Here is a 57,671-nt window from a genome sequence, read left to right as displayed (position 1 = left end):
GTGTGCCCGTTCTTGCACAATATTTTATGGAAAAAGGGCTAGAAGATATGGTCATTGTGGCTCCACATAACGGAAGTATCGGAAGAACTAGAAAATTGGCGAACACTTTAAATGCCCCTATTGCTCTTATCGATAAAAGAAAACCAGAAGAAGGCGGACATGAAACGTACGATGTGATTGGAAATGTAGAAGGCAAAAACGCCATCATTATTGATGACCTCATTGATACAGGAACAACCATCACGTTTGCAGCAAAAGCATTAGCCGAACACGGGGCAAAAGCCATCTATGCTGGCTGTACACACGCAGTATTTACAGGGAACTCAATTGAAAAAATTGAACAGTCACCAATTAAAGAACTGGTTGTAACTAACACGATTGAACAACCTGAAGAGAAGCAACTCGAGAAAATCACTTGCTTATCTGTTGCCCCATTGCTGGTAGAAGCGATTGACCGCATTCATAGTGAAAAAGCGGTAAGTCCATTATTTGAATAACAAAGAAACTCTATCCGAGTTACAAAATTTGAATTAACCGTGCTATTCGAACGGTCTTCGCACTTAAATTAACAGACAATTTGATAAGAAAAATGCTTGGAACAATGTGTTCTCCAAGCATTTTTTACATTATTTTACTAAGTTTGAAAGATAAACGGAAAAATTCCGCTTATATGAACCTAACCTTTTGATTTAGTTAAATTTAGAGAAGTTAAACGGAATATATCCGCTTATATCTGCTTTTTAAGCCCCAACTATATACAATAACCGGAATATCTCCGCCTATGAATTCCTATACCTCTGTGAAAAAGTCAACTTCTACAATATTTACTAACTAGAATATCCAAAACCTACTACCACTTTCCGCACATCAAGACTCAATTAAATTAGCAAACAAATCAGTTGCGAATTGGACTGCTAATTTTATTTGTTAATTAAGTTTTTATACTCGAAAACCGAACCTGTTACGAGTAAAGGATAGAGTTTTTTTGTATGAAGCATTATAGATACGCTTGAATCATCTTAACAATGGCTACGCATAGACCTAGTGCACTTGCCTTAAGTTTGGCAGGGTGGTGCCGCTTACTTGCATAAAGGTAAATCAGGACCATAGCAAATCCCATCGGAAACCATAAGGTAAAATCTCCCCCGTCCTCAGTTGAAGTTGAAAAAAGGGGACCAATATTCGTACTAACTAAAAAATATATAAATATAGTAAAACTGCGATTTTCAAGTTCTTTACTCCATTTATAAAGTAAATATAATATGCCAATAAATAATAAAGGTATTAGGATATTATAAATAAGCAGAAGAATCCATCCTTTCACCAATGAATACATATATTGTAGCACCTTATATGGTAAAATTGGGAAATAATAGTGTTTGTTTTGTGACTTAAAAACGGGGGGTGGATCAATGACTGTAGACTTTACTTTTAACATAATTACCATCATCTTAGATCTTATAGCTTGGGTGAGTATAGGGATAATCTCCTTTCACATCTACCAAAAAAAGGCTATTAAACTAAAAGCTTGGAAAGTTATTGTCGTTTTATACATAGGGCTTTTTTCATTTAATATAAATTGGCCCATGTTTGATACGGTGGTAAAGCTTCCTATATTACCTCTTGGTGTGTGGATATTGTATTTCATTCTAAAGAGGAAAGAAGGAAGATGGGAGACATACCGATCGCATGCTTGGTTAGGTTTTGGGGCAAATGTTATTTTCATAGCAACGACGTTACTTGCTGTACCGTTGCAGCATGTATTTTATCCTGAAGAGGTAGCAACTACCTATCTATCAAATATCGAGAATGCTTATTCGATTCCAGTTCACCCTTCTGCTACTGAGAAAAAGATAAATAAAGTAACCTTAAAGAATCAACTCCCTAATATGACGGTTGAAATGGTATATAGTCAAGATTGGTATGAAGAGACCTATATGGAAATGGAATCTAATGAACGAAATGAACGATTCCCATATCAGCTTACAGGGGTGACATCAAAGTGGGGCAGTGGGAAAAGCCCAGTTATATATATTGAAATTGATGGAAAAGGTTTATTAATTAAAACAAAGGAAAAGGAGTTATATTTTAGATCAGTCGATTCGTTTCTTGAGGAGGTCAATTGATCGTGAAAAAGAAGAATATATGGCTACTTATAGCTTTCGGTGCAGTTTCACTGACAACTTTTTTAGTTTATTGGTTCTTTTTTTGGCCACCTAAAACATTTCCCTCTAATGAGCAAATCGTTCGAGAGATTAATAGTACCTATGAAGAAGCAGGAGCAAAGGTGATTCAAGATATCTTATTTGTTGACACGCATCATGTGGTTGTCCCATATATTTCAGCAAATGAGGATTATGGACTAAGCTACTGGGGCTGGAGGAATCATAAATGGCAAGTCTTAACGATTGATACAAAAGGTGAACCGAAAGTGTGGAAGGTAAACGGAAATGACCTTACTTCATTCGCTATTGTTTGGAATGCGCACCCGGACGATCATCTGCACGCGATTCAGTTTTACTTACTTAGGAATAGAAACTATGGGATGACCAATGGGGTGGAACATTATTCACCAAGAATTCAAATGGAAAAGGAAATCTCATTAAGAGAAAAGTCTTACGGAATATTAAAACTACCAAAGGATTGGGCTCTCGTTTTAAGTTCAGTATTAATAGAAGATAGAGGAGGGCAATCTAGCTTATTCTTCAATGACTTATTTCCTTCGCAAAATGCATATTTTGGTTGGATCCCTTATGACCAATCGAGAAAAGAAGTATTTCCAGAACGAACAGTGAATGGCAATACGTATGTTGTAGATGATATTTACCAGGAGCATGTGATGCTATTAAATACAGTAGATTTAGAAATCCCGAAATAAGATTGTTAAGGATCTTTCGAAGAAGATCCTTTTTTAAAACGATCAGATCTGTTGTTAGATCCAACCTTTTGTCTTTGCAATGCTAGCTGCTTCTGTACGATTTTTAGCTTCAAGCTTTTGGATGATTTCTGATATATAGTTTCGTACAGTTCCAGAGGATAGGTACAGCTCAGAAGTAATCTCTTTCGTGGTTTTTCCTAAGGAAGCCAATCGTAGAATTTGCTGTTCCCGCTCTGTAAGTGGGTTTTCCTCACGGATTAAGTCAAAGGTAAGCTCTGGGCTAAATATCCGTTTTCCTGTCATGCACTTTCGGATGGCATCTGCTAATTCCTCAATCTCTCCATCCTTTAACAAGTATCCATGCACCCCGCTTTTAACCGCACGTTCGAAATAGCCAGGGCGAGCGAATGTTGTTAAGATAATCACTTTGCTGTGAGAACCTCTCTGTGCAAGCTGTTCAGCAACATCTAATCCACTAAGCGCTGGCATTTCTATATCCATCAGGCAAACATCGGGGTTTAGTCTGAGGATGGAGGAGAGTGCTTCTTCTCCATTGACCGCTTGGCCAATCACTTCCATATCTTCTTCTAAATCTAGAAGGGAGCCTAGTGCACTTAATAACATTTTTTGATCTTCTGCAATGAATAACCGAATCATACAATTGCTCCTCTTGGTTCTGCTTTTTTAATAATAGGGACGGTAATTTTCAACATGGCTCCATGTTGGTTATTAAGCTCGAGCCCACCATCGATCAGAGTAAGCCTTTCTTCCATGCCTCTCAAACCATTTCCAAAGAGTTTGTTTTTCTCTACCCCCATCCCATCGTCGTGAATGATAATGTCCATTTTTTCAGTGGATTGAGAGATGGAAATGGAACAATGGGTTGCCTTGCTGTGCTTAACGACGTTGGTTGCCGCCTCTCGAATGCACATGCTCACAATGTTTTGTGTAACAGGCGGGATGAGAGAAAAGTCAGATGATCCATTATACTCGAAGGTAATTTCTGCAGCACGCAAAATTTGTTGCACTTGTAATACTTCCTCTGCAATGGTAGTAGTTCTCATATCGGATACAAGCTCCCGCACTTGCTTTAGAGCCGTCCGTGAAGTGACTTCCATTTCTCTAGCTTCCTTTCGAGCACGATCGGTATCTACTGCGACTAGTCTTTGGACAAGCTGACTTTTTAGAGTCAATAAAGATAAGGTATGCCCAAGCGTGTCATGAAGATCTCGAGCAATTCGTACCCTCTCTTCTCGCTTCACTAATTCTTCGATATGCTGATTTGCTTTTGCAAGCTTCTGTTCAAGCTCCATTCTTCGATTCATGGAGCGAATGCCAAACGGTGAAATGAACATAATGACGAGAAACGGAACAAAATAAAGGATGTCTTTCGTAAAATGTATGTTTCCCATTACAAAGTGATAAACAAAAGGAGCTAAAAGGACAGCAATTAGACTAATAAAAGCTCGTTTAAATTTCACTTTTTCTCGGTAATACCCAATAAAGTTAGCAGGGAAGAATCCTAGAAAGATATGATTAAGATCATAAAAGCAACTAAAAATGAAAATAATCGACATTTGAACAGTTAGCCAATATGTGAATGCCGTTTTTCCAGTTGTAAAATAGAGCTGCCGATACGTTATTAAAAAAAGGAGTACCAATCCGAAACCAATGATTTGCTTTGTCCCAGTTTCAGCTAGTAAATAGTTAATCGGAAAAAGAACATAAACCAAAAAGATGTAGGGAAAAAAGCCAAATTGCTTTGGAAATATCCCGATCGACTTTTTCATATTTCATCACACCGCTTCTTGTTTACTTCGAATATACTTCGATAGTAACATGAACAAAGCAAGATAGGTGACTAATATCAGAAAATTTTTCCAATTGGGCATCTCGTCTTGGACAATCTCCCATGCACCACTCCCAAAATGAAAAGCAGGTAATGACTTTCCTATTGTTTGCATCATCTCTGGCATGATTTCCAGTGGCATCCACATTCCGCCTGTAACTGCAAGAACCATGTATAACACATTGCTAATACCAGCGGCTGTTTCTACTTTTTTCATTAAACCAATTAATGTTCCAATAGCAAGGAAAGGTAATGAACCGAATAAAATCCATAATCCGCTAGCGATCCATTCCAATGCAGAAAGCGATACTCCATTAATGATGGCACCTGAGGCAAAAATAACCGTAATGGAAAGCACATGAATGAAGGTTTGACCAACCATTTGTGCCGCAAAATATACACTTTCTGATAGAGGCGTCATGCGAATATACTTTGACCAACCTTCTGCTCGTTCTTGAACCATGCGGATTCCAAGAGTCATAATGCTAGAACCCATCACGCTAAATACAGTCATGGACATTAAATAATGAGCGTCCCATGCCGAAGGGTCTTCTGGGTTCGTATTGACTACATTTGTAAAGATATAATAAAAGATAATCGGCATAACTAAAGACCAAAAGAGAAAATACTTATTTCTCAGTATTCGTTTTATCTCCATTTTGCATTGTAACAAGAATATATTCATTCTATATAACCTCCTTATTTGTACTTGTTAGCTGTTCAAAAGCATCTTCCAATTTTCCCCGTTCAATTTGTATGTCATGAGCGCCAAGTTTTTCTTGAAAAAGAATCGCTAATACTTTGTCTGCGTTCGTCGATTGAACATAAACTCGACCATTGGTTCGGTTAATATGCTTGATCTCTGGGAATTGATACAATTTTTCGAATGACGCGTCAGGTTCTAAGATGAATGAAACGGTTTGGTTTGTTATTTTTGATTTAATCTCCGACGGTGTCCCATCAGCGACAATCCTTCCATCTTTAAATAGAAGAATCCGCTCTGCTGCATCATCCGCCTCCTGCAAATAGTGAGTAGAGAAAAGAATGGTCTTTCCTTGTTTGGCTAGAGAATTAATGGTTTGCCAAAACCGGTTTCTTGATGAGATATCCATGCCTACAGTCGGTTCGTCAAAAATGATGAGATCGGGATTTCCGGCAAGTGCAAGGGCAAAGCTAACTCGACGTTTTTGACCGCCTGATAATTTTTCTGCCTGTGTTTTTAGATCTTGCTCTGTTAGACCGGTTATTTCAATAAGTTCATCAAGTGAAAGGGGATTAGGATAATAGCTTCGTATAAGTGTGAGTATTTCGTGAACCTTTAAGCCAGGCATCATACTAACTTCCTGCATCATCACGCCAATTTTCTCACGTACGTTCTTTGCTTTTGGGGAAAGTCCAAAGATTTGGATGTTGCCTGCTGAGGGCTTAAGTAAACCTAAAATCATGGATATCGTAGTTGTTTTTCCTGCAGCATTCGGTCCTAAGATGGCCACTATTTCTCCTTTATTAATCGAAAAGTTGATATGGTTAACAGCCGTCTTTTGCTGGAAAGATTTTGATACATTAGTTAAGCGAATGACCTCGTTCATATTTGAACACCTCCTGATTTGATACTTTCATTGTATAATCATGGAAAAGGTGATTTTAGTAAGGGATGTCATGAAAATCACATGACAAATGTCATTTTTACAAAGGCTCTTGAGATCATATAGGGAATCATCATAAAATGGAGGGTATAGCATTTCGCAGATAAAGGTGATGACATGATACACAACTATTCAGGTGAAACGATCAGTTACAATATAAACTACAAAAAACGCAAGTCTATTGGAATTTCCGTTGATGTTTATGGAAATATTGAAGTCCAGGCTCCTAAAGGAACACCCAATGAGTATGTGCTTTTATTTATCGAAGAAAAATGGGACTGGATTCAAGAGAAGTCTAAGGAAATGAAGGCGCGAGCGCTTGGACCGCAGGAAAAGGTTTATGACCATGGCGAAAGTTTTCTTTATTTAGGAAACACCTACCCCATCCAAATCTTTCACGACGCAAATCTTACGCAGAATCATGTGAAGTTTGAAGAAAATAAACTGTTTATCTATGTAAAAGAGTTAGAGGAAGAAAAAATTAGACAGGCACTAAAGCGCTTCTACTATCAGCAATGTAAGACATTGGTAGAGAAGAGTATTAAGTCTTATCAAAGCAACTTTAAAATAAAGCCAAAGGTGGTCCGTATTAATGACAGCAATCGTACGTGGGGAACTTGTGATTCCAATCAGCAGTTAACTTTTAACTGGAAGCTTGCGATGGCACCCCAAAGGGTAATTGATTATGTGGTTGTGCACGAAATGTGCCATATGTTGCATTTAAATCATGATCGTTCTTTTTGGAGACTTGTTGGGAAAATTATGCCGGATTACAAGGAACAAGAAAATTGGCTAGCTTTTTCTAGTTGGAAAATGACAGTATAGTAAGGCGAGAGTCCTCATTTATGAAGGCTCTTTTTTTATGTCACCAATTGGTTGATTTTACAATTTGCAATCATATATCTATCCATCAATATTGCGAGTATAATAGTACTAAAGTAGTAATTATTCCAATTACGAAAAGGCAAATCTACTGAAAGGTAGAGACGCAAAACCGTGGGTCTAAGGTGAAAGCTAAGATTGCCAGGTTATCGAATACAGCCAGAGATGGCTTTCACGAAGTGCTAACATGCTACGTGAAATTGGAGGAAGATCAAATGAATAGAGAAGAGATGTTTGATAAAAGGTTACTTATTCGTGATATATTGAATACCCTATGGGTTATTATTGGACTGTATTTGTTAGGGACAGGTATACACTTTTTTCTTACTACTTATGATAAGTGGTTATTTTTTTTAGAAGTGATTTTATTTCCATTATTTAAATTTATCGCTGTCATGGCATGTGCAGAGCTGTTTATGAGTAAATTCCGGAAACACACGGAGTACTATATCATGATTGTAATTACTCTTTTTATTAGCATCATAATTATTAGTATTTACGATAAAGTAATTTTGATGGTTTTACTCATTACTCCTGTTCTGGTCTCATTGTTTTTCTATAATAAAAGAATCATTCGCTTTTCAGTGTTTATATCGATCCTCACTTTTTTATTCATTTATTTTTTTTATGAACCGGTACATGCTTCTATGGATACAGCAGATTTGATTATTATTATCTTAATTTTATTAGGGATTTCACTACTTATATACAGCCTCATGAAACATAGTGATCAAGTGATGAAAGAATTGTTAAAAACAACAAAAGAAAAAAATGATCTATTCTCTAAAAACATTCAAATGGAAAGGCTTTCCCGGTTAGATCCTGTTACGGAGTTATATAATCACAGGTCTTTTCATGAACAGTTGGATTCGATTGTTGGTTTACGTTCATCAGAGGAGTTAAACGTTCATGTAGCCGTCCTTGACATTGATAATTTCAAACAAATCAATGATACGTTCGGCCATAGAGCTGGAGACAGTGTCATTATAGAAGTCGCAAGGCAAATTAAATTTTTCTCTGTTGGCGATGACTTTCCTTCTAGGTACGGAGGAGAGGAATTTGGAATTATCACAATGGGAACGTCGGAAGAGGATTTTATTATAAGGGTGGAAAACATCCGGGAAAGTATTGCAAACACTAGTTTCCCTGAGCTCAAAGGGCGACACGTAACAATCAGTATTGGTGTACAAAAACTGTTGCCTGGAATGAACAAGGAAGATCTCTTTAAAGGGGCAGATACAGCACTTTATACAGCAAAGAGAACAGGGAAAAATAAAACGGTAGTTAATTAGGGCAGAATCAGGGAATGAAGAGTGACAATGGGGGCTAACCATTGTCACCTTTTTACGTTTGAATTACCTTCCAATTATCATTGACTGTAGCTTTTACTGTTCCATACTTGGAAAAATAATTAGCAAGCAGTTCAGTCATGTCGATTTGAATTTCTTTTATGACTTTCTTTCCCTTATACATAGAATAGTTCCCACCACCGGTAGCGCGGTAATTATTCATGACCACGTGATACTTTTGCTTCCGATCCAAAGTTTCACCATTCTTCATTAGAGAAACAATTCGTTCACCAACTGGTTTTCCAACATCAATTGTGTATTGAATTCCTTCCCACATATCGTAATTATAATGTTGAGGCTTAGGGTCGATGAATTGGGGATTTACTGCTATTTCTCCATTTTCGTTTACGATAAAATAAGTAGCGCTTTTTTCTAATCCATCCTTAATATCTTGTCCCGTTAGCTCTAATACCGTCAACGTATTTGGATAGATATAATTTGAAACAATATCCCTCATCGTTACGTTCGTTGGAAGGCCAATGGCATGATTGCTGAACAGAGCGGTGTTGGATATATCAACGTTACTTGCTTCCATTTGTACCTGGTTGATAAATTCTATAAAAGGGTGTTCTTTTATACGCGCAAGGAAAGGATCTTTTATGATCATATCGCCTTGAATACGTCCGATGGGTTGATCGAGCCAATTTTGCGTTTTCTCTTCGTAAGGTAGAATCAATCGTAATATTTCCTCATCTTCTTTCCACTCCTTAACCGGAACAAGAGAGGCTTTTTTAGAAAGACACTTCCATTTATGATCACGATCCAAAGTAAACTCTATATCAACCTGCCCCATACAAACTCCACTGTTTCCAGGTTGAACAATCGTAACACCGTTTAGCTCATCGGCCAATAAGCGGTGCTGATGTCCCGTTAATAACACATCAATGCCTTCTACTTCTTGGCATAGTTGATAGGCTTGGTTTTCACCTGTGACCGCTTCGGTTGGTTCTCCAGTTTTGAGGTTTCTTTCAAAGCCACCATGATAGGAAACAACGAAAAGATCAGGTTGTTCGTTTTCTTTGATATGAGGAATCCACTTTTTAGCACTTTCCACAGCATCCTCAAATTCTAATCCATCTATATGTTCTGCTTTCTCCCAGTTTGGGATATAAGGTGTTGTTAAACCTAAAATGGCCACCTTTATGCCTTCTGGAAGTATTTTAATGGTGTAGGGTTTGCCAAAGAAAGGTTCTTTTGTTTGATTGTTAAGTATATTGGCAGATAAAATGGGAAATTGAGCTTCAGAGACGCTTTGTTTTAATGTGGATAGGCCATAGTTGAACTCATGGTTTCCAATGATAGCTGCATCATAATGTAGTTTGTTAAAAGTTAGAATAACGGGATTAGGTAAATGACTTTGCTTTTTTACATAGTGATAGGTTAATGGTGTACCTTGAATACTATCACCATTATCAATTAGAAGGAGGTTCTCTTCCGTTCTACGGAGGTGTCGGATATAGGTAGCGATTTTGGCTAAACCAATGGATTCGTATGTATTGGTTCCATATAAAATAGGGAAGATCTGTCCGTGGGTATCACTAGTTTCTACTATTGTTAGTTTCGCGTAATTATGCTGATTCATGACACTCGCCCCTTTCCCTACATGGTGTCATTATACAGAAAAAGGTGCATGACCACAAAGGGCCAGCACCAATTATATTATTTCCATTCTGTATGGAAAATTCCATCCCGATCATTTCGCTCATACGTATGTGCTCCAAAATAATCACGTTGGGCTTGTAAGAGATTCGCATGTGACCGACCGGTACGATAGCTATCGTAGTAGGTGAGGGAAGCACTTAAACAAGGGAAGGAGATCCCTAATTGAATTCCCTCACATACGATATTTCTTAATCCTTGTTGGTATTTCTTCAGCTTTTCAGCAAAGAAAGGAGCAACAAGCAAGTTAGCAAGATGTGGATTCTCTTTATAAGCTTGGCTAATGACATTCAGGAACTCTGCTCGAATGATGCAGCCACCACGGAAAATTAGCGCAATATCTTCTAATGGAAGATTCCAATCATAAAGCTCTGAAGTCGCTTTATATTGGTTGAAGCCTTGAGCATATGCACAAATCTTCCCCATATATAAAGCTTGTCGGACGTATTCAATATATATTTCTTTGTTCCGTTTCGAGTGCAGGGTGGATGGTCCTTCTAACATTTCTTCTGCGGCCACTCGTTCTTCTTTTAAAGAAGAGACATAACGAGCAAACAATGATTCGGTAATGATGGATGTAGCTATTCCATTGTCAATTGCTTGAATACTCGTCCATTTACCTGTTCCTTTTTGACCGACCTTATCTAGAATCACATCAATAAGTGGGAGTCCAGTTAAATCGTCTCTTTTTCTTAAAATCTCAGTTGTGATTTCTATTAAGTAACTCTTCAATTCCCCTTGATTCCAAGTTTCAAAGATATCAGCAATTTCATCAACAGATAAAAGCAAGGTATCTCTTAAAAACGAATAAGCTTCGGTAATGAGTTGCATATCGGCATACTCAATTCCGTTATGGACCATTTTAACAAAATGACCAGAACCTTTTGGTCCAATATATACACAGCAAGGTGTCCCGTCTACCTGTGCAGCAATCTTTGTTAGAATAGGAGCGACCTTATCGTACACTTCCTGGTCTCCACCTGGCATGATGGAGGGGCCAGTTAAAGCCCCAACTTCTCCACCAGAAATTCCAATTCCTAGGTACCCAATACCTCTTGCTTTTAGGTCCTGATATCTGCGTTCGGTATCTTCGTAGTGGGAGTTTCCACCATCCATGATGACATCGCCTTCCTCAAGATAAGGAAGCAAGGCTTGAATCACAGAATCAATCGGAGCACCTGCTGTGACCATAAGAAAGATTTTTCTAGGTGTTTCTAACGATTGAACAAAATTCTCAATATCATAGAAAGGGTGGATAGACTGACCATCTAGTTTTTGAACAAGCTGATCAGTTAAGTCCCTTGTATAATTGTAGACGCTTACTTTTTCACCGTTATTAGCCATGTTTAAGGCAATATTACTTCCCATAACCCCTAAACCAATGACTCCAATGGTATTGTACATCTAATTTCGACTCCTTTTATACGAACAAGCTTAGTAATAGAATAAATCCTAATCCAGCTACAGAAATAATCGTTTCTAGCAATGTCCATGTAGCAAATGTTTCTTTCATGCTTAAACCAAAATACTCTTTAAACATCCAGAAGCCCGCATCGTTTACGTGAGAAGCAATTAAGCTACCAGCTCCTGTTGCTAGTACGACTAGTGCAAGGTTTACATCCGTTTGACCTAACATCGGAATAACCAAACCAGCTGTTGTTAAGGCAGCCACAGTAGCAGATCCTAGAGAAATACGTAGAATTGCTGCAATGATCCAAGCAAGTAAGATTGGTGATAAAGAAGTTCCTTTGAACAACTCAGCTACATAGTCACCTACGCCACCGTTGATTAATACTTGCTTGAAGGCACCACCTCCACCAATGATTAATAGCATCATTCCAATATGAGAGATAGCTGTTGTACAAGATTCCATTACGTTTTTGATTGGAATTTTTCTTGCTAATCCCATCGTGTAAACGGCAAATAATAAGGAAATCAACATAGAAGTACCAGCATTACCGATAAAGCGAATCATTGCTAGGAAACTATTATCCTCAAAGCCCATTGTTTTTTGAAGCAAAGTAATAATCGTAGCGATGGACATTAAAATAACAGGAAGTAAAGCGGTAAACACACTGATACCAAATCCAGGTGTATCTTCAAGCTTAAATGTCTTTTGTTCACCTAATGAAGCGATATTACCTGTTTTTGTAAATGATGCTGGAACTAACTTCTTTGCAATCTTTGTAAAGACAGGTCCAGCTAAGATAACGGTTGGAATAGCAATAATGAAACCATAAAGTAACACTTCACCAATGTTTGCACCATACTCACCAGCAATAACTGTTGGTCCTGGATGTGGAGGTAAGAACCCGTGTGTTACAGATAAAGCAGCTGTCATTGGAATACCAAGATACAAAATAGAAATCTTTAATTGTCTTGAAATCGCAAATACAATTGGAATTAATAAAACTAATCCTACTTCAAAGAATAAAGCGACACCGATAATGAATGAAGCGGCTACAACAGCCCATTGAATATTTTTCTCACCAAATTTGTTTACTAGGGTCATCGCAATTCGTTGCGCACCCCCAGAGTCTGCAATCAATTTACCTAGCATTGCACCTAGTCCAAAGATCAATGCTAAGTGGCCGAGCGTACCACCTAAACCTGCTTCAATAGTTGTAACGATTTCATCTAATGGCATACCAAGTGCTAAAGCCACCCCGAAAGAAACGATAATTAATGAAATAAATGTGTTTAATTTTAACCCCATGATCAAAATGAGTAAAGCGATAATTCCTACTCCGACGATAACTAATGGCATCGTAGTTTCCCCCTAAATAATTTATTTTTGTATTAAGCCTCTTTGATAATTGGCAATTTGTTTATATTCATTTTCTAGCACTCTTGATAAGTTAATGAAAATCGGCAATAGCTGTCTATATTCTTTTACCGCCTCTTCATTTGGTGTGTGTTTGTAAGTGCTGCCAATCATTTCAGAAGCAATTTCAAATGACTCGATTTTTCCTGTCGCAAGTAAGCCTAAAATACATGCTCCTAAACAAGAGCTTTCATAGCTTTCTGGAACAACTAATTCAGATTCGAAAATATCGGACATCATTTGACGCCATACATCTGATCTAGCAAAGCCTCCCGTTGCTTGAATGCGAGTGACAGGACCCTCCATGCATTCTATTAGAGCTAGGAAAACCGTGTATAAATTGTAGATTACGCCCTCTAGAGCGGCGCGAATCATATGCTCTTTTTTATGTGAGAGCGTTAAGCCAAAGAATGAACCACGTACATCTGGATTCCAAAGTGGAGCCCGCTCACCAGCTAGGTAAGGATGGAAAAGCAAGCCGTCGGCACCTGGTCTTACGCGTTCTGCAATCTTCGTTAATACCTCGTACGGATCAATTCCAAGTCGTTTTGCTGTTTCAATTTCTGAGGAAGCAAATTCATCTCGGATCCAGCGAAGAATCATTCCGCCATTATTTACTGGCCCACCTATGACCCAGTGATTTTCAGTTAGTGCGTAGCAGAAGATTCGTCCCTTTTCATCGGTTTGTGGCTTCTCAATAATTGTTCGGATCGCTCCACTTGTACCAATTGTGACAGCGATTTCACCTTTGCGAATAGCATTCACTCCAAGATTGGAAAGTACGCCATCACTTGCACCGATAACAAAAGGAGTTTTGACATCAAGTCCCATTTGCGTTGCAAAATCTGGATGAAGGTCAGTAAAAACTTGTGTGGTTGGGACCAACTGTGACAATTGATCTCTCGTAACGCCTGCAATCAATAATGCCTCTTCATCCCAATCCAAGGTTTGGAGATTCATCATGCCCATGGCAGATGCAAGGGAATAATCGACCACATACTGGTTAAATAACTTTTTGAAAACATATTCTTTTATCCCGATGTATTTCTTTGCTTTTGTAGCAATTTCTGGGCGGTCATTGGTGATCCAAGCCATTTTACTTAATGGTGACATCGGGTGAAGAGGTGTTCCGGTGCGTTTGTACACCTCATGACCATTCAGTTCCGTTTTAATCTTATGCGTCCAAGCTTCACTGCGATTGTCAGCCCAAGTGATACATGCCGTAAGAGGCTGGTCATTTGTATCGATAGCAATCACGCTGTGCATCGCACTGCTGAATGAAACAAACGCTATATTTTTTTGTGGGTTTTTCTTTGTGATGTTTGAAACGGCTTTCAAAACTGCTTGGAAAATTTCTTCCGGGTCTTGTTCAGCTGTTGAAATATTGGGTGTGTAGAGAGGGTAGCCAATATTCTCTGTTTGAATCACTTCGCCTTTCTCAGTAAAAAGAACGGCTTTCGTACTGGTTGTTCCTATGTCTACACCTAACATATAGCTAGTCATTTTCCTGTTCTACTCCTTTAGAAAGCATTTGTTGTGACATCCAGAGATCATCTACTTTTCCTTGAACATCATCAAAATTTTGATGTAAAGATTGAACCATGAGGGTTCTTTCTTTTGTTTGAATGGCTTCAATATATAATTCGTGATTTTTAATAATTCGATCAAAGTCTTCGTACTTTTCCTGGAAACGTGCTCTCATTGATAAAAGAATGAAGCTTTCCATGACGGGTCTTAAATTGTTCCATATCATTAGCATGTACGAATGATTGATGGAACGAATAATGGTTTCGTGGAATAGGAGATCCTGATAGGAGAACTCATCGGCATCTTGATACTTAATAGCGACTTTCATCATTTCAAGTATCTTACTAAGCTCCTTAACTAATTCAGTCACATCCATTCTTACTAATCGTTCAAACACAAATGTTTCAATAAGTAGACGAACATCATATATTTCTTCTATTTCTTTTTCGGTTAACCCAATGACAACGGCACCCATTCGTTCTAGTCGAATGATGTTTTCTGATGCAAGTACTTTTAACGCTTCACGAACAGGTGAACGACTCACAGCAAAATCTGCAGCTAGTTTATTTTCAGAAATGATGGCACCGCTTTCAATTAAACCAGAAATAATTCGCATTCTAAGCTCGCATGTCACACGATCGCCAGCAGAAGCCTTTGAGAGCCATTTTGATGGATATAAAAAATCCTTAGATTCGGTCATATCTACACCTTCCTGTTAATCAAGTATACTTGTATACAAGTATTATAACTCTAGGTTTTTAATTTTTGCAAGCGCTTTACAAAAAGTTTTTTTTGGAAATTTTATTAAACTAGTATGTTATCCCTAAGTAAATGCCTTATTTACAATAAAAAATGCTACCCAGATGGAGTAGCATTTTTTAAAATCCTTCTAAATATTTGGCATACATCATGTTTTTATAACGTGCTAAGTAAAAGGCATGCCTGTTATTGGCCTTTAGTGCGATATATGGATCTGGGTTTTGATGATTAATCTCAATTACATAGAGTTTTCGATTTTCATTCATTCCGATATCAAAGCCGATATTCGCAAGGTGATATCCTTGTTGTTCGAAAAGAGCCAATATTTCTTTTACTAATGTATTAATCTTTAAGAGTACTTCTTCAATCTCCTCTGAATCTAGTTTCCACACATTTTTAAGGGTAGCAGAAGCCATTTCGGTTTGTCCGCCTGCCGTAATATTGCTTACCAATTGTCCCTTCGCACCGTACCTTGAATATACTCCAAGGTTATCCCATAGACCCCATTCATTTTTAATCATCATCACTCGAAAGTCAATCATCCGATCATCATATGTCATTAAAGGAATAGTCTGTTGTACTACATACATATAAGGAGGAAGGTTAGCTTGGAAAAAGCTCATCATTTCTTGCTGGGTAGAAAAGCTTTTTACATGTTTACTATGGTTTACATAAAAAGAAACAGCAATGTTGTCGGCTGTTTGAACCACCTTGAAAATACGCTTACCTAATCTCCCGTTTATAGGTTTGATATAAATACTTTTATAAAGATGCAGCATATGACTGATGTCGTTAGGTTCTTGATAAAGAGTCGTTTGAGGTAACACATGATCAAACTTTGGAAGGAGTATCTTGTGCATCTCCCATTTTGAAAAGTGTGGAAAGTTAAATACTTTAGGACCTAACACTGAAGTTAAATGGTTTATTTTATCATGAAAGTTTTTATATTTTGAGGTTAAGCTTGCCTCGAGAATCGTCATAACGGTTGCTGGATAAGGAAACGTTCCGTATTTCCATGATTCGTGTTCGGGTTGATATAAAAAACCGGAAATGGTCTGTTGCTCAGTATGAATACTTTCGAGAGAAAATACAAGAATGGCTCCACCTATCTGCTGATATCTTTTCACGAAGCTCTTATAGGTAAAAAGCATTTGTTCAACTTTTTTATCTGTCAGCTCTGTAAGAATGCCTATAAATGGACCAATCCGTATGAGATTGTCATTTAGTAGGATGTCGTATGAGCAGGTTAATGGGATTTGAAGCTCTTGGATAATATCTTCTGATAATAGAATCACATTTCCTTCAACAGAGTCTGAAACCTCTATTTTCACCTCGACGGCCTTAACACCGAATGTTAAGCTTCCGTTTCCCTGTTCAGGAGTCAAGGTAGAATGAGGAGAAAATGTGATGGTATGCTTTGTTTGATTACATGGTTTAATATGATGCATGATTTTCACCTCCAACTTCAAGCACCTGTTTCTTCTTGTAGTATATGTACACACAAGAAGGTAGGAATGTGTTTTGCGCAAAGGATTGGAAAATGGTTAAATGCCCTTACCATAAATGGACTTTTTCAATAGAATAAACCAAAGCCACAAAAGAGAGTGGGTGACATCATGAAACATCTGCATTTAAACCAACTACTTCCTGTTTTTGGGGGAAAGGTAATTCACGGAAATGGATCGCAAGTAATAAAAAATGCTGCAAAATACGGGGAACATGTCATAACCGATCATTCATTGGTTTTTATTGTAAAAAAAGGAAAAACGTTGCCCTTACCAACGAAGGTTTCCTCCATTACGGTCGTAACCTCCACACCTAGATTGTTGAAACATGTTAGTAGTGACACAACGATTGTCTATGTACCAGATGTAAAAAAGGCGTACTATCAGTTTATTACCTTTTACAGAAATCTTTTTACCCTACCTGTGATCGGGGTGACAGGTACCTCTGGAAAGACGACCACAAAAGAGATGATCTCATGGATTTTATCAGAAAAGCAAAAGGTGGTAAGCACGTATTTAAGTCATAATGGTTTAAGAAGAAACTTGGATTATTTATTGGAAATAGATGATACCAAGGACAGTGCCATATTTGAAATGGGGGTTTCAGGTCCTAATCAGTTGCTGTATTCAGCCCGATACTTCCGACCACAAATTGGAATTATCACAACCATTGGCACCGATCATATTGAAGGATTTAAAAATCAAGATTTATATGTAAAAGAAAAGATTAAGATGGTTCAAGCAGTAGGACCTAAAGGGACGTTAATTCTAAACCATGATAATCCGTACTGTAGAAGGCTCAATCTGGAATCTTTTAAAGGAAAAGTCATTTATTACGGAATGGAGAAAACAGCCGATTTTTATGCTCATTCCGTGACTTTTAATCTGAAAAAAAATGGAATGGACTTCGTAATTGTTTGCAAAGAAGGGGAGTATTCTGCCTTTGTCCCAGGATTCGGTAAGCATAATGTGTACAATGCGTTGGCCGCAATCATCGCATGTTCATTAGTCGGTAAGAGCATTCCTGAGACCATTACTAGATTACAAACCTTTTCACACGTAAAAAGTCATCTTCAGTTCCACAAAGGAATCAAGGGGAGCCTAATCATTGATGATACATGGAACACCAATCTTACATCCATCGAGGCAGCATTAGAAGTGCTTAAGGAAACGGCAGAAGGAAGGAAAACGATAGCAATCATCGGAGAAATAGAAGAACTAGGAGATTATTCCGTATCCGAGCATCAAAAGGTGGGAGAACTGGTTGTAAAAAACAAGGTGGATATATTAATAGCAATCGGAAAGGACGCCATTCCAACCTGTCAAAAAGCAGCTGAATTAGGGATGAACAGAGCGAATATTCACCATCTAACTAGTCATACAACCTTGATGGAGTTGCTGAATCGTATAGTCGACAAAAACACATCTATCTTATTGAAAACCTCGATGCGAAGATCCTTTAAAAACACACTAAGCCAATTAATTATAAATGGAAAAGAGTCTGATTAGAGAGTTTACTCTATCAGACTCTTTTTTTGGGTAATTAAAAACTTCGCATAATCTATAGGCGTGCTAAAAACAGATTCCCATTCTGGGTTAATTAACTTCCCCTCCTTGAACAAGCCACTAACATAGTCGGAAATAAAATTACACTCAATAAAATAAGGGGTACCATCTTTTGTAATACCTAGATCAAATCCGAGATCGGCTAAGTGTGGGAAGTGTTGTGCAAGGTAATTAGCTACATAAAGGGAAAAATCGGAGATCGTTTTAACAAGCGTTTGATAAGAAATGTTCGGATGGGTGACGTGGGCGATACTTTTTAAAGGATAAGTCGTTCCACCTTGAGCACCATTCGTCAGAAAATCATTGTCTTGGGCTACCTTACACATAATTCCAGATACTTGGAATTCCCCTTTCAGATTTCGTTGGACCGCTACCCTCATATCAAATGGCCTTCCGTGAAAGGTAGCGAGAGGAATCAGCTTCTGAATCAAATACGTATGCTCGTGGATACGCTTCTGTAAAATGGCAGGCAATGTTTTCTGAAATGCTATTTTTTTTAGCTCTTTATCTCCCTTTGTTTTATAGGAAAGTACCCATCCGACAGGAAGTCTTTCAAGCTTCATGGTGCCTTCACCGAATTCTCCGTAGCTCTTTTTTAAAATAAGACGGTCATACCTAGTCACAAGCCTATTTAGGTTGTCTATTGTAAATAACTCTGTATCTGGCAAATGCTTTCGAATATGCGAATCTTTGTTAAGAATCTTGTGAACAGTGTATTTGTCCACATCATAATTAGGAATATTGAATACAGAAATCCCGTTTTGGGTGAGTGATTGTATATGTGCTCGGTAGGCAGGGAGATGGTCTAGAACTCTCGAGTAAATCACTTTGGGGGAAGGAATTTGTTTTAGGCGATAGTTCGTGTCTTCTTTTACATAAGCCATCACCGTCTTTTCGTTTGGCCGAACGTCAAAAAAACGAATATAACAGGGAGTCAAGCCATGCTTTTGGGCAGTGTTTTCCCAAATGGAAAACATACTTAAAACATTACCCCTTAAATCAGGCATATTGACATAGGTTGATTTCGGGATAATGATTCCAATATAGTTGTTCACATTGATCGTACTCCTTTCATAATAAGGTATTCAATGGAGGGGGTGGAGTGACTGAGATAAGAGTGGTTTTATTCGGACAGGGGCAGTGAAACTAGGTGAAGGAGAGTTTGAATAGGTTGGTCATTCGGACAGGAGCGGTGAAACTTGGCGAAGGAGAGTCTGAATGGAGTTGTCATTCGGACAGGGGCAGTTGAATCAAAGCGAAGGGGAGTCCGAATGGGGTGTTTATTCGGACAGGAGCGGTGAAACTAGGCGAAGGAGAGTCCGAATGGGGAGGTCATTGGGACAGGAGCAGGAAAACTAAGCAGAGCAGAGTCCGAATGAGGTGATGATTCGGACAGGGGACAGTTAATCAAAGCGAAGGGGAGTCCGAATGGGGTGCTCATTTGGACAGGAGCAGGAAAACTAAGCAGAGCAGAGTCCGAATGAGGTGATGATTCGGACAGGGGATAGTTAATCAAAGCGAAGGAGAGTCCGAATGGGGTGTTCATTCGGACAGGAGCAGGAAAACCAAGCAGAGCAGAGTCCGAATGAGGTGATGATTCGGACAGGAGACAGTTAATCAAAGCGAAGGAGAGTCCGAATGGGGTGTTCATTCGGACAGGGGACAGTCAATACGAGCGAAGGAGAGTCCGAATGGGGAGGTCATTGGGACAGGAGCAGGAAAACTAAGCAGAGCAGAGTCCGAATGAGGAGGTGATTCGGACAGAAGCAAGCAAGAGAAAGTAGAGCAGAGTCCGAATGGAGTGGTGATTCGGACAGGAGTAGGCAAGAGAAAGGAGAGCAGAGTCCGAATGGGGTGTTCATTCGGACAGGAGCAGGAAAACCAAGCAGAGCAGAGTCCGAATGAGGTGCTCATTCGGACAGGAGTAGGCAAAACTAAGCAGAGCTTAGTCCGAATGAGTCGAGACTTAGGAATCAATATTTGTTTTTTATATATAGTAAGTATCTTTAGTATTTCCACAGGAGGTATAATTCTTTTTTAATATCCTGTAAAAGGTTTTCTTGCTTAAATCAACTTTGCACCAATCATAAATGGCTTGAGTAGTTATTTTTTGATCAGGGAATAGAAGTTTATATTCTTGCACATTCCGTAAAATACCTAGGTTAATTTTCTCTAGCTCTCCACACTTTCCACATACAAAATATTTGTTTTTGACGGATACAAAATATGAGAAACAAGTTTTACAATATACTCCTTTTTGTAATTGACCATAGTCATACCTTGGTAAAGTGGTAAATGGGTTTTTCGGTTGATGAAGTGAGAGTAATTTTTGAGCTAGATCCTTGTGCCCTTCTTTTAGTTTTGAGGGGGTTTGATTTAAATTTACTAAAAAGCGATCTACTTGAGTGGGTAAAATAAGTGGCTGATCCATTGGAGCTTGATATAAGGTGAACTCAGAGTTAATAAAGATCACAGAGGATTCAACAAGGTAGTTTAGTTTGTGGATTTGAAGCAATTGGCGGAAGAGAGTAGAACTCCTTTTTAACTGATCTACAGGATTTTTATATTCTCGTTTAGTAGTTACTGAATAAAGCTTGTCCGATTCTAGGTAACAATCGCCTTGGAAATTTTTTATGTCCAAAAGATAAATAACTGACTGGGTAATAATAACTGAATCAATTTGAAAATAGGAGTTATTCACTTCAAGCAATAGGTCATTTAAAATATACCTTTCTTCTTGGAGATTTTCTATCAGTTGGTCAAACTTCACCTCTCCCGCAAATCCCTTTTCAAGATTTAAATAATGAAACTTTTCCTTCTCTGTTAACTCCATACGTGTGTTTAATGATCGTAAAGTTAGCAACTCATCCGATTCGGTTCGACATTTCAGAAACATAATCCACTTCCCTTCTTTATTTCTACTCCCATTTTATAAAAAATTTTAAATTCTACAATTAAGAGATTTGAACATTTACAGAACATTAACCAAACATTTACCTCCCCGCTGTTTTTGTCGGTTCCCCTATTTGCGACAATAATGAGTGGAATTGTCCTACATAAGTGATTCAACCGAAACAAATCCTATATTTGGGAGGTAAGTATATGTTAAAGTCAAAAGCAATTCTTGGACTGGCAATGGCTGGGGGAGTATTAGCAGGAACGCTACAGTTAAGTGGTACATCTGTGCTGGCAAAAAACGAGGCACAAATTCTTCAAGAAGAAAGTGTCAACGGTAAACTGAGCTATATCGGAAACTACCAGACCGGAATGAGCAACAAAGATGGTGGAATTGCAGAAATCGTAAAATACAATAAAGACAATCAAAAGATGTATCTCGTAAACGGTGCAGCACAATCAGTAGATATCGTTAGCATAGCTAATATGACTTCCAACAAAAAAACAGAGTTCAAGATCGATACTCGCCTTGATATTACTGCTATGGGACAGGCACATGGATTTGCGAGCGGTGATATTACAAGTATTGATATCAATACAAACGAAAAAATTATTGCAATTGCTGTCCAGGGCGCAACTTATAAGGATCATGGAAGTATTGTGATTCTGAATTATGAAGGAAAGTACATAAAACATTTCGAAGCGGGCGTACAGCCAGATATGGTTACTTTTTCTCATGACTATAAATACTTACTGTCTGCCAATGAAGGTGAGCCAAGGGAAGGATACGCTGTAGCAGGAGCAACTGATCCCAAAGGTTCCATTACCATTATTGACATAAAAAAGGGTGTAGATAAAGCAACGGCGCAAACGATTGGTTTTGACAAGTTCGACTCCAAAGAGGCAAGAGCAGCACTTGTGGAAAATGGGGTGTTATTGAAGCCTAATACGGCACCTTCTGTTGATTTAGAGCCTGAGTATATATCTGTTTCAGATAACAGTCATTACGCGTACGTATCTCTACAAGAGGCCAATTCAGTAGCGACAATCGACTTAAAAACTCAAGAGATTGTAAGTGTGAAAGGGCTTGGATTTAAGGATCATAATGTAGAAGAAAACGCTCTTGATGCATTAAAGGATGGTCAAGTAAACCTCACCGCACAAAACCTTTATGGTACCTATATGCCTGATGGAATAGCCTCTCAAAAAATAGGTGGCAAACAGTACATCTTTACGGCTAACGAAGGCGATGGCAGAGAATGGGGTGAGTATGAGGATACAGGGTCTTATACATTCCCAGGCACCTCTTTTAAAATCGATACCATATTGAATACCGAAAGAGACGGACTTGAGGCTGATAAAACGTATATTTATGGTAGCCGTTCCTTTTCAATTTGGGATGCAGGCACGATGGAGCAAGTCTATGATAGTGGAAGTGACTTCGAAAAAGTAACAGGTGAGCTTTATCCTGAAGCCTTTAATTCGTCCAATAATAAAACAGAACTAGATTCTCGCAGCGGGAAAAAAGGGCCGGAGCCAGAAGATATAAAAGTGATGAAAGTAAATGGCAAAACATTCGCTTTTATTGGGTTAGAAAGAACGGGCGGCATCATGATGTATGATGTCACAAATGTGGAAAATGTAAAGTTTCATGACTATGTTAACTTAAGAGATTTCACAGGTACAGACGTATCTTCAAGTGGTGATCTTGCACCAGAAGGACTGTGCTTGATAGAAGCAAAAGATAGCCCAACTGGGAAGCCATTAATGCTCGTGGCGAACGAAGTATCTGGTAATGTAAGGGTTTTTGAAATCAGTGGAAGATAAGTTTACTAAAAACAGAGACCTTCTTGTAAGGTTTCTGTTTTATTTTGTTAGAAAAATGAAACTTATCAGAATAATCTCTGTTAGATTTTCTTACAGAATTGTTGGTCATGTGAGGAAAGGGTGCTATTGTTGTTTCTATAGAAAATGACCATATAAAGAGAGGATTACAACTGACATGGTAATGAGTCTCACCTTAGATCAGGTAACAAATCTAACGTATGAACATCATGAGATAATTAAAAACATGTCTACTAATCTTCAAGTAATAGCTGATATTTCTCAAGCAGATGTATTTATCGACTGTTTATTACCTGGGGGGAAAGAAGCCATTGTGGTGGCTGAAGCCAATCCGAACACCGCTTCTTCATTGTATAAAGAAAGCGTGCTAGGTCAGGTGGCAATAGAGGAAGCTGAACCAGGAGTCTTGTTTAGTTTAAGAAATGGGAAACCGGTGATTGGTTCAAGGGGGATATCTCAGGAAAATATCGTCATGCAGCAGGATATTGTTCCTATTACTGATAGTGATGGAATGACGATAGCTGTTTTAATAAAAGAGCGGGACATTTCAGAAATCATTCGAAATGAACGAAAAGTAAAGTCTTTAATGAAAACAACTAATAGTAAAGAAAAGGAATGGTTGGTGCAGTCTCTTGTCGTGCAAGAAATTCACCATCGTGTAAAAAATAACTTACAGGTTATCTCGAGTTTACTACGACTACAAATGAGAAGATCTTCGTCACAAGAGGTTAGGGAAGTTTTTGAAGATAGTCTTTCACGAATTGCAAGTATGGCACTTGTTCACAATTATTTAGCGAAGGATGGATTAGAAGAAGTAGATGTCAAATTTGTAATGGGGCAAATTGCGACACTACTAGTCTCTTCATCCACTATTCCAGGACAGGATATTCAAGTAACTGTTCAAGGAGAATCGTTATTTTTACCATCAGACAAGGCTACATCTCTTGCACTTGTTGTTAATGAATTGGTCCAAAATGGATTAAAGCATGCATTCCATTCTAGAGAAAATGGGAGAATGGAGATTACCATTAATAGTAGAAAGCAGATGGTCTATATCATTGTATCTGATGATGGATCGGGGATGGCAGAACAGTCCAGTGATCAACCGTCATCTACTTTAGGATTGCAGTTAGTAAGAATGCTAGTTGAAGAGGAGTTAGAGGGGGTTTTATCTTTTTTTCCTTCAACTCGTGGGACAAAAGTGTCGATTATGTTTCCGATCATAGATAGGGTGATAGAATGATCCAATCAAAAATACTTGTAGTTGATGATGAGCCCATTACGAGAATTGATATTAAAGAGATTCTTCAAGGCAAAGGGTACGAGGTGGTTGGAGAAGCTAAAAATGGGGAAGAGGCGGTAGAGAAAGCATATTCTTTGGAACCAGACCTGATTATAATGGATGTGAAAATGCCGAAAATGGATGGAATTAAGGCCTCATCTATTATTAAAGGATTCTCAAGCTCCTCCATTCTTCTTCTAACAGCCTTTAGTCATGATGAGCTTGTTGAACAGGCGAAAGAGGTTGGCATAAATGCCTATATCGTCAAACCAATAACAGAAAAAGACCTTATCCCAGCTGTTGAAATCGCTCTGTTTCAGCGAGAACAAAGTCTTATCTTACATAACAAGATTGGGAAATTAGAGCAACAAATGAAGGATCGAAAACTGATTGAAAAGGCGAAAGGTATTTTAATGGCACAATTGGAATGTACTGAGGAGCAGGCTTACCGCCATATGCAAAAAGAGAGCATGGAAAAACATATTCTATTAGCTAAATTAGCTGAGAACATACTACAGAAAAGTAAATAAATATCCAAAGCAACGGCGCTTTGAATTAATTCAACTATCTTTTAAGATGTGGGGAATTGATTTAAGGCGTTTTTTGTTTTTAGGGAGTGGAGAAAGTTGGGAAATTGGATCACAAGTATCGGACTTGATATTGGAACAAGCACCACAAAATTCATTGTAAGTCATCTATCAATTGCGGAACAAGGTAGTCCTTTTCATTTGCCAACCTCTCAAATTATTGACCGTACCGTTGTGTATGAAAGTTCCATCTACACAACACCCCTAACATCCAATCAAGATATTGATATGACAAGTTTGGCGATCATTCTTTCAAATGAGTATGAGCAATCTGGCATTCATTTTAAGGATGTCAAAGCTGGTGCAGTCATTATTACAGGTGAAACCGCCAGAAAAGAAAATGCAGAAAAAATTACTAACTATTTAGCTGACCGAGCAGGAAATTTTGTCGTTGCCACAGCTGGAGCGGACCTAGAAGGCATTTTAGCTGGAAAAGGTTCTGGTGCCAAGGATCGTTCAGAAGAAATCGAAGGAATTGTTGCTAATGTCGATATTGGGGGAGGGACGGCCAATGTTGCTCTGTTTGAAGCTGGTCGAGCCATTCAAACCTTCACCTTTCATGTAGGGGGAAGGTTAATCCGAATCAATGACCAAGAGGAAGTCGTGTACATTTCGGAATACTTAAGGCCCTGGCTTGAAGCCAACCTCTTTTCCACTCAGACAGATAGAGGTATTACATTTAATGAGCTGAAAGAAATCTGTACACGTATGAATCAAAGCATGATTTCCTTTCTTACTGGTGAGCCAAAATACCATGCAAATTTGTTGCTGCTTGAACCAATGGATCAAACACTTCCGCCTATTAAAGAGGTGATTTTTTCCGGTGGGGTTGGACATATGATGGCTGGGAACGAACCCATTCAGATGAGTGAGGTTACAACGTTTGGTGATATCGGCCCGTTACTTGCTTCCACCTTATTAAAGGTAAGTAAGTGGTCGGGATTAAATATATCTGAGGCGAAGGAAACGACAAGAGCAACTGTAATTGGAGCGGGAATGCAAAATACGGAATTAAGTGGAGCGACGATCTTTGTTCATGAAGACCTGTTACCGATTAAAAATCTTCCGATCGTACGGATCATGGTAGATACGCTAGATTTTGAAACGATAGCTTTTGCTAATCAGCTAAATGAAGTAATGACACAAGCAAAAAAGCTATATGAAGTGCAGGATCCACCATTTGCTCTAGGTTTGTTAGGGAGGGAGTATTGCTCTTACCAAACGATGAAAACTATGACAAATACAATTTATCAACTCTTCCATCGCCATTTTCCAAATGCTACTTGTCTTGTAGTCATTTGTGAAAGTGATATAGGGAAGGCGCTCGGTCAATCATTAAAGAAGACGAGTCATGAGGGGATACAAATTATTTGTATCGATCAGGTAGATTTTCTACACGGAGATTATATTGATTTAGGCTTACGAACAGCGGGGGAAGCGATCTCTCTATCAGTGAAAACTCTAGCTTTTGGATAACGGGGAGGAACAAAGCATGTATAGAAAAACAACCTTATATGGGCTCACCTATGAGTTTCATAGCTTAAAAGAAATCATGTCAAAAGCAAATGAGAGCCGATCAGGGGATGATCTAGCAGGGATTAGTGCCGAAAATATGAAGGAAAGAATGGCTGCCAAGCTCGTGCTAGCTGATATTCTCCTCTCTGATATTCGGAATACACCTTTATTAGATCCTGACACAGATGATGTCTCAAAGCTTATTGAAAACAATGTGAATGAAGAAGTATATCAGATGGTTAAGAATTGGACCGTAGCTGATTTACGAGAATATATTTTGAGTGACGAGCAGACGGGCAAGGATTTGCTCACATTGGGTAGCGGGTTAACTAGTGAAATGATTGCTGCAGTAGCAAAAATCATGTCCAATCTAGATTTGATTCAAGCGGCATCAAAAATAAAGATTATTACGCATTGCCAAACAAAAATTGGCCAACAAGGGGTTCTTGCTTCAAGAGCACAGCCGAATCATCCATCCGATCACTTAAAGGGAATGACAGCATCCTTATATGAGGCTTTAAGCTTTGGGATTGGTGATGCGGTGATCGGAATTAATCCTGTTATTGATACGACGGAAAATATCTCTGCTTTATTACATGAAACAAAGAAAGTGATTGATCAATTTCAGATTCCGACTCAAAACTGTGTTTTATCCCATGTTACAAGTCAAATGCGTGCGATCGAAAAAGGAGCTCCGGCAGATTTAATTTTTCAAAGTCTGGCTGGTACTCAAGCAGGAAATGAGTCCTTTGGAATATCGCTCTCCATGCTAGAAGAGGCAACAGCAATGATTAACGAAAAAGGAACAGCAACGGGTCCAAACCGCTGGTATTTTGAAACTGGCCAAGGCTCGGAACTTTCGTCTGATGCTCACTTTGATATAGACCAGGTGACATTAGAAGCAAGGTGCTACGGTCTAGCAAGAAAGTTCAGCCCTTTTATTGTGAATACTGTCGTTGGTTTCATTGGTCCTGAGTATTTATATGATAGCAAACAGGTGATACGTGCAGGGTTAGAGGATCATTTTATGGGAAAAATGCACGGTCTTCCAATGGGGGTAGACGTGTGTTATACGAACCATATGAACGCAGACCAGAATGATATGGATACGTTGAGTACCTTATTAGGAACAGCCGGTGTAAATTTTGTCATTGGTGTTCCGATGGCCGATGATTGCATGCTCAATTACCAGTCCTTAAGCTATCACGATATCGCGACATTACGAAGCATTTTACACTTAGAACCAGCTCCGGCATTTAAGGGATGGCTTGAGAGGCTTGGATTAATGGAAAACGGAAAGCTAACTAAGCTGGCAGGAGATCCGACATTCTTCTTACAAAAAGTATAAAAGAGAGGTGAACAGAAATGGAAAAACATCAGCTTGAAGCTTTAAAGAAATTTACTCCTGCTCGAATTGGAGTAGGTCGGACCGGAACAAGGCCGTTAACCAAGGACTTTTTATCGTTTCGGATTGATCATGCGGCGGCTGTTGATGCCGTGTATGGAGAGGTTTCCTCACAATTATTACAAGAATTTAATCTCTTTACAGTAGAAACATGCTATGGAACAAAGGAAGAGTATTTAAAAAGGCCTGATAAAGGCAGGGTTTTATCAGTAGAAGGGGAACAGCTTATTCGCGAAAGATGTATTCAGAATCCTCAAGTGCAGATCGTTATTTCAGATGGTTTAAGTGCTAGTGCGATCAATGAGAATGTACTTGATGTGTATCCAGCACTATTAGATTCTCTTTCTTTCTATCAAATTGATGTGGGAACACCGTTTTTTGTAAAAGGAGGGAGGGTTGCTTGTATGGATGCCATAGGAGAAATTCTAAAACCGGAAGCCTTTATTTTATTAATAGGAGAAAGACCAGGCCTTGTATGCGCCCATTCACTTAGCGCATATATGTGCTATCGCCCACGAAAAGGAATGAAGGAGTCGGAGAGAATGGTGATATCCAATATACATCGAAATGGTACACCACCGATTGAAGCGGCCGCTCATATCGGAACCTTGGTCAATAAAATGCTCGAGCAAAAAGCGAGTGGAGTTAGTCTTGTTGTGTAATTAAAAAACAACTATAAAGGGGGAAAAAAGGATGGTCATGGTTGGTGAAATTGTTATTTATATTATTATGGCTTGTGCAATATTAGGAGCCTTTGCCGCTATTAAAAACAGTGAGCAAGGGTTAGGGCAACAATTTATGGAAGGGTTACATGCAGTTGGACATATATTTGTCCCAGCAGCTGGTATTATGGCTTCCATTCCATACCTTTCCTGGTTTATTAACAAGGTATGTGGTCCATTCTTTGCAAAAATAGGAGCGGACCCAGCTATAGCCGCCACTGCGATTCTTGCTACTGATATGGGAGGATATCAATTAGCACAAGAGTTAGCCACCTCTTATGAAGGATGGATTATGGCAATGATCGTTGGATTTATGGCAGGCGCCACCATCGTATTCTCGATTCCGATGGGCTTAGCGATGCTTGATAAACGTGATCATAAATATATGGCCTTAGGTGTGATGTCTGGGATTTTAACCATTCCAATTGGTGCATTTATATCAAGTGTGTTGGTCGTTTTAACCAATTCTAAAATTAGAGATGCTATATCAACAACCACCGATTCAACCTATCAATTCACGATCAGCTATTTAAAAATATTTGCCAATCTATCTCCCTTGATTATTTTTGTCGTTGTTTTAGCGGCTGGTTTATACTTTTTACCAGATGTAATGATTAAAGGATTTATGTGGTTTGGAAGAATCATGGATGCAGGGATTAAACTGGTGTTAGTGTTCTCGATTGTAGAAATCTTCACAGGTCTGTTTTCGAAGTTGTTTGGTTCTTGGGGCTTCCATCCCATTATGGCTGATGCAGATGACCAGTTTCGCGCACTTGAGACGGCAGGATATATTGGTATTATGTTAGCTGGGGCATTTCCAATGGTATATTTGTTACAAAAATATGCAGGGAAACAGTTGGAAGCAATGGGGAGAAAGATTGGGCTAAGTAAAGAAGGAAGTGCAGGATTGGTGGCGACCATTGCGAATATTTTAGCGATGTTCAAGCTAGTTCGTACCATGTCACCAAAGGACAAAGTAATCAATATTTCGTTTGCCGTTTGCGCAGCGTTTTTACTGGGAGATCATCTTTCTTTCACAGCCAATTTCCAACCAACATTAATTCTTCCAATTATTATTGGGAAGCTAAGTGCAGGTGCAATCAGTATTGGATTAGCGTATTGGTTATCGGTACCGAAAGCTTTGGAATTAGAAAAGAAGGATCGGGAAGCTGGAATTATTGGAAAACATGAATATAGAGAAAATGAAGTGGAAATGAAGGAACAAGCCGTTTCCTAAAAAGAAGGAAGTAGGTTGGTGAGATTTCATCAACCTACTTTTATATTTATTGGAACTCCTTCATCTTTCTTGAGACTAATGGATAAAAATACGTTTTAGCAGCAGTGGTCGTATTTCCTCCGAAAAAATTCGTTCCTGGACATGGTTTCACTTCATAGCTTTTTGCATTGTCTAGCACCCTTTGCCCTGTTTTATAATTCCACCAATGATGATAGGTGATGGTATCGACTGAAGGGGCGAGGTTAAATTTTAGGCAAAGCAAGGCTGTAATGTACACAATCGTTTCCTTTTGTTCAGCAGTCATCACATCTTGCCCTTTATCAAAATTGCCTACATTTTCGATGGAGATGCCAACAGAATTGGCTTTTGCCCCAATCGAACCTTCTGGAGCCATATCAAATGGGCGGGATACAGCTATTTTTCCATCAGGGAAGGTTGTGATATTTTGTGCGATCGTCTTCCAGTGCATTTGGTTTTTATGATAATTTTCCATGCCTTGAAGCAAACGGAAATGATTCGAACCATTGAATCGTTTATAAGCTGGAGCCCATGTATGATGCTGTTGAATGAGGCTAATTTTCCGATGAAATTGACTATTTAATAACCAATCCTTGAATTGTTCCCTCGTCATCAAAATATGTTGCCCCTGCTTTTGCGGGGGAGTACTTACTTCCTGGACACTTTCCGTTGCTAGAGCCGTGTGAGTGGTGAAAAGCAAACAAAAAAGCAAACCAAATAGAACTCTTCTCATCTGTTTTTCCTTTCTGTTTCTATATTGTCTTTTTCATTAATAGTTTGTTGAGGTTCAGTCCAAATATTCTTATTGCTTTTCCCTAAAACAAGGGGAAAGGTATAATAAAAGGGAGTTGTTGAACATTAAAAAAGTACATTTATGCTTTGAAATCAATTACGGGCCATAAAATAATATATAAAAGCTGAAAGAAGTGAAATATAAGATGACTAAATCAAATGAATCAGGTTGGAACTTCGATAACAGTTATACCAAACTGCCAGAGTTCTTTTATTCAAATACAAATCCAACACCAGTACGGTCACCTGAAATTGTGAAGTTTAATGAATCATTGGCAACATCACTTGGCTTACACGCAAAAGCTTTGCAAACGGAAAATGCAACCGCGGTTTTCGCTGGAAATGAGATTCCTGCAGGAGCCTCACCGATAGCTCAAGGGTATGCGGGACATCAATTTGGACATTTTACTATGCTAGGAGACGGCAGGGCTATTTTGCTCGGTGAACATATCACCCCTACTGGTGAGCGATATGATATTCAGCTTAAGGGTCCAGGTAGGACACCTTACTCGCGCGGGGGAGATGGTCGTGCTGCACTTGGGCCAATGCTCCGGGAGTATATTATTAGTGAGGCGATGTATGCCCTCGGGATACCTACAACCCGTAGCCTAGCAGTGGTATCTACACGACAACCGGTTATTCGGGAAACCAACTTACCTGGTGCAATTTTGACCCGTGTGGCTTCTAGTCATATCCGTGTAGGTACATTCCAATATGCCGCGAAATGGGGATCAGTTGAAGATACTCGAGCGCTAGCTGATTATACAATTACCCGTCATTACCCAGAAATTGCCGATCATGAAGATAAATATCGTTCTTTTTTAAAAGCGGTCATTAACCAGCAAGCAAAATTGATTTCTCAGTGGCAGCTTGTAGGATTTATTCATGGTGTGATGAATACAGACAACATGACAATTAGTGGGGAAACGATCGACTATGGTCCTTGTGCATTTATGGACACATATGATCCAGAAACTGTTTTCAGCTCCATTGATGCGCGAGGGCGGTACGCTTATGGTAACCAACCAGGAATCGGAGGTTGGAACTTAGCTAGGTTTGCTGAAACACTATTGGATGTGCTTCATGACAACGATGAAGAGGCTGTAAAAATTGCTCAAGAGGCCATATCTGAATATCCTGAGCTGTCTCGCCAATATTGGCTCGAAGGAATGAGATCAAAACTAGGGATATATAATGCAGAAGAGCAGGATGAAACGCTGATAAATGATCTTCTAAACGTGATGAAGCAATATAAAGCCGATTATACAAACACCTTTAGAGCGTTAACTCGTGAAGCACATGAGGAATCGGTCCTTCAAGGAACATCAGAGTTCAACGACTGGTATAAAAGATGGCAGGAGAGACTCAGCAGGCAGGAACAATCAAAAGAAGCTGCCCTAGAATTAATGAGGAAAAATAATCCTTCCATTATCCCAAGAAATCATCGAGTGGAAGAAGCCTTGGATGCTGCCCAGCAAGATGACTATAGTGTCATGGATAAGCTACTAGAAGCTCTAGCAAATCCTTACGACTATACTTCTGTCCAAGAAGAATACTGTCAACTGCCAGACTCAACTGGCCTTCCTTATCGAACGTACTGTGGAACATGACGGAGAGCAATGCTACTTGGGTGGCATTGTTTTATTTTTGGGAAAATTATAAATACACGTATGACACTAGAAAAGCAATACTTAATTAGATAAAATGGAAAAGTTATTGTTTAAAAGAAGGCATAATTGTAGAAAGTAACTTTGTACATGCATCTAAGGAGAGAACAGTATGAGTATCATTATTGGCATTTTAGGCATTATCCTTACACTCGGATTGGCCTACCTTTTATCAAATGATAAGAAGGGGGTTAACTTTAGAGCGATTGTAATTATGTTTGCCCTTCAGCTTACCATCACCATTGTCATGTTTAAGACGGTTGTCGGCTTAAAGATCGTGGAAGTGGTATCAAATTTCGTCACACAAGTATTAACTTATGGATATGAAGGGATTAATTTTGTCACAGGTGGATTAGTTCCTGAAGATACATCTGTATTTTTTATTAATGTTTTGATGTTGATTATTTTCACATCGACTCTTTTATCGATTCTCACGCATATTAAGATTTTACCATTAGCGATCAAATACATAGGTGGGGCTATTTCAAAAATTACCGGCCTATCAAAGGTAGTGACGTTTAATTCAGTCAACTCGATTTTCTTTGGTCAAAGTGAATCATTATTGGCGATTAAAGCACATTTAGATAAAATGAACGAAAATAAATTGTTCATCGTATCTACAAGTGCAATGGCAAGCGTAAGTGCAAGTATTATGGGTGCTTATATGAGCATGATTCCTGCACAATATGTGTTAGTAGCGATGATTTTAAATGCTTTTTCAGCTCTAATTATTGCGACCATTGTAGCTCCTATACGATCAGGAGAAGATGAAGAGATTAACTTAAAGGAAGTTTCCCAATCAAAATCCATTTTTGAAGCGATCAGTGTGGGTGCGATCGATGGGGGAAGAGTAGCGTTAATTGTTGCGGCGATGTTAGTGGCTTATGTTGGTTTAATGGCTTTAATTAATGCGGCATTCGCAGGGTTAATCGGCATTTCTTTAACTGAAATCTTAGGTTATGTATTTGCACCGGTTGCCTTCATGATGGGAATTCCAGCTAGTGAAATCTTGACGGCAGGTTCTATCATGGGGATTAAACTTGCTACAAATGAGTTCGTTGCCATGCTTGAATTCCAACCATTGATTCCGGACTTGGGTGACCGTACTGTGGGAATTGTTTCAACCTTCCTAGTCTCGTTTGCTAACTTTAGTTCCATTGGAATTATATCTGGTTCAATTCAAGCCATTAACGGTGAAAAAGCTGGGGTTGTAGCTAAGTTTGGACTAAAAATGTTACTCGCGGCTACATTAGCATCGATATTAACAGCAACCACGGTTGGATTGTTTCTATAATAAAAGATTTGTGAGACCATTGTCTGTCTGGGACAATGGTCTTTTTTTTATGTGGCTGGATCAACCTTCTCAATGTAAGTCGGATAAATGTCTGGATGAAGAAGGGAAGCAATTTTTGCTAATCCCAGTAGTAATCTTGGGGAAGGTCTGCAAAACAATGGCTCATCTAGTATGTATAGTTGCTGATTTTTGATTGCATCCATCTGATCCCATTCAGGGCGTTTTAGGATGACCTTAGGGTTCACTTTCTCTTTTTGTACTCCGACCCAAACTACTGAAATGACATCAGGGTTTCTTCTGCGAACTTCGTGCCAATCGGTTTGAATACTTGCCTCTTCATGGTCCGAAAAAATATTGTGTCCACCAGCTAGCTGACTGATTTCGGTTAACCAATTGCTTGCCCCTGGGGTGAATACGGGTTTCGCCCACCACTCCCAGTAGATCGTTTTAGGAATCTCAACCTTCTTGCTTAGAGCCTTGTAGTCTCTAATTTTAGAAGTAAACTTCTCGTAGGCTATGGTGGCTTTTTCGATGGAGTTTGTTGCTTTTCCAACAAACAATAAGGAATCAGCTACCTCTTGTAGGGTTGTTGGATTAGGAACGATTACATAAGGGATATTACGTTTCTCTAACTCTTCAATATTACGTTCCATTCCAGGAACAGTGAGGGAGGCTAACACTAAATCTGGCTGTAATTCTTCGACCTTATCCATATTTATGTTAAGATCCGGCCCTAATCTCGGTAACTCTTTAATCTCCTCGGGCCAATCCGAATAGTCATCGACTCCAATTAATGAAGAAGTTAATCCTAAATAAGCCACAATTTCGGTGTTGCTTGGACAAATAGAAATGAGTTTCAACGGAACACGCTCCTTACTCTAGGAATCTACTCTTATTACACTTATTATTATAATAAAAGAATCCTAAATTAGGAGGAGAAACATGTGAAGAATTTCCATTGCTGTGCCTCATGTGTAAATTATGAAGTGAAAAAAGAGAATGGGAAAATGATTTACCGATGCTCCCGATTAGGATTTGATACAAAACCAACCTATCAATTTAACTGCTGGGATCCGAAAGAGGCTGTGAAGAAGTTGATGGGGAAGGATGAATAAAGAGAATTTGATTTTATAGTAGACTCGGCTTGATGAGTCGATTTAGAGTCCGAATGCGCCATTGATTTGGACAGGAACGTCTTGTGGTGTCGCTATAGAGTAAGAATACACCCATGATTCGGACAAGAACGGTTCTGGGAGTCGCTCAAGAGTCCGAATGAGCCCATGATTAGGACAGAAACGGCTTGGGGAATCGCTATAGAGTCCGAATGCGCCATTGATTTGGACAGGAACGTCATGTGGGGTCGCTTCAAAGTCCGAATGGGCCTGTGATTAGGACAGAAGCGGCTTGGGGAGTCGATTCAGAGTCCGAATGCGCCTTTGATTAGGACAGTTCCGTCTTGGGTAGTCGCTTTAGAGTCTGAATGGGCCTTTGATTAGGACAGTTCCGTCTTGGGTAGTCGATTCAGCGTCCGAATGAGCCTGTGATTAGGACAGTTTCGGCTTTGGGAGTCGCTTTATAGTCCGAATGGGCCTGTGATTAGGACAGGCCCGTCTTGGGTAGTCGCTTTAGAGTCCGAATGGGCCTGTGATTAGGACAGGCCCGTCTTGGGTAGTTGATATAGAGTCCGAATGGGCCTGTGATTCAGACAGGCCTGGCTTGTGCAGTCGATTCAGCGTCCGAATAAGCCTGTGATTCAGACAGGCCTGGCTTGTGCAGTGATTCAAAGTCCGAATGCACTCCTGATTCGGACAGATCTCGCTTCGGAAGTTGCAGCAGGGTCCGAAATAAGTGTAAACATAGGATAGCAATTTTTGGGGATCCTTTTTGAGTAAATATGAATTAATACAGAAAGTATTTTATTATTGGAAACAAGTGGATAAACTTCTATCTAGAGAACAAAATGGAGGTGGGAGCAGTGAAAAAGATCCTGATCACATTAACGGCAATCCTCTTTGTTTCGGGTTGTACAGGAGATAATGAATTATTGAATGAGAATGAAGCAAGTGAAGCCGTTGCAAGGCAGGCTGAGGTGATTGCGACTGATCTAAATATTCCTTGGAATATTACCAAATACAATCAAACCTTTTATTTAAGTCAACGTGCGGGAAGTATTATTAAAGTGGATGGAGAAAATGGTTCGAAAACGATGCAAGAGGTGGATGTTACAAAAGATGTCCTTCATATCGGAGAAGGAGGGCTTTTGGGTTTTATTCTTTCTCCAAATTTTGAAAGCAACCAGGAAGCATATGCTTACCATACATATGAAGAAAATGGAGAAGTATTGAACCGTATAGTCGTTCTCCGGCTTAATCAAAATACATGGCGAGAAACTTCCGTGATCCTTGAAGGAATTCCTGGCGGGAGAATTCATAATGGTGGCCGAATCAAAATTGGACCTGACGGCAAATTGTATGCAACTGCTGGAGATGCAGGGAATTCCAATAACGCTCAAAACGTCAGTAGCTTAGCAGGGAAAATTTTACGTATGGAATTAGATGGCTCCATTCCTAATGATAATCCAATCAATAATTCATACGTATATTCATATGGACATAGAAATCCTCAAGGTTTAGCGTGGGATAATAGTGGAAAGCTTTATAGCTCTGAACATGGGCAGTCGGCACATGATGAAATTAATCAAATTGAACCCGGGAAAAACTATGGGTGGCCCGTGATTGAGGGCGACGAAAAAGCTTCAAATATGGTTTCTCCATTATTCCATACCGGAGAGGAAACATGGGCACCATCTGGAATTGAAATAAAAAACGGGAATATATATGTTGCGACCTTACGGGGCGAAAGTATTCGAGTAGTCGACTTAGCTGGTGAAAAAACGGAAACCGCTTTTGAAGGTGCCGGAAGAATGCGGGATATTTTTATTGAAGGAAATGCGTTATATTCCGTCACCAATAATCGCGATGGAAGAGGAAATCCTCGGGAAGGTGACGATCGATTATTTAGGTTAACAATACAGTAGTAGAAAAAATGCCCAACTAGTTATTTGGGTATTTTTTGGTGTCTGCTAGTCTTTTGATGGTAAAATAGTTGAGACAAATGATCTTCTAGGAAGGAGAGACATACATGAATATACGATTAAATCACAAAATCATAAAAGACATGTGTGGTGCAGTCTCCTTTAAACGAGGAGATTCTTTTTATCGTGCGGATAGAGTAACATTCCAGAGTTATCATCATCAAGGTTGTGAAGCAACGGTTACGGGTGCGGAGGACTTTAAAGTGAAAGTAGACGTGGACCATGGTGATTTTCAAACAACCTGTAGCTGTCCCACGCTACCTTCTTTTAAAAATGAATGTCAGCATATTGCAGCTGTGTTATTAGCGATATATGACTATCAGAAAAAAGGGACGGTCCCTTTTATACCAAGCGAACATAGTAACGCCAATCAGGAATTAACAGATGGGTTATTAACCCTGTTTGCCCATCAGCCAAAGCGGTCGAGTGGACATCAGCTCCATTTTGAAAACCGGCAAGTCGTAGAGGCTGCGTTTACTTGTAAAATCATTTCAGTTATGGATAAAGAGATGCTTGGGATGGAGCTTACTATCCACTCCATTCCAGTCCAAGATATACGAGATTTCTTCGAGAAAATGAAAAACGGGATACCCATACCCCTTTCAGCTACTTTTACTTATGATCCGAGTGTGCATTGTTTCCAAAGGGAAACGGACACGGTGATTCACCAGCTTGTTCAAGTGACCCATGATGAAAAGGTGCATGGTGCTATACATAACACCCAAATGCTATTGATCACACCGACTTCTTGGGAAAGACTACTCCCTTTTCTTGTAAAGGCCCCACATGTAAGCTTACAGATTGATGAATACACATATAGTGGAATCAGACTTTCTAAAAGAACGCTTCCTTTACAATTTGATGTAACAGACGTAAAGGGCGGAGGGTATCAACTGAAAGTTCAAGGCTTGGATCAAATCCTTGTGTTGAATTCATACGGACTAGTTTTGGCTAAAGGGGAGATGTACCAAATCCCTTATGAAGATATTGACCGGCTGGTTGAAATGAAACAGATGTTAGCTAATACGAAGTCAGGTAGTATTCCCATTCCAAAGGATCAATTTGATTTTTTCTTGGAAAAAGTGGTTCCGGGTTTGAAAAAGTTGGGGAACGTGCAAATATCATCTACCGTTTCCAATCAACTTTTCCAAACGCCGCTCATAGCCAAGTTGTACCTTGATCGAGTAAGCAATCGACTTCTTGCTGGGCTAGAATTTCATTATGAAAATATCGTGATCAACCCATTAGAAAGTCATCAACAACAAGCAAGATTTATTGCAGCAAGGGATGTAGGGAAAGAACAGGCGATCCTCAAGTTGATGGAGGAAAGTTCTTTTGCTACCACGGACAGTGGATATGTTCTGCATAATGAGGAATTGGAGTATGAGTTTTTATATCATGTCGTTCCAAAGCTTCAAAAGTTAGTGCAAATATATGCGACGACAGCTGTCAGAAACCGGTTGTTTAAGGAGAATGTTCACCCAAAAATCCGGATTAAAATGAAAAAGGAACGAACCAATTGGCTTGAATTCAAGTTTGAAATGGAGGGCATGGCAGAGAAAGAGATTCGTGCCGTGCTAGCAGCCTTAGAGGAAAAGCGAAAATACTATCGGTTGAAAAATGGGTCTCTGCTCTCGTTAGAAACAAGAGAATTTGAAGAAATTGATCGTTTCCTTAAAACACTTCCTGTCCAACCAGAAGATTGGGAAAGTGAATTAAACCTACCTGTTGTTCGAGGGTTACAGCTCTTAGATGGTGATAGCAAAGTATTTAAGTTTGAAGAGTCCTTTCGTCAATTTTTAGATACTATTCAAAATCCGGGTGAAATGAAGTTTGAGGTGCCAAAACCGGTAGAACCGATTCTCCATGAGTATCAGAAGCAAGGCTATCAATGGATGAAAACTCTCGCCCATTTTGGATTTGGAGGGATTCTTGCAGATGATATGGGACTTGGGAAAACCTTGCAGAGCATTTCCTTTATATTGTCGGAGCTTGCTACCATACGTGACAAAAAGCTCCCTGTTCTTGTTGTCTGTCCATCGTCTTTAACCTATAACTGGTTACGTGAATTGATGAAGTTCGCCCCAGAGCTACAAGCCGTTGTGATGGATGGAACGAAAACGGAACGGGTAAAACTTCAGAATAACCTGGATGGCTTAGACGTTGTGATCACATCCTATCCATTGTTATTAAAAGATTTGACCTGGTACCAAAAACAATCGTTTCGTGTGGTTTTCTTTGATGAAGCACAAGCCTTTAAAAATCCAGTTTCACAAACAGCGAAAGCCGTACGAAGGATACAAGCCGATTATCGCTTCGCCCTTACAGGGACTCCGGTGGAAAATACCTTAGAAGAGCTGTGGTCCATTTTTCATGTTGTGTTTCCTGAACTTTTCCTCGGATTCAAGGAGTACAGTAATCTAACAAGAAAGCAAATTGCTCGCAGGATTCGCCCCTTTTTACTTCGAAGAATGAAGGAAGAGGTGCTCTCTGACATTCCTGGGAAAATGGAGTTGATGGAGTCAGTGGAGCTTCTCCCAGATCAGAAGAATTTGTATGCCGCGTATCTTGCCAAACTGAAAGAAGATACGTTAAAGCATTTGGACAAGGACACGATAAGAAAAAATCGGATTAAAATCTTGGCTGGATTAACGCGATTAAGACAGATTTGTTGTCATCCTGCTTTATTTGTAGATGGATATAAAGGAAGTTCGTCAAAATTTGAACAGCTCATGAAGATTGTAGATGAAGCAAGGTTTTCTGGAAGAAGGGTGCTGATTTTTTCCCAGTTTACGAAAATGCTCACTCTGATTGGTAGGGAACTAGCGAATCAAGGGATTCCATTTTTCTACCTTGATGGTCAGACTCCATCGGAAGAACGTCTAGAAAGATGCAATCGATTTAACGATGGCGAACGAGATATTTTTCTTATTTCATTAAAAGCAGGTGGGACGGGACTGAATTTAACAGGGGCGGATACAGTTATTTTATACGACCTTTGGTGGAATCCGGCTGTGGAGGAGCAAGCGGCAGACCGTGCACATCGCATTGGCCAGACGAATGAGGTACAAGTGATTAAGCTGATTGCACGCGGGACCATCGAGGAGAAAATAAATGAACTGCAGGAGAAAAAGAGAGATCTTGTGTCAGAGATTATTGATTCTAAGCGAGATTCTACTCCTTCTCTTACAGAAGATGATATTCGTGAGATATTGACGATGTAAAGTAGTTGATAGATAAAGGGAGAGCCTCCATTATTGGAATGCTCTCCCTTATTTATATTACTCGTCCGATTCCTCGCCTTGTCTGTTTTTCTGTTCCGGAAGAGTATCCCAGAAGCTCGTATCGGCAGTCTCAATGGAGCCATCTGCAATTGCTCGTACTGTAGCATCTAAGGTAGTAATCGTCTGCTTAATTAAATAGCCGTTGCTCTTTTGTCCTAGAGCATAAGATTCTACAAAGTGATCGGACATGCCGCGCATTTCAAATAGGAGGGTAGAGATACCATAACGAACAGCCGCTCCGTTACGTCCAATATTTTCTCCGCTGCCACCAACGTATTTACCGATATGTCCCCAACCAGTATCCTCAAGTGCTCCATAAACAACCGATCCTAGTTTTTTAGAGCGTTCAACCACTTCAGGTTTCACATTTGGATTGGTCGGATATAGAATCGATCCAGATACGAGTTCTCCATCTGTTTCACTAAGTGTGCCCTGGTGATGAAGATCAATCATGTAATCGATGTTATATTTTTCAAAAACATTCTTATGTAAGTTTCTCACTTCGGGTTCCATGTCACTCGTCGCTTTATCATGTTCACGGTTAAGGTCCACATAGTTCGCATTATAACGAGTTAGATGGCGATCGCCATCGGCATGATAGTCCTCAAGTGAGAAATCAACATCGCCCATTGCTCCATCAGCGTTGAGCATAGGAATGATGAGTACATTGACGTTATCTAATACTCCCTTAGTTTTCTCCGTGCCTAAATGCTTAATAAAGCTAAGGGCACCCTCTGTTGTTAGCTGCTCGTTTCCATGCTGCTGTGTTAAAAATAAGATCGTTGGATTATCAGGATTGGAGATATATTTTGCCATATAAATATCACGGCCTTTGACTGTTTGCCCAATCACCTCTAATTCCATCGCTTCTTGCTTTGCATCCTGAGTATTTAAATAATCTACTAAACTCTCATATGTATGCAAAATCGACGTTTGGACGGCCCCATTACCAGCACCTGGCCCATTTCCGACAGCAAAAACTGGTGTTGAGACGGCAGTGATTGCACCAAATGCCATTAAGCTTGATAAGGATACGGATAAAACTTTTTTCTTTAAGTTCATATCTTACCTCCAAATAAAATTTTTTAACAATTCAAATTTTATCCAAATATGAATCGGATGTTAATAAAGTAAATTGCCTATTATTTAGACAAATTTCGATTAGCGAAATACATACGAATGAAGGATTTAAAAACTATTAAAAGTAGGCTTTTGTAGTAGATATAGGAAGAAAGGTGTAGGACATAAATGGTTTTCAATTATAAAGTTTAATAAGTATCTATATGATCGGGAAGAAAAATGGGGAGATGATATAAATTCTATTCGGTAAAACATTTTACTAAAAATAAGTATAATCACTTATATTTATTGTATTTAATTAGTTAGAATCAGTTTGTTATATAAAGATGTTTGAATTCTTCGGGTTTGGAAACAAGGTGATGACGATACTGTTCCATATATGATTATCGCTAGTAAAATGTTTTTCTTAAAATATTTTACTAGTTTTAGTAAAAATATATTTACATGTTTTACTTTTAATGATATATTTTAATTACTGAAGCGCTTTCAATGAAAAAATGTAAACCAATGTGAGAGGATGTAAGCTATGAAGAAGTTTAAAAAGTATTTTAGCCTTATGAGTGGTATTGCTTTAAGTCTATCTTTAGTAGCATGTGGACCTCAAGAAAGTAGTACTGAGAGTACCGGCTCAAAGGATTCTTCCAAGAACAAAGAGTATGATTTACTAGTTTGGGAGGATATTGAAAAGGGAGCAGGAATTAAAGATGCGATTGCTAAGTTTGAAGAAGAAAATGGAGTAAAGGTGAAAGTAGTTGAAAAAGCCTATGCTCAACAAATAGAAGATTTACGTATGGATGGACCGGGTGGTACAGGACCAGATGTACTTACAATGCCTGGGGACCAAATTGGTACTGCGGTAACGGAAGGATTAATCAAAGAGTTAAATGTAGGTGAAGATGTTCAATCTATTTATACAGAAGTAGCTATGAAGTCGCAAATGGTAGATAACAAGGTGTATGGATTACCTAAAGCTGTAGAAACTACCATGCTTTATTACAATAAAGATTTAGTTTCTGATGCTGAGCTTCCAACCACTCTTGATGGATGGTATGAGTACTCTAAGAAGGTAACGGATGGAGAAAAATTTGGATTCCTTGCTTTGTTTGATCAAATCTACTATGCACAAAGCATTATGAGCGGGTATGGTGGATATATTTTCGGCACGGATGACAAAGGGAATTATGATCCTGCTGATATCGGATTAAACAACAAAGGTGCTCTTGAAGGGGCAGAGTATATTCAAAAGTTCTATAAAGAAGGTCTATTTCCAGCTGGAATCATCGGTGAACAAGGAATTAATGTGCTTGAGTCGTTATTTACGGAAGGAAAAGCAGCTGCTGTCATTTCAGGTCCTTGGAATATTGAGCCGTTTACAAAAGCAGGAATCAATTTTGGTGTAAGTAAATTACCTGAGCTTTCAAATGGTGAAAATATGAGTTCATTCGTTGGAGTGAAGAGCTATAACGTAAGCGCTTATAGTAAAAATGCTGAACTTGCTGAGAAGTTAGTTGTATTTTTAGCAAATGAAGAGAATTCAAAAGCTAGATATGAAGTAACAAAGGAAGTGCCTGCCGTACAAGCACTTGCTAATGACCCTGTTGTAGCAGAAAGTGAAGCAGCCCAAGCGGTAGCAGAGCAATCACAATTTGCTGAATTAACTCCAAACATTCCAGAAATGAACGAAGTTTGGACACCAACTGACTCTGCCCTACAAACAATCGCAACTGGTAAGGCTCAACCTAAAGAAGCATTGGAGCAAGCAGTTGAAACGATTAAAGGACAGATCGAAGCGAAACATGGTGGAAAATAATTTGTAAGTAAACAATGGTGTCAAACGTTCCTTATGTTTGACACCATTTATTATAAGGACGGAATCAATCACATGAACGTCTAATAAGAGGTGAAAAAAGTGCAACATCGCAAAACGGCTTTGCTTTTATCAATCATTCCAGGGCTTGGTCAATTTTACAATAAGCAGTGGATCAAAGGGCTTTTATTTCTACTTTTAGCGGTTTCGTTTTTTGCAGTATTTGGTGATTTGTTGAATATGGGCTTTTGGGGGCTTTTCACACTTGGAACGGAAGTGCCCAGAGATAACTCTATCTTTCTATTAGCTGAAGGGATTATTGCTGTCATTGTAACCATTTTTGGGCTTGCCTTTTACTATATCAATCTACGAGATGCTTATAAGAACGGTAATTTGAGAGATAAAAATCAGCGTCTGCATTCTCTTAAGGAAGACTATCGCAATTTAGTTGAGCAAGGCTATCCTTATGTCATCAGTGGACCATCACTCTTTATTTTAATATTTGCAGTTATCTTCCCAATTTTATTTAGTTTCGCATTAGCGTTTACGAATTATGATTTATACCACTCACCACCAGCTAATTTAGCTGATTGGGTCGGGTTAGAAACATTTTTTGAAATCTTCACCGTTGATATTTGGCGTTCTACCTTCTTTGATGTGTTGGCTTGGACGGTCATTTGGACGCTTGTGGCCTCTACCTTGCAGGTGAGCCTTGGTGTGTTTCTAGCGGTGTTAGTCAATCAGAAAGATGTGAAATTTACCAAGTTCTATCGAACGGTTCTTGTCCTTCCGTGGGCTGTCCCTGGGTTTGTAACGATATTAATATTTGCGGGATTATTTAATGATAGCTTTGGGGCAATCAATAACGATATATTGGCTGCTTTTGGAGTTCAGTCTTTTCCATGGCTGACAGATGAAAACTGGACACGAGTGGCTTTAATTCTTATGCAGGGATGGTTAGGTTTTCCTTATATTTTCTTAGTGACAACAGGTGTCCTCCAGTCTATTCCAGATGACCTTTATGAAGCAGCGACCATTGATGGAGCGTCTGTTTTTGCAAAGTTTCGTCATATTACAATGCCAATGATTTTAATTGCAATGGCTCCGATCATTATTACTCAATACACGTTTAACTTTAATAACTTTAATATCATTTATCTATTTAATGGTGGTGGACCAGCTGTTCCGGGATCGACGGCTGGCGGAACGGATATACTCGTTTCATGGATCTACAAATTAACAATGCAATCGAGTCAGTATTCACTAGCAGCTGCATTAACCATCTTGCTATCCGTGTTTGTTATTGCGATTGCACTATGGCAATTTAGACGTACGAATTCCTTTAAAGAGGGGGCTTAAAAGATGCTGAAAGATATGAAAAAACAAAAATTCTTTCGTCTCCTAATTACTCATTCGGTTTTAATTTTTATGACAGTGATCATTATTTATCCGCTAATTTGGACCGTTGGAGCGAGCTTTAATCCGGGGAACAGCTTGATAAGCACATCCATCATTCCTAAAAACCCTACGCTTGATCATTATCGTGAGTTGTTTGCAGGGAAAGAAAGCTTGCAATATGGCGGGTGGTACTTAAATTCCCTAAAAATAAGTGTTTTCACCATGATTGGGTCGGTTATAAGTGTTTCCTTTACGGCCTATGCATTTTCCCGCTTTCGCTTTAAGGGAAGGCAAAATGCATTAACCTTATTTCTTTTACTACAAATGATTCCTCAATTTTCTGCTCTTATTGCTCTATTTGTATTAGCACAAATACTAGGCATGATGAACAGTCATTGGCTATTAATCCTTTTATATATTGGTGGTCAAATTCCAATGAACACTTATTTGATGAAAGGGTACATGGACTCGATTCCAATGGACTTGGATGAAAGCGCGAAAATCGATGGAGCAAGTAACACAAGAATCTTTTTACAAATTATTATGCCTTTATCACGACCAATGATCGCGGTCGTAGCGATGAATGGTTTTACCGGGCCGCTGGGAGATTTCGTTTTATCATCGACCATATTACGAACACCTGAGGCTTACACCCTACCGATCGGATTGTATAACCTAGTCAATGATGTAATGGGGGCTAGCTACACTACCTTTGCGGCTGGAGCCATACTAATCAGTATTCCAATTGCGATTATATTCATTTTGCTTCAGAAGAACTTTGTATCAGGATTAACAGCTGGTGGAACGAAGGGTTGATTTCATAAAAAATCAATATTAGAAGGAGAAGACAATGAAAAATCATGATAAAACCTATACAACAAATGCCAAATTCATGCTTCATGGAGGAGACTATAATCCTGATCAATGGCTGGATCATCCAGAAATTTTAGCGGATGATATCAAGTTAATGAAGCTTTCCCATACCAATACCTTCTCAGTTGGAATCTTTGCTTGGAGTGCATTGGAGCCAGAGGAAGGCAAGTATCACTTTGAATGGTTAGATGAAATTTTTGATAATATTCACAGTATCGGTGGAAGAGTCATTTTAGCTACACCAAGTGGAGCACGTCCTGCTTGGATGTCGGAAAAGTATCCTGAGGTTCTTCGCGTAAATTCTTCTAGAGTGAAACAATTACATGGAGGAAGGCATAATCATTGTTTTACATCTCCTGTTTATCGTGAAAAAACACAGGAAATGAATCGCAAATTAGCGGAAAGATACGGCAGTCATCCGGCATTATTGATGTGGCATATCTCAAATGAGTACGGTGGAGAGTGTCACTGTGGTCAGTGTCAATCGGCTTTTAGAGATTGGATTAAAAACAAATATAGTCATGATCTGAAATCATTAAACGATGCATGGTGGGGACCGTTCTGGAGTCACACCTATAGTGATTGGTCTCAGGTTGAATCACCCTCTCCAATTGGGGAAAGTATGGTTCATGGCTTAAACCTAGATTGGCGACGTTTTGTTACCGATCAAACGATTTCTTTCTATGAAAATGAGATTGTTCCATTAAGAGAGCTTACGCCAGAGGTACCAATTACAACGAATTTTATGGCGGATACATTCGATTTAATTCCGTTTCAAGCACTTGATTATAGTAAGTTTGCGAAGCATGTGGATGTGGTTAGCTGGGACGCGTATCCAGCTTGGCATAATGACTGGGAAAGTACAGCGAATTTAGCCATGAAGGTTGGATTCATTAATGATCTTTATCGTAGTTTAAAACAACAACCATTCTTGCTAATGGAATCCACTCCAAGCTTGGTGAACTGGCATAGTGTGAATAAAGCCAAAAGACCAGGTATGCATCTTCTATCTTCCATGCAGATGGTTGCTCATGGTTCTGATAGTGTCATGTACTTCCAGTGGAGAAAATCACGTGGGTCGTCAGAAAAATTCCACGGTGCTGTGGTGGATCATGATAACAGTACAAACAACCGTGTTTTCCAAGAGGTAGCTCAAGTCGGAAAAACATTAGAAAATCTATCTGAAATAGTAGGAACGAATCGTCCAGCAGATGTTGCAATTCTTTACGATTGGGAAAGCAACTGGGCTCTCAATGATGCACAAGGATTTGGATTGGAAACCAAGCGCTATCCTCAAACCTTGCAACAGCACTACAAGGCTTTATGGGAAAAAGATATTCCAGTAGATGTGATAACAAAGGAACAAGACTTTTCATCTTATAAACTATTAATTGTCCCGATGCTTTATTTAATGAGTGAAGAAACCATTTCACGGTTAAAATCCTTTGTCGCAGCAGGCGGAACACTAGTCATGACCTATATTAGTGGCCTTGTAAATGAATTTGACCTAACGTACTTAGGTGGATGGCATAAAGACCTACAGGATATCTTTGGCTTAAAACCAGTCGAAACAGATACGTATTATCCAAAAGATCGAAATCATGTGGAGTATAACAATCGTACGTATGAATTAAAGGATTATGCTACGGTACTTGAACTAAACACTGCAACGGTAGAGGGTGTATACACAGATGACTTTTATGGAAATACACCTGCCGTAACTAGCCACAAATATGAAAAAGGAAATGCTTACTATATTGGTGGTCGATTAGAAGATCAGTTCCAAAGGGACTTTTATGAAGAAATAATCAAAGATTTGGCTCTAGAATCTGTGTCTTCAGTAAAACATGGAGAGGGGGTATCGGTACAAGTAAGAAATGCTCCGGAAAGTGACTACATTTTTGTTATGAATTTCACTGAAGAAAATCAAGCGGTTACCTTTGAGTTACCAGTAACAGATAAGATTACCGGTGAAGAATTGCTTGGGGAAGTAACGTTAGAGAAGTATGAAGTAAGAGTTGTTAAGAAAAAAAGAACGACGAATTAACGTGAATGCATGCATGGGTGGGACCGGGAACCCACCCATGTATTTGTGATTTGAATGGAAGCGTTTGCTGCTCGAATATACATCTTAGTATGATTTCCAATAATATAAGAAATTTACGATAAAGGTGAGGAGAGTATGAGAAATATAAAAAGGGTGTTCGCTAGATTATTAGCATTTACATTAATCATAAGTTCCGTGTTATTTCATCCTAGTGAAGGGGATGCGCAGGTAAATCTATTGAATAATAACGGATTTGAAACAAGCTTTTGGGATGATTCTTCTTGGACTGTTGAAACGACGAATTGGGATGGTCTCGATCTTCAGCATTTTACATACACGGATGATTCTTGGATGACTCCTGCTGAAGGAGAATATGCATTCAAATATTGGGTGAAAGACACAGCTACTGAGAATCAATCTTTTACTTTAAGTCAAGGTATTCAAAATTTACCTGCAGGTAGCTATGAGCTGTCTGTAAAAATGATGGGTGGAGCAAGTGCAGAATCAGGACAAGTGACATTGTTTGCTGGTGAGGAAAAAGGGGACATGCAGGCAACCACTGGTTATAACAATTGGGGAACCATCACTTTAAAGTTTGAGCTTGCAGAGAATACCTCACACCTACTGGTTGGAGCGACAGTTTCAGGAGCCCCAAAGGCTTGGGGATATTTAGATAGCTTTCAATTAACTTCTACAAGCTCTTCAGATATTCCAGAACCAGTTGCAAGTGATATTTTCGTAAAAAGAGTAGCTGGAATCGATGAAGATTTTATTAAAGGGGTAGACGTGTCGAGTATTATTGCCTTAGAAGACAGTGGAGTCAAATTTTATAATGAAGCAGGGAAAAAACAGGACATTTTTAAAACGTTACATGATGCAGGAGTAAATTATGTTCGTGTTCGAGTATGGAATGACCCTTACGATTCAAAAGGCCGTGGGTATGGCGGCGGTAATAATGATATAGAAAAGGCAATAGAAATTGGAAAAAGAGCAACCGCCAATGACATGAAACTGTTAGTAGACTTCCATTACTCAGACTTCTGGGCAGATCCAGCGAAACAGCAGGCACCGAAGGCTTGGAAGAACCTGAACTTAGAGGAAAAGAAAGTAGCACTCTATGAATATACAAAAGAGAGCTTACAAGCCATGATGGATGAAGGAATCGATATTGGAATGGTTCAAATCGGAAACGAAACCAATGGTGGTCTTGCGGGAGAGAAAACTTGGGGAGCGATGAGCCAATTATTCAATGCAGGCAGCAAAGCCGTAAGAGAACTTGATTCTAACATGTTAGTGGCCTTACACTTTACCAACCCAGAGTCTTCAGGTAGATACGCTTCTATCGCCAAAACACTTCAAGAAAATGAAGTGGACTATGATGTATTTGCAAGCTCCTACTATCCTTTCTGGCACGGAACTTTATCGAATTTGACTTCCGTTCTAAAGAATGTGGCGAATACGTACGGAAAGAAAGTAATGGTAGCGGAAACCTCTTATACTTATACAAAAGAGGATGGAGACGGTCATGGAAATACAGCACCAAAGGATTCAGGGCAAACATTAAATTACCCTATCACAGTACAAGGACAAGCGACAGCCGTTCGGGATGTAATGGAGGCGGTGGCTAATGTCGGGGAAGCAGGAGTGGGCGTTTTTTATTGGGAGCCTGCTTGGATACCTGCAGCTCCAGACAAAAAGCTAAAGAAAAACCAACAGTTATGGGAGAAATATGGATCGGGCTGGGCGACTAGCTTTGCGGCAGAATACGACCCGGAAGATGCGGGCCACTGGTATGGTGGAAGCGCAGTTGACAATCAAGCGCTGTTTGATTTTTATGGTCGTCCGTTATCCTCTCTAAATGTATTTAAATATGTTGATACAGGGTCAGTGGCACCTTTAAAAATTGACGAAATAAAGGATGTTTCACTAAGTGTCATTGCAGGTGAAGAGGTTACAATGCCAACAACGGTACTGGTTACCTACAATGATGGAAGTACAGGGTCTGTTCGTATCACTTGGGACGAAGAAGCAGTGCAACAGGCCATTAAGAATGGTGTTGGTACCTATGGACTTAACGGTAAAGTGGAAGGTGGAGGAACAGTCAAACTTCATCTTCAGATCAATCCTGAAAATTTTGTGATGAATTCAGGATTTGAGGAAAATGATCGAAGTATGTGGAACATCATATATAAGAATGGAACATCACCTCATACTGATTTTCAGAATAAGGCTGCTGATGCAAAGTCTGGGAATTACTCGCTTCATTTTTATTCTGGAGAAGAAGTAAATTTCACAGTAGAACAGACGATTACTGGGTTAGAGCCTGGATACTATAATCTTTCGATGTTTTTACAGGGTGGAGATGCCAATAATTCGGATATGTCTTTGTACGCATTCGCAGGGGGACAAGAATACAAAACGCAAACCTCTGTTAATGGCTGGGTGAACTGGAGTAATCCTTTAGTGCCTGATATTCTAGTGCTAGATGGAACCATTACTATCGGAGCTAGTATAAAAGCAGATGGAGGGGCATGGGGAAGTGTGGATGATTTTTACTTATACAAGGTAAAAAATAGTAACTAAACATTAACGTGTTTATGCTAAACGAGGTCTGACCTCCTTGATAGGGGGCAGACTTTGTTTCATTTTCTAATTTAATCCTTTCTTTTTATATAGGGATATGGAATGATAAATATATGAGATTAGCGAGATAGAGGTGATGATATGGCCACGATCAAAGATATTGCAGAAAAGGCCGGTGTATCCATTGCTACTGTTTCCCGTGTATTGAACTATGATTCTTCGCTTTCGGTTACGGATGAGACAAGAAAAAAGATATTTGAAGTCGCAGAAAAGCTCGAATATAAACGTCGGGTTGTACGAAAGTCAAGCCCTTCAAAGTTTGCGATTGTTCATTGGTATACAGAGAAAGAGGAACTCGAAGATTTATATTATATGTCAATACGGTTTGGAATAGAAACAAGATGTCAGCAGCTGGATACACAAATCGTAAAGTATTTTTACAATGATATTGAGGAGTTAAAGCAGGAAAATATTCAAGGAATTATCGCAGTAGGTAAGTTCAGTGAAAACCAAGTGCGAGCCCTAGCAGAGATTACCGAACACATCGTTTTAGTTGATCATAGTTTGATGGATGATTCGTATGATTCAGTTATAACTGACTTTGATAAGGCCACAAAGAAAATCGTTGATTACCTTTTAGATAAAGGACACACTTCTATCGGGTACATTGGTGGTCGGGAATACTATAGAGATCAATCAGGTGAAATCACAGACCTTCGGGAAAAGACATTTTATAGCTATATGAATGAGAAGGAATTATGGAAAGAACGCTTTATTTACACCGGATCATTTTCAGTGGACGACGGATATCGATTAATGAAACAAGCGATACTTGAGCATCAAGAAGCATTACCAACTGCCTTCTTTGCGGGAAATGACCTTCTTGCGATTGGAGCCCTAAGAGCATTACATGAAGAAAATATCGTGGTTCCAGACAGAGTTAATATCATTGGATTGAATGACATTAGTGTCTCAAAATATATTTATCCATCACTATCAACTTTAAAAGTTCATACCGAAATGATGGGAGAAGTAGCGGTTGATTTAGTCATGGAACGAGTAATGGGACGTAAAGTTTCCAAAAAGGTGCAACTGGGAACAGAGCTTATTATTCGTGACAGTAGTTATTAATGATAACCATAGCATATAGAAATATATAGTAAAACGAAATGGCATACGAAACAGTATGCCATTTTTCTTTTGAAAAAGGGTAATTGATAGCCAAAATGTCTGCAATCTAAAAATAGGTGCCGATTGAGGTGTCAAATGAACAATAACTCTATAGACATTTTCATTGATAAATTTATAAAAATACATTGGGTTCTCAACAAACTTAGCTTAAGAGGTAATGTAAAAAAATATATAATTAGGAATATATTTGAAACTATTAACCTAGGAATCCGTATTAAAATCCATCTACATAATTTATTAAGAATAAAGGGGATTCCGAGTGAATAAGAAAAAAACATTGTGGGCAAGTATAGGAGCTATTACTATCCTTATAATTTCAAAGCTGAAATGGATTTTTGTCTTTTTAAAGTTCTTTAAATTAACGACTGTTATTACTCTGTTAGTTTCGTTGTTAGCTTATGGACTAACATATGGATGGTTATTTGGGATTGCACTTATATATATTCTAATGATCCATGAAATGGGTCATGTTTGGGCAATGAAGAGGCTGAATATACCAACAAATGCAACCCTATTTATTCCTTTTATAGGAGCTTTAGCAAGGGGAAAAGAACAAGCTAAAAATGCCTACGACGATGCATATATTTCTTATATGGGTCCTGCCTTTGGATTTTTATCTGTGATCCCAGCGATTTTGCTTTATATTTTAACAGAAACCGAATTCTGGATGGTTATCGTATTGATTGGTTCTGTTGTCAATCTATTTAACTTAATTCCAATAACACCTTTTGATGGAGGACATATAGTTAAAATTATTAACTTCAAAATTGTGATGGTGGGCTTTGTTTTTGCTTTATCAGCTATGTTTTTTACAAGTTCTTACACATTTATTTTCTTTGTGTTTTTAGGGCTAATATATGCCATCGTTTTTTATATTGAAAGAAGAAATTTATCTGATAAAATCCGTAAATTAAATGAACTAAATGAATTTAATCAAAGCATTCGAAGTACTGAAGCTAATAAAGAGTCTATAGTGGAAATGCTGGAACAAAAGCGTGATAATTTTTCAAGTCTATTTGAAATACCTTTTGATGAGGCAATAAAAGTGATGAAAAAAGAGGAAAGTGAGAATTTACAAGAAGAGGTGGTAGAGATTTTTAACAAATACATTATAGAAAAAAGAATATATTTTGATTACCTGGAGAGTTTTTCAACCATTACAAAGAGAGAAAAATGGAAAATTACTCTGGTTTATATAGCCTTAATTCTTTTGTTAGTGACCACAACTTATTATGGATTTATTTCCATTGGACATGAAATAAAAAACATGAAATTTTAATTAATAGATTAATTAGAGAAAATAAAAAACAGTGGGAAACGAATGCTTCCCACTGTTTTTTGCTTTATTTAGCTGGTGTTGTTTTGATTAATCGTTTAAGGAGGAAGTTATTCTTGGACGATGAACTATGAATTTGTCCTTGACCTAAGAATGGGCAGCGTACAGCAGCGGAAAGAGCCTCCTGACTTTATAATTTCTGTTATATCAACTTCTATTACTTCAATGCCGCGGTCACGAAGCTGCTGATTTACATTTTTATTTACTGGCAAGCTCAAGACTCGCTTGTTTCCTATTCCAAGCACATTAGTCCCAAGCGTGAACTGTTCTTCATTAGATACTTCAATAAGTTCATATCTTGATCCGAATATGTCGAAATCTTCTTTTGTCAAAGCCTCCGGGAAGATAAGGGCTAGCTCTGGAGATATAACATTAAATACACAGTCTAAATGTAAATATTTGGCCTTGAACTGGATGGCTTTAATATCAAACTGGGGCAAAAGATGTTTTAAATGATCAACTGCCTGCTGGCTGGTCCGATCACTCAACCCAATGTACACGGTGTCTCTATCGATAATTACATCTCCGCCTTCAATCTGATCCCCGATAATATTATAGTAGGAGAATCCTTCATCCTCCAGCCACTGCTTTAATACATTATCTTCTCCCTGCCTAACATCACTAGCCATATCGGCTACAAACACAGTATGTCCGAGTGTAAATCCTATGTCCCTTGTAAAAACCTGTTCTGGGTATTTCTTATGGTAGGGAAGCAATATAACTTCAATTCCGTGATTCCGCATAGTTTGGACCATTTGATTATGCTGTTCTAATGCAGTCTCTATATGTATTCCTTCATTTTTAAAGTGCTTTTGGGTCTCATTAATTACATCCCTGATCGTCATGTACTGTGGCTGGCAGCAGATCACTCGTTTTAATTCATCGTATTCACTGAAACAGATCGTTTTATGTTCCATATTCGATTCTAATGTCATATTTAGGTCCTCCTATAACTTGATACAGTATCAATATTCCCTTAATAGGACGTAAAAATGATAAGAGAAGAACATGAAGTGTCGGTACTTTTGGCAACTTGTTATTTATGATAATAGTTTGTTAACATTTGCAAATAAAAGGGATGGTTCAGATGCTTTAGAATCAAGCAAGGAACCATCCCTTTTTTTATGCTTTAATGATCTGTTGTTTAACCGGAATATAGATATCCATTACTTTGTTCTCGGTCCTATGGCATCTTTCATCATATAGCTCAATATCCAGGACCCCAGCATGTTCATAACCGGACTGAGGGAACCATTCTGTGAACGCATAATTCCATGTAGACTGGATAGAACTGGTAAATGTTGCATCATCTGCTTTCGGTGTTGTAAACACGGCATATTGCATCTCTGGAAAACTTCTAGATACTAACCCTTTAGGTGCTGGAGTTCCTTCAGCTACTTCCATTCCAATTAAATATACAAACTCACCTGTTTCTGGGGAAAAATCAGTACAGATACCAAGCTCCTCTTTGCAGTTTAGGGGATTTGGAATGTTCTCATATAATTTCTTTTGAAGGTATAACTGCCAAAATTCGGGAATGTCTTTATTGTTTTGACCGTCTATATTTCTTGTTTTCAGTTCATATCCAATGATGTGAAATTTAGGTTTCGTGATTAATTTTGGTTCCATTATATGTCCTCCTTGGACGCTTATTTTATTAAGGTAGGCTTTTCCACGTAAGGGACCAGATAATGCATGCGCGGTTCGATATTGATTAGGTGAAACTCCATAAAACTTTTTAAAAGCCCGGTTGAATGACTCATGGTATTGAAAACCGACATCCATTGCAATATCAATCACCTTTACATCCGAATAGAAAAGTCGTTCTGCTGCACGTGTAAGACGTCTTTTTCTCACATAATCCATGACCGATTCTCCGACCAGGGCTTGGAATACACGATGATAATGAAAAGGAGAAAAGCATGCAATTTCTGCTAGTGTTTCGAGTGTAATGGTTTCTTGCAGGTTATCTTCAATGTAATCTAGCGTTCGACTGATACAAACTACATAATCCATTCCCTTCACCTCCTTATAGCCAATATAACAGTACACAGATATTCGTTCTTAACATTATTTGCTATTTTTATCATACAGTGACAAAGCAGAGATTTGGTAGATAACTGTTGAATTTACCTATTTAGGAGTTTGTAAATTTACTTTTATTATGTATCCTTTCAAATTACTTGAAAGGATTTTTTTAATTGCTCTGACATCGCTAATAAAACTTTTACTAAAACATTGACTAAAATTTACTTAAAGAATAAAATAGTTAGTGTAGACGTTTTCATTTACCTGAAATTTAAATCATCGTGAAAGATATTCATTAGATTTTTACCAGAAGAAGCGGAAGGATGATAACCATGGATAAACAGGGATTATTTAAGAAGTTTGTAGAGATTTTTAACGTAGAAGATCAGGTTCGACTCTTTTTTTCACCAGGGAGAATTAACCTCATTGGGGAACACACGGATTACAATGGAGGGAATGTGTTTCCAGCTGCTATTACTTTTGGAACGTACGGAGTAGTAAGGGAAAGGGAAGACCGTTTGGTTCGTATGTATTCAGAGAACTTTCCAGGCAAAGGGATCATTGAATTTTCACTAGATTCCCTGGAATATGATGCCGCTCATAATTGGGCAAACTATCCAAAAGGTATGATTCGATACGTTCAGGAAAGTTTCGGAATTCTGCCAAACGGATTTGACCTTTTAATCAACGGGAACATTCCAAATGGAGCGGGTCTATCATCTTCTGCCTCACTGGAAATGTTAATGGGTGTCATACTTGATGAGGTATACGATCTGAAAATTGACAGAGTAGAGCTTGTAAAGTTAGGACAGAAGGTAGAAAACAAGTTTATTGGTGTAAACAGTGGCATCATGGATCAGTTTGCAATTGGCATGGGGAAGGAAAACTGTGGAATTTTATTAGATTGCCAGACACTTACTTACGAATATGCTCCTCTTAATCTAGAAAACCACAAAATTATTATTATGAATACGAATAAGCGTCGGGAGTTAGCTGACTCGAAGTACAATGAGCGCCGAGCACAATGTGAAGAAGCCCTTGGCCGTTTACAAGCTAAATTGGATATCGAGGCATTAGGTAGTATAACGGAAGAGCAATTTGAGGCCAATCGTACGTTGATTGGGGATGAACTCCTAGAAAAACGAGCTAAGCATGCCGTGTATGAAAATGGCCGTACGATTAAGGCTTTGAAAGCTCTAAAAGAAGGAAACCTTGCTTACTTTGGAGAACTGATGAATGCTTCTCATACTTCTCTTAAAGATGATTACGAAGTAACAGGTATTGAACTGGATACACTTGTAAGTGCGGCTTGGAGCCAAAAAGGGACAGTAGGTGCACGAATGACGGGGGCTGGGTTTGGAGGCTGTGCCATTGCTCTAGTAGAAAAGAATTACGTTGATTTATTTATTAAAGAAGTCGGTGAAAGCTATAAAGAAAAAATTGGATATGAAGCAACCTTTTATGTAGCAAGTATTGGGGACGGAACGAAAGAGCTTAAGGGAGAGTTGATACGATGAGCGTATTAGTATTAGGTGGGGCAGGATATATTGGTTCGCACGCTGTATATCAGCTAATCGATCAAGGATACAAGGTGGTTGTTATTGATAATCTCCAAACAGGGCATGAACAGGCCATCCATCCTCAAGCCACTTTTTATAAAGGTGATATAAGAGAAAGAGAGTTTTTAACCTCCGTTTTTCAAAAGGAAAAAATTGAAGGGGTTCTCCATTTTGCAGCCAATTCCCTTGTTGGTGAATCTATGGAAAAGCCACTTATGTATTTTGATAATAATGTGTATGGGACGCAAGTGTTACTTGAAGTAATGAATGAGTTTGATGTGAAAAATATTGTCTTCTCATCGACTGCAGCCACGTATGGTGATCAAAAAATTATGCCGATTACCGAGGATACTCCAACACTTCCGACCAATGCATATGGAGAGACGAAATTAACGATGGAAAAAATGCTGAAATGGTGTAGCGGTGCTTACGGAATGAAGTATGTTGCGCTTCGCTACTTTAATGTAGCAGGTGCTAGACCTACTGGAGAAGTGGGAGAGGATCACACACCAGAAACTCATTTGATTCCGTTAGTGTTACAAGTGGCTCTTGAACAAAGAGAGTTCATCTCTGTGTTCGGGGATGACTACGATACGCCAGACGGAACTTGCATCCGTGATTATGTACATGTAGAGGATTTAATTGCCGCACATATTCTCGCTTTAAAGTATTTAGAAAATGGTGGAGAGAGCAATGTGTTCAATCTTGGTAGTAACCAAGGATTCTCCGTGTTGGAAATTATCGAGACAGCAAGGAAAATCACGGGGCATAGCATACCTGAAAAAATCGTGGCAAGAAGAGCAGGAGATCCAGCAAAGTTAATTGCTTCATCTCAAAAAGCAAAACAGGTACTCGGTTGGAGTCCTAAGCGAACGATTATTGAACAAATTATTGAGGACGCATGGATCTGGCATCAGTCACATCCAAATGGGTACGAAAAGTAATGGAAGGAGAAACACTCCATGGAAATCTATGATTTGATTCAATCACTACTTGACCAATCAATGGAATGTGAAATGATTGAACGGGAAGATGAAATATATGCAAGAAACCAGCTGATGTCACTTTTACAACTAGCTGATTACCCTGAGAAAATGGAAGGGGTAAAGGGAGCAAGCATACCAGATGTGTTAGAGCAAATCGTTCAGTATGCTTTTGAAAAAGGGATTGTTGGAATCCTGGATGCGGATAAAGAAATCTTTTCAAGCAAGCTCATGAATGTTTTAGTACAAAGACCTTCGGATGTGAATCGTCGTTTTTACCGTCACTATGAAAAAGATCCAATATGTGCAACAGAGTACTTTTACCATTTGAGTCAAAATAGCAATTATATACAAACAAAAAGTATTGCTAAGAATATTAGTTATAAAACAGATACTCCATACGGAGAACTAGATATTACCATCAATCTATCGAAGCCAGAAAAGGATCCGAAGCAAATAGCTTTGGAAAAAGAGAAAAAGCAGGATGTTCAATATCCTAAATGTCTCCTATGTGAAGAGAACGAGGGCTACGTGGGACGAGTCGGTCACCCAGCTCGCTCCAATCATCGAATGATTCGACTAGAACTAGAGGATGAGCCATGGTATCTTCAGTATTCTCCATATGTGTATTATAACGAACATTGTATTGTCCTCTCAAAAGAGCATCGTGATATGAAAATATCTCGTAAAGGATTTGAAAGATTA

The 57,671-nt window shown here is 38.9% G+C and carries 45 protein-coding genes, 1 pseudogene and 1 riboswitch (1 of these 47 running past the window's edge); of the genes and pseudogenes, 28 read left to right on the top strand and 18 right to left on the bottom strand.

Features of this window, described 5'->3' with window-relative positions; all coding sequences use genetic code 11:
• Positions 1-497, top strand: partial view of a ribose-phosphate diphosphokinase gene (locus ACGLXV_RS11610; protein WP_391558714.1) — the 3' portion only. Its footprint begins 454 nt before the window's first position; 497 of the gene's 951 nt are visible here — the last part of the coding sequence; the start codon falls outside the window, past its left edge; it ends in the stop codon at positions 495-497.
• A 500-nt stretch (positions 498-997) separates the two neighbouring features.
• Here ACGLXV_RS11610 and ACGLXV_RS11605 read toward each other — a convergent pair whose 3' ends face one another.
• Complete coding sequence (locus ACGLXV_RS11605; protein ID WP_391558713.1) at positions 998-1,336, bottom strand: hypothetical protein; 339 nt, start codon at positions 1,334-1,336, stop codon at positions 998-1,000.
• 76 nt (positions 1,337-1,412) lie between these two features.
• Here ACGLXV_RS11605 and ACGLXV_RS11600 point away from each other — a divergent pair, with 76 nt between their 5' ends.
• Positions 1,413-2,126, top strand: a complete 714-nt coding sequence (locus ACGLXV_RS11600) for a hypothetical protein (RefSeq protein WP_391558712.1) — start codon at positions 1,413-1,415, stop codon at positions 2,124-2,126.
• Between the two features lie 2 nt (positions 2,127-2,128).
• A complete protein-coding gene (locus ACGLXV_RS11595; protein ID WP_391558711.1) occupies positions 2,129-2,878 on the top strand; it encodes a hypothetical protein in 750 nt (249 codons plus the stop codon).
• 54 nt (positions 2,879-2,932) lie between these two features.
• Here ACGLXV_RS11595 and ACGLXV_RS11590 read toward each other — a convergent pair whose 3' ends face one another.
• From ACGLXV_RS11590 to ACGLXV_RS11575, 4 genes are read right to left on the bottom strand one after another with little or no spacing between them, the layout of a single operon-like run.
• Positions 2,933-3,535, bottom strand: coding sequence for a response regulator (locus ACGLXV_RS11590; protein WP_391558710.1), 603 nt, complete (start codon positions 3,533-3,535; stop codon positions 2,933-2,935).
• Positions 3,532-4,668 (bottom strand): sensor histidine kinase, encoded by a 1,137-nt coding sequence (locus tag ACGLXV_RS11585; RefSeq protein ID WP_391558709.1) that lies wholly within the window; start codon positions 4,666-4,668, stop codon positions 3,532-3,534. The genes ACGLXV_RS11590 and ACGLXV_RS11585 overlap by 4 nt, the downstream gene beginning before the upstream one ends.
• A 6-nt stretch (positions 4,669-4,674) precedes the next feature.
• On the bottom strand, positions 4,675-5,412 hold the full coding sequence (locus ACGLXV_RS11580; RefSeq protein WP_391558708.1) for an ABC transporter permease: 738 nt from the start codon (positions 5,410-5,412) through the stop codon (positions 4,675-4,677).
• 1 nt (position 5,413) lies between these two features.
• The gene (locus tag ACGLXV_RS11575) at positions 5,414-6,316 is read right to left on the bottom strand and encodes an ABC transporter ATP-binding protein (protein ID WP_391558707.1); all 903 of its coding nucleotides are present in this window, start codon (positions 6,314-6,316) and stop codon (positions 5,414-5,416) included.
• A gap of 174 nt (positions 6,317-6,490) precedes the next feature.
• Between ACGLXV_RS11575 and ACGLXV_RS11570 the strand changes: the two genes are divergently transcribed.
• Positions 6,491-7,198, top strand: coding sequence for a M48 family metallopeptidase (locus tag ACGLXV_RS11570; RefSeq protein ID WP_391558706.1), 708 nt, complete (start codon positions 6,491-6,493; stop codon positions 7,196-7,198).
• A gap of 128 nt (positions 7,199-7,326) precedes the next feature.
• A riboswitch (cyclic di-GMP riboswitch) is annotated at positions 7,327-7,409 on the top strand.
• Positions 7,410-7,470: 61 nt separating this feature from the next.
• Entirely contained in the window at positions 7,471-8,547 is a 1,077-nt protein-coding gene (locus ACGLXV_RS11565) for a GGDEF domain-containing protein (RefSeq protein WP_391558705.1), read from the top strand.
• 52 nt (positions 8,548-8,599) lie between these two features.
• Here the strand turns inward: ACGLXV_RS11565 and ACGLXV_RS11560 are convergent, their stop codons facing one another.
• The 6 genes from ACGLXV_RS11560 to ACGLXV_RS11535 form a co-directional block, all read right to left on the bottom strand.
• On the bottom strand, positions 8,600-10,186 hold the full coding sequence (locus ACGLXV_RS11560; protein ID WP_391558704.1) for a bifunctional metallophosphatase/5'-nucleotidase: 1,587 nt from the start codon (positions 10,184-10,186) through the stop codon (positions 8,600-8,602).
• Between the two features lie 77 nt (positions 10,187-10,263).
• On the bottom strand, positions 10,264-11,667 hold the full coding sequence (gene gnd, locus ACGLXV_RS11555; protein WP_391558703.1) for a decarboxylating NADP(+)-dependent phosphogluconate dehydrogenase: 1,404 nt from the start codon (positions 11,665-11,667) through the stop codon (positions 10,264-10,266).
• Between the two features lie 16 nt (positions 11,668-11,683).
• Entirely contained in the window at positions 11,684-13,030 is a 1,347-nt protein-coding gene (locus ACGLXV_RS11550; RefSeq protein ID WP_119706789.1) for a GntP family permease, read from the bottom strand.
• 21 nt (positions 13,031-13,051) lie between these two features.
• Positions 13,052-14,590, bottom strand: coding sequence for a gluconokinase (gntK, locus tag ACGLXV_RS11545; RefSeq protein WP_391558702.1), 1,539 nt, complete (start codon positions 14,588-14,590; stop codon positions 13,052-13,054).
• On the bottom strand, positions 14,583-15,314 hold the full coding sequence (locus ACGLXV_RS11540; RefSeq protein ID WP_119706791.1) for a GntR family transcriptional regulator: 732 nt from the start codon (positions 15,312-15,314) through the stop codon (positions 14,583-14,585). Before ACGLXV_RS11540 ends, gntK begins: the two co-directional genes overlap by 8 nt.
• 178 nt (positions 15,315-15,492) lie before the next feature.
• Positions 15,493-16,821, bottom strand: a complete 1,329-nt coding sequence (locus ACGLXV_RS11535) for a YheC/YheD family endospore coat-associated protein (protein WP_391558701.1) — start codon at positions 16,819-16,821, stop codon at positions 15,493-15,495.
• Positions 16,822-16,989: 168 nt separating this feature from the next.
• Here ACGLXV_RS11535 and ACGLXV_RS11530 point away from each other — a divergent pair, with 168 nt between their 5' ends.
• On the top strand, positions 16,990-18,387 hold the full coding sequence (locus tag ACGLXV_RS11530; RefSeq protein ID WP_391558700.1) for a UDP-N-acetylmuramoyl-tripeptide--D-alanyl-D-alanine ligase: 1,398 nt from the start codon (positions 16,990-16,992) through the stop codon (positions 18,385-18,387).
• Between the two features lie 5 nt (positions 18,388-18,392).
• On the opposite strand, the gene ACGLXV_RS11525 is transcribed toward ACGLXV_RS11530, so the two are convergent.
• Together ACGLXV_RS11525 and ACGLXV_RS11520 are read right to left on the bottom strand one after the other, a co-directional pair.
• Positions 18,393-19,499, bottom strand: coding sequence for a YheC/YheD family endospore coat-associated protein (locus ACGLXV_RS11525; RefSeq protein WP_391558699.1), 1,107 nt, complete (start codon positions 19,497-19,499; stop codon positions 18,393-18,395).
• Between the two features lie 932 nt (positions 19,500-20,431).
• Positions 20,432-21,277 (bottom strand): nuclease-related domain-containing protein, encoded by an 846-nt coding sequence (locus ACGLXV_RS11520; RefSeq protein WP_391558698.1) that lies wholly within the window; start codon positions 21,275-21,277, stop codon positions 20,432-20,434.
• Between the two features lie 269 nt (positions 21,278-21,546).
• Between ACGLXV_RS11520 and ACGLXV_RS11515 the strand changes: the two genes are divergently transcribed.
• The 7 genes from ACGLXV_RS11515 (at position 21,547) to eutH (ending at position 29,932) form a co-directional block, all read left to right on the top strand.
• Positions 21,547-23,166: a choice-of-anchor I family protein gene (locus ACGLXV_RS11515; protein WP_391558697.1), complete on the top strand. Its 1,620-nt coding sequence runs from the start codon at positions 21,547-21,549 to the stop codon at positions 23,164-23,166.
• A gap of 175 nt (positions 23,167-23,341) precedes the next feature.
• A complete protein-coding gene (locus tag ACGLXV_RS11510; protein ID WP_391558696.1) occupies positions 23,342-24,427 on the top strand; it encodes a sensor histidine kinase in 1,086 nt (361 codons plus the stop codon).
• Positions 24,424-24,996 (top strand): ANTAR domain-containing response regulator, encoded by a 573-nt coding sequence (locus ACGLXV_RS11505; RefSeq protein ID WP_391558695.1) that lies wholly within the window; start codon positions 24,424-24,426, stop codon positions 24,994-24,996. The genes ACGLXV_RS11510 and ACGLXV_RS11505 overlap by 4 nt, the downstream gene beginning before the upstream one ends.
• A gap of 96 nt (positions 24,997-25,092) precedes the next feature.
• Positions 25,093-26,529 carry an ethanolamine ammonia-lyase reactivating factor EutA gene (locus ACGLXV_RS11500; RefSeq protein WP_391558694.1) on the top strand — a complete coding sequence of 479 codons (1,437 nt, stop codon included), beginning with the start codon at positions 25,093-25,095 and terminating at the stop codon, positions 26,527-26,529.
• Positions 26,530-26,545: 16 nt separating this feature from the next.
• A complete protein-coding gene (locus tag ACGLXV_RS11495; protein ID WP_391558693.1) occupies positions 26,546-27,916 on the top strand; it encodes an ethanolamine ammonia-lyase subunit EutB in 1,371 nt (456 codons plus the stop codon).
• 17 nt (positions 27,917-27,933) lie between these two features.
• Complete coding sequence (gene eutC, locus ACGLXV_RS11490; RefSeq protein ID WP_391558692.1) at positions 27,934-28,635, top strand: ethanolamine ammonia-lyase subunit EutC; 702 nt, start codon at positions 27,934-27,936, stop codon at positions 28,633-28,635.
• A 31-nt stretch (positions 28,636-28,666) separates the two neighbouring features.
• A complete protein-coding gene (gene eutH, locus ACGLXV_RS11485; protein WP_391558691.1) occupies positions 28,667-29,932 on the top strand; it encodes an ethanolamine utilization protein EutH in 1,266 nt (421 codons plus the stop codon).
• Between the two features lie 46 nt (positions 29,933-29,978).
• Here eutH and ACGLXV_RS11480 read toward each other — a convergent pair whose 3' ends face one another.
• On the bottom strand, positions 29,979-30,683 hold the full coding sequence (locus tag ACGLXV_RS11480) for a peptidoglycan recognition protein family protein (protein WP_391558690.1): 705 nt from the start codon (positions 30,681-30,683) through the stop codon (positions 29,979-29,981).
• A 205-nt stretch (positions 30,684-30,888) separates the two neighbouring features.
• On the opposite strand from ACGLXV_RS11480, the gene ACGLXV_RS11475 reads away from it, so the two are divergent.
• Both ACGLXV_RS11475 and ACGLXV_RS11470 read left to right on the top strand, forming a co-directional pair.
• Positions 30,889-32,352 (top strand): protein adenylyltransferase SelO, encoded by a 1,464-nt coding sequence (locus ACGLXV_RS11475; protein ID WP_391558689.1) that lies wholly within the window; start codon positions 30,889-30,891, stop codon positions 32,350-32,352.
• Between the two features lie 169 nt (positions 32,353-32,521).
• Positions 32,522-33,703: a NupC/NupG family nucleoside CNT transporter gene (locus ACGLXV_RS11470; protein WP_391558688.1), complete on the top strand. Its 1,182-nt coding sequence runs from the start codon at positions 32,522-32,524 to the stop codon at positions 33,701-33,703.
• A gap of 47 nt (positions 33,704-33,750) precedes the next feature.
• Here the strand turns inward: ACGLXV_RS11470 and ACGLXV_RS11465 are convergent, their stop codons facing one another.
• Complete coding sequence (locus ACGLXV_RS11465) at positions 33,751-34,563, bottom strand: cobalamin-binding protein (RefSeq protein WP_391558687.1); 813 nt, start codon at positions 34,561-34,563, stop codon at positions 33,751-33,753.
• A gap of 84 nt (positions 34,564-34,647) precedes the next feature.
• On the opposite strand from ACGLXV_RS11465, the gene ACGLXV_RS11460 reads away from it, so the two are divergent.
• The 3 genes from ACGLXV_RS11460 (at position 34,648) to ACGLXV_RS11450 (ending at position 40,021) form a co-directional block, all read left to right on the top strand.
• Positions 34,648-34,818 (top strand): hypothetical protein, encoded by a 171-nt coding sequence (locus ACGLXV_RS11460; protein ID WP_162927691.1) that lies wholly within the window; start codon positions 34,648-34,650, stop codon positions 34,816-34,818.
• Positions 34,819-35,678: 860 nt separating this feature from the next.
• On the top strand, positions 35,679-36,740 hold the full coding sequence (locus ACGLXV_RS11455; protein WP_240390670.1) for a PQQ-dependent sugar dehydrogenase: 1,062 nt from the start codon (positions 35,679-35,681) through the stop codon (positions 36,738-36,740).
• A gap of 104 nt (positions 36,741-36,844) precedes the next feature.
• Positions 36,845-40,021 carry a DEAD/DEAH box helicase gene (locus ACGLXV_RS11450; RefSeq protein WP_391558686.1) on the top strand — a complete coding sequence of 1,059 codons (3,177 nt, stop codon included), beginning with the start codon at positions 36,845-36,847 and terminating at the stop codon, positions 40,019-40,021.
• A 57-nt stretch (positions 40,022-40,078) separates the two neighbouring features.
• On the opposite strand, the gene ACGLXV_RS11445 is transcribed toward ACGLXV_RS11450, so the two are convergent.
• The gene (locus ACGLXV_RS11445) at positions 40,079-41,143 is read right to left on the bottom strand and encodes a M14 family zinc carboxypeptidase (protein WP_119706811.1); all 1,065 of its coding nucleotides are present in this window, start codon (positions 41,141-41,143) and stop codon (positions 40,079-40,081) included.
• 544 nt (positions 41,144-41,687) lie between these two features.
• On the opposite strand from ACGLXV_RS11445, the gene ganS reads away from it, so the two are divergent.
• The 7 genes from ganS (at position 41,688) to ACGLXV_RS11410 (ending at position 52,339) form a co-directional block, all read left to right on the top strand.
• Complete coding sequence (gene ganS / locus ACGLXV_RS11440; protein ID WP_119706812.1) at positions 41,688-42,971, top strand: arabinogalactan oligomer ABC transporter substrate-binding protein GanS; 1,284 nt, start codon at positions 41,688-41,690, stop codon at positions 42,969-42,971.
• Positions 42,972-43,070: 99 nt separating this feature from the next.
• Complete coding sequence (gene ganP, locus ACGLXV_RS11435) at positions 43,071-44,327, top strand: galactooligosaccharide ABC transporter permease GanP (protein ID WP_391558685.1); 1,257 nt, start codon at positions 43,071-43,073, stop codon at positions 44,325-44,327.
• A gap of 3 nt (positions 44,328-44,330) precedes the next feature.
• The gene (gene ganQ, locus ACGLXV_RS11430) at positions 44,331-45,182 is read left to right on the top strand and encodes a galactooligosaccharide ABC transporter permease GanQ (RefSeq protein ID WP_119706814.1); all 852 of its coding nucleotides are present in this window, start codon (positions 44,331-44,333) and stop codon (positions 45,180-45,182) included.
• 34 nt (positions 45,183-45,216) lie between these two features.
• Positions 45,217-47,286 carry a beta-galactosidase GanA gene (locus ACGLXV_RS11425; RefSeq protein ID WP_391558684.1) on the top strand — a complete coding sequence of 690 codons (2,070 nt, stop codon included), beginning with the start codon at positions 45,217-45,219 and terminating at the stop codon, positions 47,284-47,286.
• 135 nt (positions 47,287-47,421) lie between these two features.
• The gene (locus ACGLXV_RS11420; RefSeq protein ID WP_391558683.1) at positions 47,422-49,869 is read left to right on the top strand and encodes a glycosyl hydrolase 53 family protein; all 2,448 of its coding nucleotides are present in this window, start codon (positions 47,422-47,424) and stop codon (positions 49,867-49,869) included.
• A gap of 141 nt (positions 49,870-50,010) precedes the next feature.
• Positions 50,011-51,000: a LacI family DNA-binding transcriptional regulator gene (locus ACGLXV_RS11415; RefSeq protein WP_391558682.1), complete on the top strand. Its 990-nt coding sequence runs from the start codon at positions 50,011-50,013 to the stop codon at positions 50,998-51,000.
• A 319-nt stretch (positions 51,001-51,319) separates the two neighbouring features.
• The gene (locus tag ACGLXV_RS11410) at positions 51,320-52,339 is read left to right on the top strand and encodes a site-2 protease family protein (protein WP_391558681.1); all 1,020 of its coding nucleotides are present in this window, start codon (positions 51,320-51,322) and stop codon (positions 52,337-52,339) included.
• Between the two features lie 125 nt (positions 52,340-52,464).
• On the opposite strand, the gene ACGLXV_RS11405 is transcribed toward ACGLXV_RS11410, so the two are convergent.
• Complete coding sequence (locus tag ACGLXV_RS11405) at positions 52,465-53,331, bottom strand: dimethylarginine dimethylaminohydrolase family protein (protein ID WP_391558680.1); 867 nt, start codon at positions 53,329-53,331, stop codon at positions 52,465-52,467.
• A gap of 187 nt (positions 53,332-53,518) precedes the next feature.
• Positions 53,519-54,412, bottom strand: a complete 894-nt coding sequence (locus ACGLXV_RS11400; protein WP_391558679.1) for an AraC family transcriptional regulator — start codon at positions 54,410-54,412, stop codon at positions 53,519-53,521.
• Between the two features lie 344 nt (positions 54,413-54,756).
• Between ACGLXV_RS11400 and ACGLXV_RS11395 the strand changes: the two genes are divergently transcribed.
• From ACGLXV_RS11395 to ACGLXV_RS11385, 3 genes and pseudogenes are all read left to right on the top strand, one after another.
• A complete protein-coding gene (locus tag ACGLXV_RS11395) occupies positions 54,757-55,941 on the top strand; it encodes a galactokinase (RefSeq protein WP_391558678.1) in 1,185 nt (394 codons plus the stop codon).
• A complete protein-coding gene (galE, locus tag ACGLXV_RS11390) occupies positions 55,938-56,927 on the top strand; it encodes a UDP-glucose 4-epimerase GalE (protein WP_391558677.1) in 990 nt (329 codons plus the stop codon). The genes ACGLXV_RS11395 and galE overlap by 4 nt, the downstream gene beginning before the upstream one ends.
• A gap of 18 nt (positions 56,928-56,945) precedes the next feature.
• Positions 56,946-57,671, top strand: a pseudogene (locus ACGLXV_RS11385) (UDP-glucose--hexose-1-phosphate uridylyltransferase); the annotation flags it as partial.

It is taken from the genome of Robertmurraya sp. (genome assembly GCF_036676585.1).
Lineage (GTDB): Bacteria > Bacillota > Bacilli > Bacillales > Cytobacillaceae > Robertmurraya_A.
This window is presented reverse-complemented; position numbering and strand designations above follow the sequence as displayed.

Excerpts from the sequence above, each read along its gene's own strand:
- ACGLXV_RS11605 (WP_391558713.1), bottom strand. The coding sequence starts at position 1,336 with ATGTATTCATTGGTGAAAGGATGGATTCTTCTGCTTATTTATAATATC.
- ACGLXV_RS11600 (WP_391558712.1), top strand. The coding sequence starts at position 1,413 with ATGACTGTAGACTTTACTTTTAACATAATTACCATCATCTTAGATCTT.
- ACGLXV_RS11590 (WP_391558710.1), bottom strand. The coding sequence starts at position 3,535 with ATGATTCGGTTATTCATTGCAGAAGATCAAAAAATGTTATTAAGTGCA.
- ACGLXV_RS11585 (WP_391558709.1), bottom strand. The coding sequence starts at position 4,668 with ATGAAAAAGTCGATCGGGATATTTCCAAAGCAATTTGGCTTTTTTCCC.
- ACGLXV_RS11580 (WP_391558708.1), bottom strand. The coding sequence starts at position 5,412 with ATGAATATATTCTTGTTACAATGCAAAATGGAGATAAAACGAATACTG.
- ACGLXV_RS11575 (WP_391558707.1), bottom strand. The coding sequence starts at position 6,316 with ATGAACGAGGTCATTCGCTTAACTAATGTATCAAAATCTTTCCAGCAA.
- ACGLXV_RS11570 (WP_391558706.1), top strand. The coding sequence starts at position 6,491 with ATGATACACAACTATTCAGGTGAAACGATCAGTTACAATATAAACTAC.
- ACGLXV_RS11565 (WP_391558705.1), top strand. The coding sequence starts at position 7,471 with ATGAATAGAGAAGAGATGTTTGATAAAAGGTTACTTATTCGTGATATA.
- ACGLXV_RS11560 (WP_391558704.1), bottom strand. The coding sequence starts at position 10,186 with ATGAATCAGCATAATTACGCGAAACTAACAATAGTAGAAACTAGTGAT.
- gnd (WP_391558703.1), bottom strand. The coding sequence starts at position 11,667 with ATGTACAATACCATTGGAGTCATTGGTTTAGGGGTTATGGGAAGTAAT.
- ACGLXV_RS11550 (WP_119706789.1), bottom strand. The coding sequence starts at position 13,030 with ATGCCATTAGTTATCGTCGGAGTAGGAATTATCGCTTTACTCATTTTG.
- gntK (WP_391558702.1), bottom strand. The coding sequence starts at position 14,590 with ATGACTAGCTATATGTTAGGTGTAGACATAGGAACAACCAGTACGAAA.
- ACGLXV_RS11540 (WP_119706791.1), bottom strand. The coding sequence starts at position 15,314 with ATGACCGAATCTAAGGATTTTTTATATCCATCAAAATGGCTCTCAAAG.
- ACGLXV_RS11535 (WP_391558701.1), bottom strand. The coding sequence starts at position 16,821 with ATGCATCATATTAAACCATGTAATCAAACAAAGCATACCATCACATTT.
- ACGLXV_RS11530 (WP_391558700.1), top strand. The coding sequence starts at position 16,990 with ATGAAACATCTGCATTTAAACCAACTACTTCCTGTTTTTGGGGGAAAG.
- ACGLXV_RS11520 (WP_391558698.1), bottom strand. The coding sequence starts at position 21,277 with ATGGAGTTAACAGAGAAGGAAAAGTTTCATTATTTAAATCTTGAAAAG.
- ACGLXV_RS11515 (WP_391558697.1), top strand. The coding sequence starts at position 21,547 with ATGTTAAAGTCAAAAGCAATTCTTGGACTGGCAATGGCTGGGGGAGTA.
- ACGLXV_RS11510 (WP_391558696.1), top strand. The coding sequence starts at position 23,342 with ATGGTAATGAGTCTCACCTTAGATCAGGTAACAAATCTAACGTATGAA.
- ACGLXV_RS11505 (WP_391558695.1), top strand. The coding sequence starts at position 24,424 with ATGATCCAATCAAAAATACTTGTAGTTGATGATGAGCCCATTACGAGA.
- ACGLXV_RS11495 (WP_391558693.1), top strand. The coding sequence starts at position 26,546 with ATGTATAGAAAAACAACCTTATATGGGCTCACCTATGAGTTTCATAGC.
- eutC (WP_391558692.1), top strand. The coding sequence starts at position 27,934 with ATGGAAAAACATCAGCTTGAAGCTTTAAAGAAATTTACTCCTGCTCGA.
- eutH (WP_391558691.1), top strand. The coding sequence starts at position 28,667 with ATGGTCATGGTTGGTGAAATTGTTATTTATATTATTATGGCTTGTGCA.
- ACGLXV_RS11480 (WP_391558690.1), bottom strand. The coding sequence starts at position 30,683 with ATGAGAAGAGTTCTATTTGGTTTGCTTTTTTGTTTGCTTTTCACCACT.
- ACGLXV_RS11475 (WP_391558689.1), top strand. The coding sequence starts at position 30,889 with ATGACTAAATCAAATGAATCAGGTTGGAACTTCGATAACAGTTATACC.
- ACGLXV_RS11470 (WP_391558688.1), top strand. The coding sequence starts at position 32,522 with ATGAGTATCATTATTGGCATTTTAGGCATTATCCTTACACTCGGATTG.
- ACGLXV_RS11450 (WP_391558686.1), top strand. The coding sequence starts at position 36,845 with ATGAATATACGATTAAATCACAAAATCATAAAAGACATGTGTGGTGCA.
- ACGLXV_RS11445 (WP_119706811.1), bottom strand. The coding sequence starts at position 41,143 with ATGAACTTAAAGAAAAAAGTTTTATCCGTATCCTTATCAAGCTTAATG.
- ganS (WP_119706812.1), top strand. The coding sequence starts at position 41,688 with ATGAAGAAGTTTAAAAAGTATTTTAGCCTTATGAGTGGTATTGCTTTA.
- ganQ (WP_119706814.1), top strand. The coding sequence starts at position 44,331 with ATGCTGAAAGATATGAAAAAACAAAAATTCTTTCGTCTCCTAATTACT.
- ACGLXV_RS11425 (WP_391558684.1), top strand. The coding sequence starts at position 45,217 with ATGAAAAATCATGATAAAACCTATACAACAAATGCCAAATTCATGCTT.
- ACGLXV_RS11420 (WP_391558683.1), top strand. The coding sequence starts at position 47,422 with ATGAGAAATATAAAAAGGGTGTTCGCTAGATTATTAGCATTTACATTA.
- ACGLXV_RS11415 (WP_391558682.1), top strand. The coding sequence starts at position 50,011 with ATGGCCACGATCAAAGATATTGCAGAAAAGGCCGGTGTATCCATTGCT.
- ACGLXV_RS11405 (WP_391558680.1), bottom strand. The coding sequence starts at position 53,331 with ATGACATTAGAATCGAATATGGAACATAAAACGATCTGTTTCAGTGAA.
- ACGLXV_RS11400 (WP_391558679.1), bottom strand. The coding sequence starts at position 54,412 with ATGGATTATGTAGTTTGTATCAGTCGAACGCTAGATTACATTGAAGAT.
- ACGLXV_RS11395 (WP_391558678.1), top strand. The coding sequence starts at position 54,757 with ATGGATAAACAGGGATTATTTAAGAAGTTTGTAGAGATTTTTAACGTA.
- galE (WP_391558677.1), top strand. The coding sequence starts at position 55,938 with ATGAGCGTATTAGTATTAGGTGGGGCAGGATATATTGGTTCGCACGCT.